Here is a 57671-nt window from a genome sequence, read left to right as displayed (position 1 = left end):
ACCACCCAAATTTATCACTTGGACAACTCGCGTCGGTATTTCTGGTATTTCTAAGGTTCCAAATTTTATTGATAAAATTAATTCCACCATGTTAAATTCCGGCGTAGCCGCCAAACCAACCACAACTGTGAAACAGTATCAGCAGTTAGCTCAAAATATCGGATTAAGTCAAACTAGTGCTCCTGGCTTAAAAAATTATATTAATCGTGGCGGTGCTGATCAAAAAAATAGCGCCATTACCGCTTATGAATTTAGTGATGTTCCACGTGAAACAAGATTTTATATTACGCAATACAACAATCACCAGCACTACCATTACACCTTGATTTTTAATCGTAATACTAACGCCTTTACTCAGTTTCTCAATGGTATCCAATCAGCAGCTCAAAAAAATTAGAATTACTGGCTGTTTCACATGAAACAATTATTCAAATTAAAAAAAGTCTTTCCTTGATTAATCAGCAGATTAACCAGGAAAGACTTATTTAATTCCAGTAATTAAATAATCATTACCAAATGTTTTTTAAAACAATCGTTTCATTCCGTTTAGGGCCGACAGAAACACTAATTAGCTGTAACCCTGTTAGTTCTTGCACCCGCTTTAAATAATTCTTAGCGGCCAACGGCCATTTATCTAAATCCATTTGCCCTCGTAAATTTTGGGACCATCCGGGCAATTCTTCATAGACTGGCTGGCACTGCGCAATTTGCTGTAAACTGGCTGGATATTCATCAATTGTCGAACCATCAGGCAAACGATATCCGACACAAATTTTAACAGTTTTTAAACCGCTTAAAACGTCAATACAATTTAAGGCTAAGTTCGTGACTCCCGCAACTCGTTTTGCATGCCGTAACACCACCGTATCTAACCAACCAATTCGGCGGGGCCGCTGTGTCACCACTCCATATTCATGTCCAGCCTCGCGGATAAAGTTTCCTGTTTGATCCGTCAACTCTGTTGGAAACGGGCCGTCGCCCACACGCGAAGTATAGGCTTTAGCAACTCCAACCACATGCTGAATCTTAGTGGGACCTACACCAATTCCCGCAGTATAACCACCCACAGGATTTGAAGAAGTGACATATGGATAAGTACCATGGTCAATGTCGAGCATGATGCCCTGCGCACCTTCAAATAAGACATTAGTTCCTTGCTCAATTTGTTCATTTAACATTTTTGAAGTATCAATCACATACGGTTTTAATTGTTGTCCGTAATCATAATATGAAGCAAAAATATCATCAAAAGACAAAGCTTGCCCTTGATAAACTTGAGTAAATTCTTTATTTTTCAAATCTAAGTTTTGGCGTAACTTGGCAGCAAAAGTATCTTTTTCTAATAAATCAATCATCCGAATGCCAATCCGAGCAGCTTTATCCGTATAAGCTGGACCAATTCCACGATTAGTGGTGCCAATTTTGTTGGCACCTTTACTCTTTTCCTGTAATTCATCCATACGGATGTGATACGGTAAAATAATTTGGGCCCGATTAGAAATATAAAAATGTTCAAAGCTGACATGTTGCTGCTTAAGTCGGGCAATTTCTTCAACCAAGGATTTGGGATTAATCACGACTCCGTTACCAATCATTGTCACTTTATCAGGATACAAAATACCGGAGGGCACTAAGCGCATTTTATAAGCAGTCTGCTCAACTTCCACCGTATGCCCAGCATTATCACCACCTTGATACCGTGCAATCACTTGACTATCGTGACTAAGAAAATCAGTAATTTTACCTTTTCCTTCGTCGCCCCATTGCATTCCAACTACTACAACACCTGTCATAAATGTCATCCCTTTTTACTAAATTCGGTCCAGTAATATTCTATCAATTACGAACATTAATAGCAACAATCAATCTATTAATTCGTCTTTAGTAAAAAATGTATTTAAATATTCCCAAGTTAAGACCGATAATTGTTGATAAGGCAAACTTTGGCTAGACGTTCTAGTATCCGGTAAATCTTCAAAAACTGCTAAAGTTAACGTTTGCTTATCTAGTGCCTGACAATAAGCTAATTGATCTAACATTTGATCGCGTTGGCGAAAACGGACCATATTTTGCTGTTGTACTAACCTTTGCAGAGCACTTTCCACAAAATCAGCTCCAAATTGCCATTTATCATCTAAAACAGGTTGCACTAAAGTCTTGTGCTGGCGCTGATAATTCAAATATAGAATCAGCATTTGTAAATAATCGCAATTCGGAGAAACAAAATCAATATCCTGCAGGTTAATTAAAGCATAGCCACCAAAACAGCCTAAATGATCTAATAATTTCATGACCAAAAATTGCTGATCTAGTTGCATAATTTGTCCAGCAAAAAATACATCCGCACTTTTGGAACAGTACAACAAAATTAATTGTTGCTGTTGCTGGTAGCGTTGTAAGATTGGTCTTAGTTCCGGATTATTTTTCACCAAAACCGAAGGTGTGTGTTGTAAATGCTGTGTTTGAAACATCGTACTGGCTAATTGTAACTGGGCGCCGACAAATTCCAAAGCAACAACGCGCTCTAAATCAACGGTTAAATTTTGCCCAATCTTAGCAAAGTTAAAGGAATCTAATAATTGCAAGTGCAATTGTTGTTGCCGAAAATCCTGTAACTTCACTTGCAAATAACGATTAGAACCTGCCAAAATTACCAAAATAGCTTGTTGCTGACGCTGCAAAAAATCCAATAATTGCTGAATCAAATCATTTGCAGCAAACTGCGGCACTGCCAGTTCTTTTGCCCAATGTATCTTATTAGTAGCCGTTAAATCAATCCGCCGTTTCAGCCGCTTTAAATCTAATCCTTCCGTGGTTACAGACGCAATGCCACTAATCTTTAATAAGACATAACCATCAAGTAAACCATAATCATTATAGGTATGCACAATGACCCACTTGTGATCTAACGCGGTGACAAAACCAGTATAAATGTCACCCGTTTGGCGAATAAACAGATCGACAATTTGCTGATTTTGTTGTGCTTGTTGCAGTTGTTGTACTTTACTCATGAATTAACCTTCTGTCAGTGGTGAAATTGCAGCAAACTTATTATATGATTTCACAAATAATAATTTCACTGTACCACGCGGACCGGAGCGATTTTTGCCAATGATCACTTCCACTTCACCAGCGTTAGTATCATCACTAGCTTCGCTACCTTCCTCGTCATCAGCACCATCGTTATAATAATCATCACGATACAGGAAGGCGACCACATCCGCATCTTGTTCAATGGAACCAGATTCACGAATATCTGATAAAACTGGTCGCTTATCTTGTCGTTGCTCTACCCCCCGTGATAGTTGTGATAAAGCAATAACTGGTACATGTAATTCTTTCGCTAGTTTTTTTAATTGTCGTGAAATCGTCGAAACTTCTTGCTGCCGATTCTCTTGACCAGTTCCTTCAATTAGCTGTAAATAATCAATAATAATTAAACCAATATTTCCCGTCTCTTTAACCAAGCGGCGACACTTAGCTCGAATTTCCGCCATCTTAATTCCTGGAGTATCGTCAATATAAATATCGGTTTTGGACAAAATACCCATAGCCACAATTAAATTTTGCCATTCGTCATCGTTCAACGTTCCGGTGCGCAAATGATTTGCATCAATGCTCCCTTGAGCACATAATAACCGGCTAGCTAATTGGTCAGCTCCCATTTCCAAACTAAAAATGGCCACCGTTTGCTGACTATGAACTGCCACATTTTCCGCGACGTTGAGTGCAAAAGCCGTTTTGCCGACGCCAGGACGGGCAGCCAAAATAGTTAATTCATCAGCATGTAAACCAGCAGTCATACTATCTAATTCACTGTATCCGGTAGCTAACCCCGTCACTTGTGAATCTTCTTGAGCTAACTGGTCAATATTTTCAATCGTATCATTTAAAACATCGGCTAATTTTTTAAAGCCGTTATTATTCTGGTTTTCGCCGACTTCCATAATAGCTCGCTCGGCATTGTCCAAGACGTTGGCCACATCAGTATCTTGCTCATCAAAACTTTGGGCCACAATATCAGTTGCCGTATTAATCAACTGCCGTAATACGGCTTTATCAGCCACAATTTTGGCATAATAAACAATATTGGCGGCGGTGGGGACGGTTGTTGCCAAATCCCCTAAATAATTAACGCCGCCAATATCTGCTAACTGATTTTTAGCTTCAAGTTGATTTTTAACAGTCACGACATCAATTGCCTGGTCTGCTTCATTTAATTCCAACATGACAGCAAAAATTAACTGATGCGCATGATAATAGAAAGACTCAGTCGTCAAATATTCAGCCGCATCAACAATTTTTTCTGGACGTAATAGAATCGATCCTAGAACTGATTGTTCAGCCTCTTTATTATTAGGTGGAATTCTCTGCATTGTTGTATCGTTCATGAATTAACCTCATATCTAGTTACAATTTTACCACGGATAATATAGGGATAATATATGTTTTAAAATATTCAAAATAACATTAAATACCATCGAAAGTAAACAAAAAAACCTTTCCTAGTTACCAACGTTTAAATTAACTAACTAGAAAAGGTTTTATCATTTAAATTATAAACTAGTGTTTACAGATGCATCATTTGTGCAAACAGTGGCACTGCAATATTATCTACAATACCAATGATAACAACCGAAACAGCGGCCATCGCACCTTGAACAGAACCTAATTTCAAGGCAAAAGCAGAACCAACGGTATGTCCAGCAGTACCCATACCTAAACCAGCACCGATGGGGTCGCTTTCCAATCTGAACCACTTAACTAACCATTTACCTAAAGCATAAATGATAACGGCGTTCAGGATACATGCCATCGCAGTAACAGCAGTGTTGCCACCAATAGCTGTTGACAATGGTAAAGCAATCGCAGTCGTAGCTGATTGACTCATCATGGAAGCTGTGCCGACCCGACTGAGTCCCAAGAGTTTGGAAATTCCCAAAATAACAAATAAGGAAATAAAGGTACCAATTAACAAACTCAATAAAATAACTAGCCAATTCTTCTTAAACACATCATTACGTTTATAAAGCGGAATTGCAAAAGCAATTGTGGCAGGTGTTAAGAACCAGAAGATTAGATCCCCACCAGGCTTATAGAATTTCGTATAAGCTGCTGCAGTCGTCATTCCCATGCCTTTTCCTAACAAGAAAATTAGAAAAATTCCCAAAACCATCGCTACAAACAACGGTTGAAATAAGAAAAAGCCATGAGTCAAATTAAATAAGTATTGCCCAATTTCAAAAACTCCCAATGAAAGTAAGATACCAAATAAGGGATTCGATAATAACTCTGCCATCATTTGTTCTCTCCTCCTACTTGTTCTTGTGTATCTGTATCAGTATGTTTGATCTTTTTACTGATCCATAATAACAATCTTGTTGTATAAGCCGTTACTACCAACAAAACGATTGTTGATAAAATAATGACGATAACTAATTGGACACCTTCATTTGCCATAATGTTCAAATTAGCAGCTAGGGAAATTCCGGATGGTACAAACAAAAAGGCAATTAAACCAATCATGGCACTTCCAAAGGAATCAACCCACTCTAATTTAATAATATGACAAGTCAATAATAAATATAACAAAATCAAGCCAATAACCGGCGTCGGTACAGGGAATGATTTTGGCATCATATTAGAAATCCACTGTGATACAAACAAAATTGCTGCATAAATTAACATTTGAATCAATAATGGTGCAGCTTTTGGCTTCTTATCTTCTGGTTTCATTTTCACATCACCTATTCTTAAAATTTATCGCACTTATTGTCTAAGAGACCTAAACAATAAATTGGTTCCATCATCACTTTCTTTCTCCCAAAATCGATAAAATTTTAGTTTAATCAAAACTAAAAACTATCTACATATGGTTTATAACGTTTTCACGAATTTGTCAAGTATTTCACAAGATAATTGCTTCACAATCTGCAAGCCCTTACATCTTTGAGCTATTAAAAAAACTAGAATTCACAAGAACCTAGTTTCTTTATAATTTTTCTCAAAAAATTCTGCAACTAATACTGTAATTTACATTACAACAATAGTATTACTTTTCACTGACATGCACCCGTATGGAGGCTTCAATCCCTGGATACAATTTCACTGGTACATTCATATAACCTAAAACTTTAATCGGCTCGGCCAATTCGATTTTGCGCTTATCAATTTCAATTTGGTACTGTTGTTTTAAAGCTTGCGCAATTTGTTTACTGGGAATTGAACCAAATAACCGACCATCACTGCCAGCTTTCGATTGTAGTTCAACCACCGTTTCATCTTTTTCTAAAACGGTCTTAATCATTTGAGCACTAGCTTGTTCTTCATCTTTTTCTCGTTGTTCGGCTTGCTTTTTACCATTCAATTCACTGATGGCCTTAGCAGTAGCGACTTGAGCTTTACCATTTTTAATTAAGAAGTTGCGCGCGTAGCCATCAGCGACTTCTTTGACTTCGCCACGCCGACCCTTACCGCGAACATCTTGTGTGAAAATTACACGCATCTTTTCATGCCTCCTAGTTATTGTCTGCTTACTTAGGTTTATCTTCTACTTTTTGTTGGATAATTGCAATCAATTCTTTCTTAGCTTGAGCAATTGTGTAATCAGCTAATTGCGTTGCCGCATTGGATAAATGACCGCCACCACCCATTTCTTCCATAATAACTTGCACATTAAAGTCACCTAAGCTCCGCGCTGAAATTGCTACTTTGGCATCGGACCTTTTAGTAATCACAAATGAAGCATCAATTTTTGATAAGGTCAATAAAGTATCAGCTGCCTGTGCCGCAATCACGGAATCATAAACTTGATCTTCTTCACCCGTGCAAATGGCAATTTGTGGCGTCACCATTTGTACAGTATCAATTAAATGGTTCCTTTGGATATAGGATGACACATTTTCTTTCAGCAAATTTTGCATTTTCGTGCTGTCAGCTCCTACTGAGCGTAGATAACTGGCCGCATCAAACGTCCGTGTTCCTGAACGTAAAGAAAAGGAATGTGTATCGACAAAAATACCAGCTAGCATAGCCGTCGCTTCTAGTTTAGATAAAGACTGTTGACTTTGTGGTTGGTATTCAATCATTTCAGTTACCAATTCACTAGCCGAGGAAGCATAAGGCTCAATGTAAGCCAGTAATGGATTAGCAGGAAATTCTTCACCACGCCGATGATGATCAATCACTACCGTTTGATCGGCTAACTTTGCCGCCAATTCTGGGCTAGCGGAACGCGATGGTTTGGATAAGTCAACCATAATCAACATACTTTGCGCATTAGCTTGATCTAACGCCTGTTGCGGCGTAATTAAATCATTTGATAAATGCTGGTCTTGCTCAATCCATTGCAATAAACGTGCAACATCTGTGTGCGCTCCGTTAGCATCAATCACAATTTTACAAGTTTTATTATTCATTTGTGCAATTCGATGAATGCCTAAACAGGCACCTAAAGAATCCATATCAGGTTGTTGGTGCCCCATCACATAAATAATATCAACTTGGTTAAATAACTCTCTTAAGGCTTGGCTAATCATCCGTGCCCGGACACGCGTCCTTTTTTCCATCGGATTGGTGTTGCCGCCATAAAAGCGTGCTGGTTCGTCCGCCTCACGTACAACTGCTTGATCGCCACCTCGACCCAAGGCCAAATCAATATTTTTTTGCGCATCTAACGCTAGTTGGGCCAAATTATCTTTACCATAAGCAAAGCCAATACTTAAAGTTAACGGCACATTTTGCTGCGAAGTAGTCTTACGAATTTGATCTAAAATTGAAAAGCTATTAGCTTCCAGTGCCTTTAGCGCATTCACATAGCCCACCACAATAAAACGGTCACTGGCCACGCGTTTTAAATACATTTCATTTTGATTAGCCCAATCAGTTAATTGATTAGTTAAATAACTATTCAAATCTGAGCGATCCCGATCAGCCATGGTTTGCACAAGCTCATCATAATTATCAATAAACACTTGCCCAATCGAAATTTTTTCATCTTCATACTTTTGCTTAATAGCTACATACTGCGTAACATCCAAAAAATAAATTACGCGAAAATTTGGTTGCACAAAAGTTTGAAATTGAGTTTGACCAATAGTTAATAACGTCGCAGCTTGTTGCTGCTGTTCATTTTTTTCGACCAGTTGAATTAATTCTGGATTAACTTGATTTAAACTACGTCCTAGTAAATCCTTATCAACAAAATGGCGCTGTAAATTAGGATTCACCCATTCAATCGTGCGCTGTTTGTCGTTATCATACAGTAACATCCCAATGGGAATATTAATCAAAGCTTCTTGTTTGCCCCGATTTTCACGAAATGATAAATCGTATAGATATTTATTAGTTTGCACCACAAACTTGCGTAATAAATAAGAACCAATGGCGACAATTAACGTAAAAATAATAAAGACCAATAAACCTAAAACTGGACTAATTCCAAAAATTAAACTAACTAAAATTAAAGCCAAAACCACTACGACAATTAACCCCCAACGTAGTGGCTGACTAATAGCTAATAAACTATTCTTAGCTACGCTCTTTTTTTTCATACTTACCCTCTTGTAACTAGAATTTAGCTATATTTTAACATACTGTTTACATTAAAAAAGAAGCCTACCTTGAGTAGACTTCTTTGGGATTGAAGCTTATTAATCTTCAGCAACAAATGGTAATAAGCCCATTACTCGTGCACGTTTAATCGCAATTGTTAAACGGCGTTGATTCTTGGCGCTTGTTCCCGTTACTCGACGAGGTAAAATCTTGCCTCGTTCCGAAATAAAACGTTTCAGCAAATCTGTATCTTTGTAATCAATATATTCAATATGGTTAGCGGCAATAAAGTCAACCTTCCGGCGACGACGGCCACCACGACGTTGTTGTGCCATGTTGAACGCTCCTTTCAATTATTCACAAAATTTAAAACGGTAAATCATCATCTGAAATATCAATCGACTGCGTATTATCCGCAAATGGATCTTCATCCATTGATGGAGCAGAATTATTGGCAGCTCTATTATTGGAATTATTAAAATTATTATTAGAGTTGCTTAGTCCAGGAGTCGTATTATTTTCAACCGTTTGATTTTGATTTCCATTATTGTGGTTCGCCGATTTCGGTTCTAGCAGTGCAAAATTCTCCACTACAACTTCGGTCACGTAAACACGCTGTCCTTGTTGATTCTCATAATTGCGAGTTTGAATGCGCCCATCAATACCAACTAATGAGCCCTTATGCGTAAAATTAGCAAAATTTTCTGCTGATTTACGCCAAATCACACAATTAATAAAATCAGCTTCCCGTTCACCATTTGAATTGGTGAATTGCCGATTAACAGCAACGGTAAAAGTAGCAACGGCTGTTCCTGCAGCTGTATACCGCAAATCAGGGTCACGGGTCAAACGACCAACTAATACACTACGATTAATCATACTCCTGTCTCCTTTTTGACTGTCTCCAACAGATTAATCTTCGCGCTTGATAATCATATGACGTAAGATGCTGTCATCAATTTTTGATAACCGGTCAAATTCATTGATCGCTGCTTGGTCTTGGGCATTAACATTAACGATATGGTAAGTACCTTCATTGTAACCACCAATTTCGTAAGCCAAACGCCGTTTTTGCCAATCTTTTGAATCTAATACATCAGCACCGTTATCTTTGAGAACCTTATCAAAGCGTTCAATCAAGGCCTTCTTATCTTCTTCAGAAATATCCGGTTTGATGATATAAGTGATTTCATAATGTGTTTGAGCCATTATTTTACCTCCTTATGGACTAATGGAGAATAAATAGATTATTCTCAAGGAGTATTAACTATCTTAAAGTGTAATACTCACAGAATAGTATTCTACCATCATTTACCAAAAAATACTACCAAAAAAGTTTTTAACGTTCCAAGCGCCTTGCACTTTTAGATTACGTTAAAAACTTTAAGAATTTTTAGTTTTCTGAATCTGGCTGAGTTTCGGTGACTTCCGGTTCGGGATCTACCTTCGTCATTGTCGAAACCTTGGCGCCATCATCCAATTTAATTAACCGCACACCTAAAGTGGCCCGGCCGGTTTGCGAAACATTATTAACTGCAAACCGAATCATGACGCCTTGATTGGTTACCACCATCATGTCTTCAGTTCCAGCAACGGTCGTAATTCCTGCTAGCGGACCATTTTTAGCCGTCACATTCGAAGTCTTAATTCCTTTGCCACCGCGCCCTTTGATTGGATATTCTGTGGCCGGTGTTTTTTTACCATAACCATTTTCCGAGATGACCAATACATCACTTTGCTCAGCTAAAATGGCTGAACCAACGACGTAATCTTCTTCTCGTAAGCGAATACCCCGTACGCCTGCGGCCGTGCGACCCATAATCCGCACTGCATTCTCTTCAAAAGCAACAGCATAGCCTAAATGCGTGCCAATCAAAATATTATTCTGACCATTGGTTAGCATTACATTATCTAACGAGTCATTGTCTTTTAAAGTAATGGCTCGCAAACCATTTTTGCGAATATTTTGAAATTCATCTAAGGCTGTACGTTTCACGGTTCCTTGTTTAGTGACAAAGAATAAATAATGATCCGCACTAGAAGCATCCTTCTTTAAATGAACCACCGTCTGAATTTGTTCACCGTTATCAATTCCTAGTAAATTAATAATCGGAATTCCTTTAGCACTACGCCCATATTCAGGAATTTCATAAGCTTTCGAACGATAAATCTTGCCGGCATCAGTGAAGAAGAGTAAGACATCATGCGTCGATGTATAAATTAATTGTTCAATGAAATCATCATCATTGACGCCCATCCCTTTAATGCCGCGACCACCACGATTTTGTACTTTAAATTCGTCGGCGGGCAACCGCTTGATGTAACCACTATGAGTCAAAACAATTAAGACATTTTCTTCTTCAATTAAATCTTCATCTTCAATACTTAATACTTCGCCGACTAATAATTCCGTGCGGCGGGCATCACCATATTTACTTTGAATTTCCAGTAATTCTTGATAAATTATTTCGTCAATCCGCTCAGGTTTCGCTAAAATATCTTGATAATCAGCAATTTTGGTCATCAAATCTTGATACTCATTTTCAATTTTGTCTCGTTCTAAGCCAGTCAAACGGACCAAACGCATATCTAAAATTGCCTGAGCTTGTTTATCAGACAAAGAAAATTGGGTAATCAAAGTGCTTTTCGCAATTTCCGCCGTTTTAGAACTGCGGATCACTTCAATCACCGCATCAATATGATCTAACGCAATGCGTAAACCATCTAAAATATGCGCGCGATTTTGCGCTTTCTTGAGTTCAAATTGGGTACGCCGACGAATAACTTGTTCTTGATGTTTTAAATAATATTGCAAAATCTCTTTTAACGATAAGACTTGCGGCGCACCTTTGACAATGGCAACCATATTAAAACCAAATGAAGTTTGTAAGGCGGTCATCTTATATAAATTGTTTAAAACAACATTAGCACTCATGTCGCGACGAATATCAATCGTCACCCGCATACCTGTGCGATCTGATTCATCGATCAAGTTAGTAATTCCCTCAATCCGGTGATCCCGTGCCAATTCAGCTATCCGTTCAATTAACTTAGCTTTATTAACCATGTAGGGTAATTCAGTGATAATTAATCGTTCCCGACCATTTTTTAGCGTTTCAATTTCTACTTTGGCCCGTAAAACAATATTTCCACGGCCCGTTTCATAGGCATGCCGAATCCCCGACTTACCCATTACCACACCGCCAGTAGGAAAATCGGGTCCAGGAATGGCCTGCATCAACTCAGCAGTAGTTACATCTGGATTTTTCATCAACATGTGAATGCCATTAATAACCTCAGTCAGATTGTGGGGCGGAATATTGGTTGTCATCCCGACAGCAATCCCCGTCGCACCATTGACTAATAAGTTCGGAAAGCGTGCTGGCAAAACCACGGGCTCACGTTCAGTTCCATCATAATTTTCTTGAAAATCAATGGTATCTTTATTAATGTCACGCAACATTTCGGTCGCAATTTTACTCATTTTTGCTTCGGTGTACCGCATTGCGGCCGCAGAATCGCCATCGACGGAACCAAAGTTACCGTGTCCGTCCACTAACAAATAACGATAACTAAATTTTTGCGCCATCCGCACCATCGACTCATAAATCGCGGAATCACCATGGGGATGATACTTTCCCATTACATCCCCCACAATCCGGGCGGATTTTTTATAAGGCTTGTCCGGCGTAACACCTAATTCATTCATTCCATATAGAATTCGCCGGTGAACGGGTTTCAAGCCATCACGGACATCAGGCAACGCCCGAGCCACAATGACACTCATTGCGTAGTCTAAAAATGAACTCCGCATTGTTTTGGATAGGTCAACCGTTTGAATACGGCGATCATCAGTTTCTGCCATGCACTATCAGCTCCCTCAATTAAAAATCTAACTCTGCATATTGCGCATTTTGTTCAATAAACTCTCGCCGTGGTTCGACTTTATTACCCATCAACATTGAAAAAACTCGATCGGCATCAGCTGCATCAGAACTAGCTACTCGATCCAAGCGCCGATTTTCGGGATTCATCGTCGTCTCCCAGAGTTGATCGGCATCCATTTCACCTAGACCTTTATACCGTTGAATGACGGGTTTAGGACTTGGCTGTAAAGTCACCATAAAATCTTTTAATTCTTCATCCGAATCAATATAACGCGACATTTTACCTTGGCGGACTTGATATAGCGGTGGCTTAGCAATATAAACATAGCCGGCTTCCAAAATTGGACGCATATAACGATACAACAGCGTCAACAATAAGGTCCGAATATGGGCACCATCAACATCGGCATCCGTCATGATAATTAATTTATGATAGCGCGCTTTGGTAACATCAAAATCATTGCCAAAACCCGTGCCCATCGCTGTAAACAAGGTGCGAATTTCATCATTCGCTAAAATCCGATCCATTGAAGCTTTTTCGACATTTAAAATTTTACCGCGAATTGGCAAGATTGCTTGCGTTAAGCGTGAGCGCCCCTCTTTAGCAGAACCGCCGGCGGAATCTCCCTCAACAATAAATAATTCAGAAATTTCTGGATCTTTACTAGTATTGTCTGCTAATTTACCGGGCAGATTACTAATTTCCAAACCGGATTTTTTCCGCGTTACTTCACGTGCCCGTTTGGCTGCTACTCGAGCTCTGGAAGCCAACATTCCTTTATCAATAATTTGCCGCGCTTGAGCAGGATGTTCCAACAAAAACTTATTAAAATGATCAGCAAAAGTCCGATCGGTAACTGTGCGGGCATCAGAATTGCCCAATTTGGTTTTAGTTTGGCCTTCAAATTGTGGATCTGGATGTTTAATGCTGACCACGGCTGTCATACCTTCGCGCACATCATCACCGGACAATTTTTCGTTGTCTTTGAGTAAATTATTTCGGTGACCATAATCATTAATCACCCGGGTTAAAGCAGCTTTAAACCCAGCTTCGTGTGTGCCGCCTTCATAAGTATGGATATTGTTAGCGAAGGTCATTAAATTCGAATGATAATCATCCGTATATTGTAAAGCAACCTCCACAGTAATCCCGTCTTGAACGCCTTCGACATAAATTGGTTCTTCAAAAATGACATCTTTATTTTCGTTCAAATACTCAACGTAACTCTTAATGCCACCTTCATAGTGGAATTCGAGCTTTTCCGCCGTGTCTTGCCGTTTATCCGTAAACGTAATTTTCAAACCTTTATTCAAAAAGGCTAATTCGCGAATCCGGGTCACTAAGGTGTGATCATCATAAACTGTCGTTTCGGTAAAAATATCGGGATCGGGTGCAAAATGCACTTTAGTACCATGTGGGCGATCATCAGTGATGGCCCCCAAAACTTTCATTGGCGTTTTCACTTTGCCCCGTTCAAAGTCCATGTAATAGCGTTGGCCATTGCGGTGCACTTCAACATCTAAATGCGTACTTAATGCATTTACTACTGAAGCGCCAACCCCATGCAAACCACCCGAGACTTTATAACCGCCACCGCCAAATTTACCACCAGCGTGTAACACATTAAAGACCGTTTCCAAAGCGGGTTTACCCGTTTTTTGTTGAATGTCTACCGGAATCCCCCGACCATCATCAATGACCGTGATACTGTTATCCGGTTCTACTTCCACATTAATTTCGGTGGCAAAACCAGCTAACGCTTCATCAATGCCGTTATCAATAATTTCCCAAACTAAATGATGCAATCCTTGCACACTCGTTGAGCCAATGTACATCCCCGGCCGTTTTCTAACAGCTTCTAAGCCGGATAAAACTTGGATTTGACTGGCATCATATTCCTTGGCTCTTTGCGCCAAGCTCTCCTGCTTGTTTGAATCTTTATCACTCATACTATCCCTCCAGCTTTTATTTGAAAGATTTTCGGATGATCAATTTTAGTTAAATCAACCCCATCTAAACTTGTGGTTGTAATAAAAGTTTGAATGCGATCTTGAATTACCTTTAATAATTGGGTCTGCCGCACTTGGTCTAATTCTGACAAAACATCATCCAATAACAAGATTGGATATTCGCCAACCTGTTGGTTAAACAATTCAATTTCTGCTAACTTCAGACTTAAGACCGCGCTCCGCTGTTGTCCTTGTGACCCAAACTTCTGCAAATCCTTATCATTAATCAAAAATTGAAAATCATCATGATGGGGCCCCGTAGTGGTTGAACCTAACCAAATATCATGATCTTGGTTTTTTTGCAATTGGTGCAATAGTTCTTGATAAACTTGTTCAACCGTCGTAATTTGTTGAATTCCTGCCGGCAAATATTTCAGTTGCAAATTTTCTTGTTGTTGCGTGATTTGTTGATGAATCGGTAACAAAAATTGCTGAATTTGCTCAAAAAATTGCTGGCGCTCATAAATTAGTTCTGCACCAAAACCTGCTAATTGATCAGAAAGAACTTCTAAGTATACTTGATCATGCGCTTTTTTCGAACGTAATTGCTTTAAATAAAGGTTCCGCTGCTTTAAAACTTGCCGATATTTCGAACTGTTACTTAAATACGGAGCGTTAATTTGACCAATTTCCATATTTAAAAAATGCCGCCTTTTTCCGGGAGCACCTTTGACTAAGGTTAAATCTTCTGGCGCAAATAAAATAATATTCAATTGACCAACATATTGGGACAATTTCTTTTGTTCTAAATGATTTAAACTCGCCTTTTTACCAGCAGCACTTAAAATTAAATCTAAAGTTAAACGACCGCTATTTTTTTGCACCACCGCATGCAACTTACTAAAGTCACAACCCCAACGAATCAATTCCTGATTATTATTCGTTCGATGTGAGCGCACCAAAGCTAACACCGAGATAGCTTCCAATAAATTGGTCTTGCCCTGAGCATTTTGGCCAATAAAGATATTTAAATTTTGACCAAAGGACAAAGCTAATTGCTGATAATTGCGAAAATTTTTCAGAACTAATTGTTGTAATTGCATTAGTTAATGGTTAACTGAGCTCCATTTGGTAATTGGAGTTGATCACCAGCATAGAGCTTTTTCCCCCGCCGATTTTCTGGTTCACCATTTAAGAAAATTGTGTTTTCCTGTAAGTACCATTTAGCTTGACCGCCGGTGGCGATGACGCCTGCTTCTTTTAAAGCTTGCGTTAATGTCATGTAATCACTATTTAATTTGATGTTCATTGCTGCACTCACATCCTTATAATTAGATAAACTTACCTAAGCTAATTATAACGCTTTTTGGTTTAACTAGCAATTTAAAGCCGTTTTAGCTCATTGATCTCATTTAGACTAAAAAGACTAAAAACCATTTAAATTTAAATTTACGCAAAAATTTAGCTTCAAGGCAAAATAAAATGTCCGGCAACCGTAAACGATTGTCCGGACATTCTACGTAAAAGTTAAATTTAAATTTTAGTTAAAAGTTCTTACCGGAGTGATCAGTTGAATAAAGCCTTGATCATCTGCTAAAGGTTTCAGCGTAAAGGGATGCAGTGCTGCGGTTAATTCAACTTTAATTTTTGTATCACCGAAAGCTTGTAAGGCTTCTTTTAAATAGTCCGGATTAAACGAAATGTCTAAATCTTGACCCGTAACTTGATCAAATTGCACTTCTTCTTCAACGGTTCCGACTTCAGGAGAATTACCATAGATAATAACTTTTGGTTCGGCAGCATTAATCGCCAAGCGTACAACATTATTACGACTAGCATGTGATAACAGTGAAGCCCGTTCAATTGAAGCTAACAGTGATTTGGCTTCAATTTCAATCTGGGTCGTCGATGATTCGGGAATTAAACGATCAGTGCGCGGATAATTGCCCTCTAAGAGCCGTGAATAAAATAAAGTATTTTCAAATTCGAATAAAACTTGGTTTTCAGAAATTGCTAAATTGATGTCACCGGCATTATCCCCAATTGAATGTTCTAATTCTTTTAAGCTACGCGCGGGCAAGACTAAATCATAATCGTTGGCGTTTGGATTTTGAATTTTGATAATCCGTTGCGCGAGACGATGGCTGTCAGTGGCTACGGCTAATAATTGGTCTTGGTTAACTGTCAAATGTAAACCTGTCAAAATTGGACGATTTTCTTCTTTAGAAGCAGAAAAGACGGTTTCGTCAATTACTTGTTTTAATAGGTCGGCTGGAATTTTTAATTGATCGGAATTAGCAACTTCTGGTAGATGTGGATAATTATTCGCATCTAAGCCATTAATCTTAAATTCAGAATTACCTGAAGTAATTGCTACCTGTAAGTGATCTAAAACTTCTAGACTGAAATGGTCATTAGGTAACTTTTTGATAATGTCGCTAAAAAAGCGCGCTGGTAGAACAATAGAACCTGTTGATTCAATTGTTAGTTCATTATCAGCATTTTGTTGATCGATAAAAGTTTGCACAGAAATGTCCACATCGCTGCCGGTAACCGTTAAACCTTCATCTTTTAGATCTAATTTAATTCCTGTGAGAATTGGAATTGTTGTTTTAGTTGAGATGGCTCGTTGAACATTTGTGATTTGGCGGTTGAATTGATTACGATTGATTGAGAATTTCATGGTGGTCTCCTTAATAATTAATAAAAAAATAGTAGTAATAGTAGTAGGAGCTGTTGAAACTGTGCGTTTCAGCTAAAAGGCTAACAGCTACTTAACTTTTGACTGTTAATAAATTGCGCAAAACTCTTGTGGAAAAACTTGAGTTTTGCTTTTTTTATCCACATGTTAATTTTTTAGGCTAGCTTTGAGATTGGTCAAATCATGTTGGATATTGAGATCGGATTCTAACAATTTGGCGATTTTGTCACAAGAATGAATAACGGTGGTGTGATCTTTACCGCCAAATTCTTGACCAATTTTAGGTAAAGAACTATCAGTTAGTTCCCGCGCTAAATACATAGCAACTTGGCGGGGAACGACAATAGCTTTATTACGGCGCTTGCCTTTGAGGTCTTCCACAGAAACTTTGTAGTATTTAGCAACTTGATCTTGAATATTGCTGATGGTTAAGCCGACTTGATGTTTGGAATCTTTGAGATCTTTGAGTGCTTCGGCGGCTAAACTAATGTCAATATCCGCATTGTTAATTGTTGAATAAGCTTGGACACGGACGAGCGCGCCCTCTAATTCCCGGACGTTACTGTCAATTTGACTAGCGATATAGGATAACGCATCATCCGGAATTTCTAAGTTTTCGGCGATGGCTTTTTTGCGTAGAATTGCCGTCCGAGTTTCTAGATCAGGTGCAGTAATATCCACTGATAACCCCCATTTAAAACGCGAAACTAACCGTTCTTGTAATTTTGGAATTTCATTTGGTAACCGATCAGAGGTTAGGACAATTTGTTTTTTAGTATTATAAAGTGTATTAAATGTATGGAAAAATTCCTCTTGGGTACCTTCTTTATCCGCAAAGAATTGAATGTCGTCGACTAAAAGTAAGTCAACTGTGCGGTACTCATTGCGAAATTGTTCTTGGGTCCGATTTTGAATGGAATTAATAAAATCATTGGCAAATGATTCACTGGAAATATATTTAACATTGGCGTTGGGATCACGCTCTAGTAATTGATGTCCAATCGCTTGCATCAAATGAGTTTTTCCCAAACCGACACCACCGTAAATAAATAACGGATTATACATAGTACCAGGTTCTTCAGAAACCACTAAAGCGGCAGCGTGGGCCATTTGATTACCCCCACCAGTCACGAAAGAGTCAAAAGTATATTTACTATTTAAATGAGCGGCTTGAATAGGTGACTGTGCAGTCTTAGTAGTGACAGTTTGCGGTTGGGTAATTGTTTGTTCTAATTGTTGTTTTTTGAGCTCAGATTCTAATAAAACGACGGGGACAATTTCTTGATTACTGTACTCATAAGCTGTTTCAACTACTTTAGTACTAATATTTCGTTCCCAATATTCTTTGTGCAATGATGATGGAACGGAAATATAAATTTTTTGGTTTTCTAATTTTAAGGGTTTGGCGCTTTCGATCCAAGTTTGATAACTAACCGGTGCAAAATCTTGTTTAAATTTCTTTTGCAAAAATTCCCAAAAAGAATCCAACTCACCATTTGTTATTTCGGGCACATTACTCCTCCAACTAAAATGTAATAGATAATTAACTGCATTATTTTAGCATTTTTTAAAAAAGTTTTCCACAAGTGGATATTAAAAACTAACTTTTAAACTGGTCAACAATAAATCATCCAGAAAATTGTGGAAAACAATTAAGAAAATAAAATATTTGAAGTTTTCCACAGCGATAAAAGCAAACAGATTTGCTATTTCAAAAGAAAGTTAATTTAATATTAACAACTGTGGAAAAACTGTTAACAAAGCAGTTAATTGTTAATTTAATGCAGATTTACTTGTGGAAAAAGTTTGAGGATTAGAAACTGTTTTAATTTATACACAACTTTTTAAACAAGTAATTAGGATGAGAACGTCCTTCGCTTAAGAAAAATAATTTTATTTAGGCGGCAAATGTGGTAAACTACTATGGTATTATCATTAGAATAATAAACGATGAGATTAGTTATGGAGGTGTTTAAACATGACTACAAAAAGAACTTATCAACCTAAGAAACGTCATCGTCAACGTGTTCATGGTTTTATGAAACGGATGAGTACTAGTAACGGTCGTAAGGTTTTAGCACGTCGTCGTCAAAAAGGTAGAAAAGTATTATCCGCCTAAGCCACTGAAGATTCAGTGGTTTTTTTATACAGGACGCCAGTTAAGACAACCTAGGAAGGTATTGTTCTTAGGATGAATTAACGTCTCAGGCGTCCTTTTTTATGCTAAAATTATTTTTGTGAAATGAGGTGTAACGGCCGTGGATCAAGGTCTTAAATTACAAATTTATTCTCACCAAAAGCCAAGACAACTTTTGCTGGACCAGAATCTACAATTGTCAAAAATGGTTAACTACTGTGGTCGTTGCACCGAGCCAAAATTGTAAACAGACTGCGATCACGATTAAACTGTTACGGAAATTTAAGAAAAATTAGGCCGGTTAAGTCTGTTTCTAACGGCTTGGTACTTGGTGCCGAAGAAATTTACTTTTCACTAGATGAGGTTAAAAGATGCGTAAAAGTTATCGAATTAAAAAGGAAAAAGAATTTCAAGCAGTTTTTGATCAACATAATTCCGTGGCGAATCGGGCGTTTGTGTTGTATCAAATTGAAAAACCCAACCAACCGCATTTTCGCGTAGGCTTATCGGTTAGTAAAAAGATTGCCCATACTGCTGTGTTACGAAATCAGATGAAACGTTATTTACGGCAATCTTTATTGGAGTTAAAGCCCCAATTGCCAGCAGAAGTAGATTTTTTAATTATTGCCCGCAAGCCGGCTACTAAATTAAATATGGCTGAAACTAAAAAAAATCTGATACATCTTCTAAAATTAGGTAAAATGTTATAGGAAGACTAATAACGTGGACGAGACAAAAATAATTGTTAATTAATTAATAGTTATCTAAAATCTTTGTGTGACGATTTGCTACGTTACTAAAAAGTACAGTGATTTGGTGACACTATTTGTCTCAACTACTGATAAAGGAAAGTTGCTATGTTGAAGAAAAAGAATCGACGTTGGTTACTATTAGTTGCAGTTTTAATGCTGGTAGTGGTCGTCAGCGGTTGTTCTAATTTGAACGAACCGATTACGAAAAGTAGTAGTGGATTTTGGAATCATTATGTCTTATATCAAGGCTCCCGCTTTATTTTATGGTTGGCAAAATTAGTCGGTAATAATTACGGTTGGGCAATTGTCTTATTTACAGTGATTATTCGGATTATTTTGTTGCCGTTAAATTGGTGGCAGACTCGCAGTATGAAAAAGCAAATGGATATTCAACCGCAGATGAAAGCTTTGCAGGATAAATATTCAGCTAAGGATTTAGATACGCAGCAAAAATTACAAGAAGAAACGAAGAAACTCTATGCTGAAGCAGGGGTTAATCCGTTTGTTGGTTGCTTGCCGCTGCTGATTCAGTTACCAGTGATGTGGGCTTTATATCAAGCTATTTATCGGACTACGCAATTACGGAATGGTAGCTTTTTATGGATGGCATTGGGTAAACCAGATCCGATTTACGTTTTACCGATTTTAGCTGCGATCTTTACGTTCTTGAGTACTTGGATTGCTAACTTATCACAGCCGGATCAACCGCAATCAGCGAAAATGATGATGTGGTTTATGCCAATTGTCGTCTTGATTCCAGCCATTAGTTTTCCATCGGCAATCTCTGTTTACTGGGTGGTTTCTAATGCTTTTCAAGTTTTGCAAACTTTATTGTTGCAAAATCCGTTTAAATTTAAACGGGAACAAGAAGCTAAGGCGCAACAAGAACGAGAGCGACAAAAGGCCTTACGGAAGGCTCGTAAAAAAGCTTATAAAAAGCGCAAGTAATTATTATTTGGAGGAGCTTGGTTGTAGCTATGGCAGAGTTTAAGGGAACAACAATTCAAAAGGCCATTGATGAGGGGTTAAAACAGTTACAGGTTAAACGAGAGCAGGTTTCAGTTAATGTAATCAGTGAAGGACGAACTGGATTCTTAGGGATTGGGCGGAAACCAGCCATTGTGGATTTGAAGCCAGTGGAAAGTATTCAAAATCTTGTGGAACAAACGCAATCCACGCAAAATAAGATTCAACAAATTCAAGATTATTTAGCGCATATTTTGCAGACGATGGGTTTTAAGCAAGCAGTCAAATATGTTAAAAATTCGGATTGTTTAAAATTTGATATTGATGTCACTGAGAAATTGCAAGCGAAAATTATTGGAAAACATGGTAAAAATATCAATGCCCTACAAACAATTGTGCAAGAGTATGCTTATTACTTAGATTTTCGAGAGCAGCCAATTTTGTTGGATATTGGTAATTACCGCAAACGGCGGCAAGAGTCGTTAATTGCTTTATCGACGTTCAAGGCGGAACAAGTGGCTGCTACCAAACGGCCAGTTTATTTAGATGCCATGCCAGCGATTGAACGTAAAATTATTTATCAAAACTTGGAAAATAATGATCAAGTTTTCGTGCGGACACAAGGACGCGGTTTAGATAAGTATTTGGTCATTCGTCCAGTCCGTGAATTGCAGAAGTAATTTTTGACAAAATGGCATTTAACCAGTATATTAACCGTATTAACTAGATTTAAAATCATTGGGATCTGAAAGATTAGAGATCAAAAAGTAGTCAAAGTGCTTTTTATCGAGATTAGTAACCGACTAATCTGGATTAGTAGCACTTTTTTTGTGCTTTCAAAGGAGTAGTTTGATGACGAAGATTACAGAATTTGATACAATTGCGGCAATTTCGACGCCCATTGGAGAAGGGGCCATTGCAATTGTGCGTTTATCAGGAGATCAAGCAACTAAAATTGCTAACCAAGTGACGACGGGGGTCGATTTAACCACCGTGGCTTCGCATACTATTAATTATGGACACGTGATTGATCCCCAAAATCAGCAGCCAATTGATGAAGTCATGATTTCGGTGATGCGAGCACCCAAAACTTTTACTCGTGAAGATGTCGTGGAAATTAATACACACGGTGGTTTGTTAGCTACTAACCGAGTTTTACAAGTTTTGTTAAGTCATGGTGCGCGCTTGGCGGAACCTGGTGAATTTACGAAGCGGGCATTTTTAAACGGGCGGATTGATTTAACGCAGGCAGAATCGGTAATGGACTTGATTCGTGCTAAAACGGATCGTGCGATGGATCAAGCTTTACAGCAATTAGATGGTTCATTAAATCACTTAATTAAAAATCTACGCCAAGAAATTTTGGATGTTTTGGCCCAAGTGGAAGTCAATATTGATTATCCAGAATATGATAATGAAGAATTGACAACGCAGATGTTATTAGAAAAATCCCAGCAAGTGCAGCAACAAATTGCCAATCTGTTAAAGACAGCTCAAGAAGGCCAAATTTTAAATCAAGGTTTAAAGACGGCGATTGTTGGCAAACCCAACGTTGGTAAATCCAGTTTATTAAATGTCTTGGCCAAGCAAGATCGTGCCATTGTAACTGATGTGGCGGGCACAACACGTGATGTCATTGAACAAATGGCTAATGTGAATGGCATTCCCTTAACGCTCATTGATACAGCCGGCATCCATGCGACGGATGATAAAGTAGAAAAAATTGGTGTAGATCGCAGTCGGCAAGAATTAAAGAAAGCCGATTTGGTCTTGTTAGTTTTGGATGGCAGTCGGCCGCTCAGTGAGCAAGATCAACAGTTATTAGCCGAAACTGCCACGCAGCAACGCATTGTCATTATTAATAAAAGTGATTTGCCACAAGCGTTTAGTGTGCAAGATTTAACTGCCGATCCACAGGAAGTGATTCAAATTTCCGCGGTGGAGCAGCAAGGTATTGATCAAATTGAACAAAAAATACAAACGATGTTTTTTGCAGGAATGGATCAACAACAAAATGGTGCAGTGGTGACCAATGCCCGCCAAGTCGGGCTGTTAAACCAGGCACAAGATTCTTTAAGTGATGTCATTCAAGGCATTAAAGCTGGTATGCCGATTGATCTAGTCCAGATTGATATGACTAACTGTTGGGACAAATTAGGTGAAATTACGGGTGAAAGTACTCCCGATGAGTTAATTACTGAGTTATTTACGCAATTTTGCGTGGGAAAATAAGGAGTTTAATAGATGGCAGATAGGAAAGTTAGAGAGTATGAAACCGCCAAAAGTTATGATGTGATTGTGGTCGGTGCTGGGCATGCTGGGTGTGAAGCCGCCTTGGCTGCTGCTAGAATGGGTCAAGAAACTTTATTATTGACTTTGAACTTAGATATGATTGCGTTTATGCCATGTAATCCGTCGATTGGGGGCCCCGCTAAAGGCGTAGTTGTCCGTGAAATCGATGCGTTGGGTGGCGAAATGGGTAAAGCCATTGATGCAACTTATCTACAAATGCGGATGTTAAATACTGGTAAAGGTCCTGCTGTGCGGGCATTACGGGCACAAGCTGATAAAAATGAATATCATCAATACATGAAAGAAACGATTGAAACCACGCCGCACTTGACTTTGCGGCAAGGCTTAGTTGACCAGTTGATTGTGGAAGATCAAGTTTGTCAAGGAGTGATTACCAGTACCGGTGCGCGTTATCGAGCAAAGAGCGTGGTTTTAACTGCCGGGACCTCTTCACGGGGCAAAATTATTATTGGTGAATTAATGTATTCTTCGGGTCCCAATAATTCTTTGCCTTCGATTAAATTATCGGAAGATTTAGAACGTTTAGGTCTAAAATTGCGGCGTTTTAAAACAGGTACCCCACCGCGAGTAGCTAAGGATAGTGTTGATTTTTCCCAAATGGAAGAACAACCTGGTGACAAAACGCCCCGGTCATTTTCTTATTTAACTGACCGGACTCATTATTTAAAGGACCAAATCTCTTGTTGGATGACCTATACCAATGAGCAGACCCACCAGATTATTCGGGATAATTTAGATCGGGCTCCGATGTTTTCGGGCGTAATTGAGGGTGTTGGTCCACGATATTGTCCTTCTATTGAAGATAAAGTAGTGCGTTTTGCGGATAAACCGCGGCATCAGATTTTTATGGAACCAGAAGGACGCACGACGCAAGAATATTATGTAGGGGATTTTTCGACCTCTATGCCGGAAGAAATTCAACAACAGATGTTGCATTCCGTAGCCGGGTTAGAACATGCGAAAATGATGCGGCCTGGTTATGCTATTGAATATGATATTGTGGAACCGTGGCAATTGAAGCAATCTTTGGAAACAAAAGTTATTAGTCACTTGTATACTGCTGGACAAATGAACGGAACTTCTGGATATGAAGAAGCAGCAGGGCAAGGCATTATGGCAGGGATTAATGCGGCCTTAAGTGCCCAGAATAAAGAACCATTAATCCTAGGTCGCAATGAAGCTTATATTGGTGTGATGATTGATGATTTAGTGACGAAAGGTACTAATGAACCATATCGCTTGTTAACTAGTCGGGCCGAATATCGCTTAATTTTACGGCATGACAATGCAGATGAACGTTTAACTGAAAAGGGGTATCACCTCGGTTTAATTAACGAAACCCGGTATCAAAATTTTCTCAATAAATATCAGCAGGTTACGGCGGAAATTTTACGTTTGAAAATGACCCGGATTAAACCATCCAAAAAAGTGAATGAGTTTTTGGAAGGCTTGGGAATGAATCCGTTGAAAGATAGTGTGGTCGCGGCAGACTTTTTGAAACGTCCTGAAATTGATTATGCTAAATTAGTAGAATTTATTGGGCCAACGAGTGAACCCTTGGCGCCGGAGGTTACGGAACAAGTTGAGATCTCACTCAAATATGCAGGTTATATTAAAAAAGAAGAAGCACAGATTGCACATTTGAAAAAATTGGAATCAAAAAAGATTCCTGAGCGGTTGGATTATGATGATGTGCAAGGCTTGGCTACGGAGGCTCGGCAAAAATTACAAAAAATCAATCCAACCACAATGGCTCAAGCTAGCCGCATCTCCGGTGTTAATCCAGCGGATTTAAGTATCTTGATGGTTTATATCCAACGTGGGCGGATTGCTAAAATTGGTCAAGAGCAGGAACAAGCAACAAAATAAAAGGTTATTTAAAAAGTGTTGATGATTGGATCAGCACTTTTTTATTCGCTTTAAAAAATAAACAAGAGGTCGGGACAATAAAATTACTGCTCACATTTTGGATAGAAATATCTGAGCAGTAATTTTATTGCGTTTTAAAAGTCAAAGGTTTTTGCCTAATTGAATCAAATTATTTTCAGTCGCGAGCGGACTGGAAAATTTAATCTGGTTAGTGCGCAACTGTGAAACGATTTTTGGCCCCGCCTCTTGTGACAGTATTAGTAAGATTGAAATAGAAAATTTATCATTCAGATGATTTTATTAGTTAGTCAGCTAAATTGAGATTTTTTTCAAAGGCACTTAATTCGGGTAACGGTAGAGCAAATCTTCGTTGTAGCCAAGTGGCGCATAAATCAAACCAAATAGCAATGTCGGGCTTGATTTGATTTTGAGAAGCGGCACTGGCTTGTGTGGCTAAGCTTAAGCCGTGAGCACCATGTTCAAAGAGGTGAATTTCAAAAGGAACGTGGTGGTTCTTTAATTCTTGGGCAAACGTGAGTGAATTAAGTGACGGGACTAGAGGATCATCAGCAGTGGCCCACATAAATGTTGGTGGTGTGAACTCGGTCACTTGCAAACGGGGACTAACTTTTTTTAAATCAGCTAGGTCCGGGTTCTCTTGCCCTAAAAAGGTCACCATGGAAGCTTTCATAAATTGCTGTTCCATCCCCTGCAGCTCATTTTGGATATGTTCATTAAGGTTAATGTAGTCGGTAATGGCGTAACCTAAAATGCAAGCAGCAGGCTGGAGTAATTGGGTCTCAGCGCCAAAATGTTTTTGAAACCACTCCTGATGCCAATTGGTGGCGTACAAGGCGACGTTATGACCACCAGCAGAAAAGCCACAAATTGCCAACTTTTGATCATCAACCTGCCAAGCGTCAGCGTGTTGCTTCACTAAGACCATGGCTTGTCCTAATTCCAACAATTGTTGGGGAAATAGACAATCTTTTTTGGGCGCAATGTTGGTAATATTGGAAAAATCCGAAGAACCTTCATTATAGGTACTGTAGCGCAGGATAAAGGCATGATAACCCAAAGAATTAAATTTTAAAGCTACTGGTTCAGCTTCCGGATAAGAACAATTCATATAAGCGCCACCTGGGCAAATGATAACTCCAGGTCGTTTTTTACCGGCCAAAGTTTCTTCGGAATCGTCTAATAAATAGGCGGTTAAAGTGACAGCGGGGTTTGTTTCACTTAATGGGATAGTTTTGATTTGCATAAATAACACTCCTTGAAAATTATTTAATAACGATAAAAATATTCACCAGCAGTAACTTTAAGTTGTAAACAATGTTGTTGTTCATTAAGAGCGCCATCAGGATAGTTTTGCAGTAGCTGTCTTTTTTGTGTTGGATTGATATAAGGCAAGCAAACTAGCGCACAAGTGTCTTGGGGAACACTGAGTTTTAAGACGGTGGTCTGATCTTGTGTAGTTAAATCTAGTTTAATTAAGCCACTTTGAGAGGCATATTGGAGTTGAATTTTGTCACAAACGTGAACTAATGGATGAATTTGAAAAGTTTGAAATCCTGGTTTCAATGTTTGCAAGCCGGCAACTTTGCGGACAAACCAATCCAAAACACAGCCCATAGCGTAATGATTAAAGGACAATTGGCCCACTTTACCGTCTGGTTGAATGCCCGCCCAAGATTCCCAAATCGTGGTGGCACCATGTTGAACTTCATATAACCAAGAAGGGCATTGCTCTTGCAAGAATAGTTTAGCAGCTAATGGTGCTTGACCATTATCACTTAAAACATCTAATAAATAGGGTGTGGCTAAAAAGCCAGTATCTAAGCGATCATGATTGTGATGAATCAATTCAACTAGGCGGTTAATTAAAGTTGGACGCATTTTTTGGGGAACCATGTCGAAAGCGAGTGCTAAAACATAACAGCCTTGATAATCTTCTTTGAGTTGGTGGTTGTCAGTTACCAAATATTTGGTAAAAGCAGCCTTAACTTTTTGAGAGTAAGCTTTGAAACGAGCGCCATCTTGCTGTAAAACAGTACTAATTTGGGCCAATAGATCTGCGGAATGGGCTAGAAAAGCTGTGGCCACAGTATTTTTAGTGGCTTGCGCCGTTTTCATGGGGTCAGGATCTTGGAGCATGAAACTGGGAAACATCCAATCGCCGTAATGAAATTTCGTGTCCCACAGATATTGGGAATCATCAGTCTTGTCGCCGGCGGCACTGTTTTTAGAAAATTCAAACCACTTAACCATGGCTTGATAATTATCTTGTAAGACTTGTTTGTTGTTATATCTTTGATATAAGGTCCAAGGAACTAAAATAATAGCATCACCCCAACCGGCTGAAGAATAAGAACCGGTAAATTCTACACTCTTTTGGGCATCTTTGGGTGAAGGTGAGTAATCTAAGATTTCACCGTTGGGACGTTGGTCAATGCGAACATTTTTAAGCCAGCGTTCGATAAACTGATTGGTATTCATGTAAAATGTGGCAGCAGGCGCAAAGACTTGCATATCACCCGTCCAGCCAACTCGCTCACGCTGTGGACAGTCAGTGGGAATGGAAAGCATATTGCTTTGCTGACTCCATTTGATATTGGATAACAATTGGTTGATTTGTTGGTTATCAGTGGTAATAGTGCCGGTTTCTGGCATATTGGAATATAGTGGAATAGCTTGAATCTGTTGGAGATTACTTTGTTGGAGACCAGAAATTTTGACATAGCGAAAACCATGAAAAGTAAAGTCGGGCTGCATGGTTTGCGTAATACCATTACCAATAAAAATATCGGTTTGGTCTTTATTACGTCCAATAATATTAATTAAGAATTGGCCGTTTTCATCTAAAGTTTCGGAGTGTTGAAGTGTAACTGCCTGATTTTTGGGAATAGTGGCTGTTAAACGGACGACACCAGTAATTACTTGACCAAAATCGCAGATTAAGTCGTCATTTTCTGACCAAACTTTTTGACAAGCTAAGGGCTTTTGTGCATAGACTAGCGGACCTTGTTGTGGTTGTAAACGCGAATAATCAGCATCAATGATAAAGGTCGTAAGAGGTAGATTTAAATTGTCCGTTAGCCAAGCATCCGTCTGTCTTAAATCTTGTTTTTCTCCGATATCAATGTCAGCATAGACATGTTTACCGGAACCGGCAGTGAAACTATCATCTGTGCCAAGGACTTCTTGGGTGCCATCGAGATATTCAAGCGTTAGTTCTGCCAATAATGCTAATTGATTACCAAATTGATTACTGCCACCTTGAACACTGATGCGTCCAGCGTACCAACCATCAGCAACCATGATGCAAAAGTGATTTTGTCCAGAAATTATCTGATCAGTCACATCATAAGTTTGATATTGCAAAAATTCATTGTAATTGGTGTAATCCGGAGTAAAACGAGCTTGAGTTACTGGGCGACCATTGATCAATGCTTTATAAATTCCTTGGGCAGTCATGTTCAGGCGGGCTGTTTTAACTCGTTTATCGATGAAAAAACTTTTTTTAAAATAAACTACAGGATGCAACCGTTCGGCAACTGGTTTTTGTGGTTTAGTTTGACCAGAGAACATTTCTGCCAGTGTAAATTCTGGTTCTTCTGAAACCCAACAGTTGTTGGCGCTAATCCAGCGTCCTTGCCAATTAGTTTGGGTGCTTTTTTCTTGCTTCAATGACAACACTTCTTTCTCAAAGATATTAATCTGCTTCGATATTAGCATTTCGGTTGGGAAAATTCATTGCTTTGCGACCAATTTGCGATACTAAACAAATAACTGCAACGACAATGCTACAAATTCCGCCAAACAGAAAGGAATCAACGCCGGCATTAATGTGAATTAGTTTTAAAACTAGTGGCGCAATAGTTCCACCTAAGGAATTGGCAAATTGAAAAATAGCCATGGCCATCGCTACTTGAGCCGGTTTGGAAACTAAAGAAATTAAAAAGGGAACGGTAGACATAATCATTGACATGGCAAAACCTGATAACAAGGCACCAATAATAATTAAAACTATATTCTTGAAGAAGTAAATAAAGAAGAAGGTTAGCGCTAAGGCAACGAAGCCGGCAGTTAACGTTTGGTTCTTAAATAACTTATTCAAGTACTTCATACTAAAACCAGTTAAAACGCCGCCCAATGTTCCTAGCGAATTGATGATGCCGGTTAAGCTGGTACCGCCAAGATGTTTGGTGTTAATGATGATCGATAGATTGGTGGGAAAAATATTATAAATGAGCGCTAGTAAAAAAGTTAGTGTGGCTAAGGCAAAAACATAGCCGCTTAAACTTTTGACAATCTGCCAAGTATGATGATCTTGTGACGTATCACTTTTGGTAGCTGCAGCTTTTTGAGTACTATCTTGAGGCAAAAAGAAAATAACTAATAAAATAACAGGGATGGTTAATAAGAAAATTAAATAAGTGTTAACCCAATTTTTAGCCCCTAAAAAGCTTCCGCCCATCATTAAAATAATCGAGCCAAAGCTATTAATGGCTGTAGATTGCCCCATAACGCTAGCGCGCTCTTCGTCTGCAAAAAACAAAGAAATCAACATCGGTGCTAATGTATTAATGAAGCCAATGCCAATTCCTAATAGTAAAGCGCAGATTAATAGTTCGTTGACACTATTGTGGAAAACCAATGGCATTAATCCGCCCAAGGCTAAAACCAGGGTGCCTACTAGCGTTAAGCTTTTTTTAGAAAAATGCGTGGCTAAAGTCCCAACCACCAAAGTGGATATCAAAGCGCTTAAATTAGGGATGGTGGCAATCATTTGAATCTTGGCAATAGAATCATTGGGAAAAGCTTTAATAATAGAATTTAAAGCACTAGAAATGGCTAAAGCACTCATGGATAATGAGGTAGTACTTAAAATCCCAACTTTAATTTTGGTTTTATTCATACAGGGTTCCTCCAGTTAAAAATTATTCTTGAGATAAAATTTGAAAAGGGTGTATGCTTGATACGAATAGAAAAACAAAATTTTGGCCCAAAATTTTTTCATAGAAGCTCTAACTAAACTGTCATAAGCTACAGTCTTAATTTTTGTCGTTTTAGCAAACGGTTACAATGCTCAATTATGATGAATGTCTGCTTTTTTGTGACTTTGAGGAGGAACCCTTATGACAGTGGATTTTCAAAAAAATCAGTTACCGCTTCTCTTGAATGTAGATAAGCAAGTTTTTTTAGATGGTCAAATACGCTCAGAACAATTATTCTCTAATGATAAAAATATTTTTATCGTCGCCCACCGAATTTACGAACCGGCGCCACTCCATCAACATAATTTTTATGAATTTGTGTTTGTAAATGATGGGAGAGTGATCAATCAAACTTTAGATGATCGAATTTATTTATTAGCTAATAGTCTCTTAATCATGAATTTGCATAGTCAACATGCGTTGGAAGTTGTTGATTCTAATGCATTGGTTATTAATATTGGGGTCAATCAATCACTGTTTCAGCAGGGGCTTTTTAAACAATTTTTGCAGGATGTTAATCCTTTAAGTCAATTTTTGCAAGGAAGCGGAACCAAAAAATATTTATATTTTCCGACCTTTCATCAACTAGAAATTTGGGATTTTTTAAATCAAATTATTCAAGAATATTGTCAAAGCAATTTTCAAAATACGTATAAATTATATGGCTATTTTCTATTGTTATTAGCCGATATTTCCCAGGAAATTCATTATTCATTTAAGGGAATTGATCATCGCAGTATGCAAATCATTAATTATATCGAGCAAAATTATGCCACGGTTAATGTTCAGCAATTGGCCCGACAGTTTAATTTTAGTGCGAGTTATTTATCAAGATATGTTAAGCAACATACGGGCTGGAATATATCAGAATTAATTGTTACTACTAAACTGGAGCAAGCAAAGGAACGCTTGTTAAAAACGGAGGCCACAATTGAGGAAATAGCGCGCGAGGTTGGCTATCAAAGTACTAGTTATTTTTATAAACTTTTTAAGAAAAAAGAAGGCCATTCCCCACAAGAATATCGAGAAATGAACCGTTAGGCCTACTTATTATTGTCCATTAGTTAAAAAGTGTTGAGTAAGTAATCATATAAATCATTAATGTTATTAATATAAAGAAAGTCGTTCACAAAATCAGGACTATTAGACAGTTGCAGAAAGCGCTTTAATAATTGGCTATGTAAAGAAGGCGTTTTGTCCGAAATTCCTAAAAAGAAAAAGTTTTGGACAGGAATGATAAACTGTTGATCCATTTGTTGCATTAAAATCGGGTTGTTCGTACGCACTAAAGTAATAAATGAATGATTAATGTGCTGTGGTTTAGTATGAGGTAAAGAAATAGTAATATAAGGGGTCTTAATTCCGGTGGGAAACTTTTGTTCACGTTGCCACAAGGCTTGTTCATAGTTAGTAGTAACCAAATCTAACTTTAATAATTTTTGTGAAATGTGATGGCATAGCGCAGCAAAGTCAGATATTTCAGAATTTAAAAAAATCAGTTGATTACTAAAAAGGTCGGCGTATTCTGTCATTATTATCACCTGCGTCCGTTCATCTCAATGAACAAATATAAACATCTGATATTAGACTACAGTTTTATTTTAGTTTAAAGTAAAGGCTTTAACAAGATAATCTTTGCTTGGTAAAACGGTTAATGTTCATAAATGTTCACTGATTTTTTTAAAATAATTATTGTATAATAATTAAAAAGTAACCTGAAAGAATTGAATTGTCAGATGACACAAGCAGAACGACTTCAAAGTATTATTGAGATTTTATCGAATCACAAAAAAGTAAAGACTAGTATTTTACAACAAAAGCTGGGCATCAGCACTTCGACTTTACGACGTGATCTCATTGGTTTAGAGCTCACAAATACCGTCAAACGTGACCAGGGTTATGTCAGTTTGCTCAAAAACTCCAATGTGGAAATGACCTATGCTATTAGGCGTAGTGAGAATGAAGCTGCGAAAAAAAAGTTGTGCTCCTTAGCTGCAAAACGGATTCACAATAATCAAGCAATTTTCTTGGACGGTTCTTCGACCTTAGCTTTTTTGCCGAAGTATTTTGCTGGCAAACGCCAACTGCATATTATTACGAATAACTTGCACATTGCCACTGAAGTTAATCAATTGCAAAATATTAAGCTGTCTATCTTAGGAGGGGAAGTCCCTTACCAATCAAATTCAATTTTAGGTTATCGGGCGTTACGTGATTTAGCCCAAAATTACCGTCCAGATATTGCTTTTATGTCGTGTAATTCGTTAGATGAACATGGGATTTATATGGCGAATGAAGAACAAAATGCTTTGAAACAGATGTTGTTGCAAACCGCACGGAAAGTTGTGTTGTTAGTGGATCATTCAAAGTTTGGACGTCATGATTATATTTTAATGTCCTCTTTTCAGCAAACGAACATAGCAGAAATCATTTGTGATCAACGTCCGTCAGCAGATATTGCCCAGCAAATAACACAAGCTAAAATCCAATTAACAATTGCATAGGCATTATAAAGCTTGATGGCGCTTTTGAAAGTCAGCGCGTTTTTGGGCGGGCGACATGCCGTAAAATTCATGGTATTTTTGATAAAAAAAGTTTTTGTTTTTAATCCCGACTTTAGTGATAATCTTATTAATCGGTAAAGTACTGGATTGTAATAGGCTGTTAGCTTGAATGAGCCGTTGTTTGGTTTTTAGTTGGGAAAAAGTATTATGCGTGTGTTTTTTAATTAAATTACCCAGGTAATCTTTGTTATAGCCATATTTATTAGCTAGCTGTTCCAAAGTAATGGTGGCATAGTTTTGATCAATTTCGTTTAAGCATTGAATGATTAAATCTTGTTGGCGATTGGTGGTTTTTACTGTCGGCAAAGGATGGTGACGGAGGATTTTGGCTAAAAGAATATCTAAATAAGATTCAATGATCCGACTCGAGTACGATTTTTCAAGAAAATATTCTTCAATAATTTCGTCCATGGTTTCTTTGATGTCTTGGTTTTGCGGAAATAAAATATAATTGCGGGTAGGATGCTTGCCAAGAGAAATATCAGATAAAAAACTATAAGTAATACTATTATTTTTGTGAATACTGTTTAATAGATTGAAAGTAATACTACTGTCGCGAAACAAAACATTGATGAGTAAATCGTTGGTCCCGAGTGCTTTGATAGAGTGGCTGCAACCAACATTCATCATTAGAATATCACCTTCATGTAATTTGACTAGTTGCCCATCGACGACTTCAGAGCAACTGCCAGTTAACATATAATTTAATTCTAAAAATTTATGCGTGTGTTTAGGGTAGGGGGCAAAGCGGTTATGTTTACTGATATAGACAGAATGGTACTTAAAAAAGTAATCGTTAGTTAAAGTGAGGAGTGCTTGATGATCGACAGAAGTAGCGACTGCACTTTGTGGTAAATCGGCAATAAAATGATGAGTTGCTTCTTGTTGTTGTTCTAAACTGGTTTTTTGTTGGAGCATTTGGATAACTTGTGCGTTCATAATAAAATCCTTTCGCAAGCTGATTAGCGATCAATAACGGAACAAAAAGGAAATGTTGGTCAATGATTAAGATTGAGCCAAACATTTCCTTTTATAATACTCTTAAATTCCCAAGTTACTGTCGAGTAACGACGATTATTTATCTGGTTGGTAGTCGGGATCAATAATCAAAACCGGTTTAATCGTTTTCCCCGAAACAGAATCGGCATTGGCTTGATTAATATCCTTGAAATCATAGAACTTTTCAGTTTTATCAAAGTCAAACCAACCTAACTTATAAAATTCAATCAAGCGGGTAATATCAACTTGAGGAATGGAATCGCCCATGTTGACACCAACGACTTTGCGATCATCAACGCAGAGATCATTCCAAGTAGAAATTTCTAATAATTTTGGTGTCACGGCGATCGCAGCACACGTTCCGCCTTGAGCTAATGCTAAAATGCTGTTTTTGATTACTGCAGGAATACCAGTAGTGTCAACCGTCCAATCAACGCCATAGCCATTAGTTAATTGTTGAATTTTAGCCACGGCATCCTCATCATTACTATTAATCGTATCTGTAGCTCCTAATTCTTTGGCTAAGGCCAATCTTTGAGGAACTACGTCTACAGCGATAACTTTAATACAACCAGAAATGCGCCCGGCCATCATAGCAGCTAGACCGACGGCACCAGTACCAAAGACAGCGATCGTATCACCAGGTTTTGGTTGCAAAGTATTAAAGACAGTACCCGAACCAGTTACATAACCACAACCTAATGGTCCTAATTTCCGTAAATCTAAACTTTTATCAACTTTGACAGCATTACGTTGATCAACAACGGTAGTCGTTGTAAACGAGGATTGATTAAACATATTAGAGATGTGCTGACCGTTCTGAGTAAATTGATCTTCACCATCGGCCCGGACCCCAGACAAATTGTAATCACCATAATTACGACACTGTGTGGGCACCCCTTTTAAACAATTATCGCAGGTTCCATCAGCGTAAAAAGATAAAATAACATGATCACCGACTTGAAAGTTTTTCACTTCGGAACCAATTTTTTCAACGATACCGGCCCCTTCATGACCTAAAATTGCTGGATAGCCTACCGAAGCATCGCCTTTGCGAATCGCTTCATCAGAATGGCAAATCCCGCTGGCCACCATGTGAATTTGGAGATCAGTCGGACCAACTTCGTGCAGTTCAATGTCATCTTCTAAGGTAAATGGTGCTCCTTGTTCTTTGACAACAGCGGCAGTAATTTTCATTAATAAAACCCCTTTCTTGAAATTCACCCTTTTCAACAATGATTATGTCACTATCAAAAAACGATTTCAATAAAAACTTGTGATTTTATTCATAAAGTTTTGCGATGAATGGTTTAAATATTTTATTTTTACAAAAAAATAATCTAAAAAGTGCTTTTATAGATAAAAATTACGAACTGTGCCCCTGGTTGATTTCCAAAATCTAAAATCATTAAATTAAAAAATGTATTAATATGATACTGATTATCAAGAATTATGCCATTGCGCTAGTCTAGCGATTACGCTTACAATCTATACAGTAAACGTTTACGATTAAGAATTATGAATGGAGATCTGAAGTTATGGCTAAAAGTTCGCACGCTTCAACGTGGGCAGTATCCTTAACCAATTTTTTAGACTCAGGCTCAATCGTTGCGGGCGGTGCAGGTTTAACAATGTGGCAAAAGCACTTTGGTTTGAGTAGCTTTGCCGTCGGTTTATTAGGGGCATTGAGTGCTAATGCTTTTGGTTCGGCATTGGGAGCCATCATTGGCGGGCATTTGTCTGATAAATACGGCCGCAAAATGATTTATACCTATGATATGTTGGTCTACATGGTCGGAACACTTTTAATTGTGTTTTCTATTAATTTTCCGATGTTACTAATTGGTTTTTTAGTAACAGGTATGGCTGTAGGTGCGGGGGTTCCTGCTTCTTGGACGTATATTGGTGAAACATCTGATGGAAAAAATCGGGCCCATGATATTGGGATTTCTCAATTTTCCTGGTCCATGGGACCGACGTTAGTTTTTGTAGCAGCATCATTATTTGCACCACTTGGTTTATTAGGTAACCGTTTATTATTTGTCTTTTTAACCATTGTGGCATTTATTGCGTGGTTATTGCAAAGAAACTTACCGGAATCTCAGGATTGGTTGCAACAAAAGGAAAAAGAACGGCAATCAGGAATTAAGCCGCATCCATATAAAGAATTATTTTCGAATATGGTTTCCATTAAAAGTATTCTCTTCTTATGCGGTGTTTATGCTCTCTGGAATTTAGTTGCGGGGGCGATGGGCTTCTTTATGCCATTTGTGTATGAAACTGTCGGTGGCTTAAATACCTTGCAGGCAAATATTTTACAAGCAGTTTTGTGGTTATGTACCGCTTTATCTGGTTACTTCGGTTTTGCCTTATTTGGCGATCGGCTTAATCCCCGGGGCTTCTTCTTTGTAGGGGCTTTAATGGCTGTTATTTCTTGGGTAATTTTAACTTATATTGGCTTCGGCTGGGCCGCTTTAATTGCTTTTGTAATTATTTGGGGACTATCTGCCGGAATTGGTGCCCAAGCTTGGTATGCTTTATGGGCAGTGGAGCTGTTTCCTACAAAGTATCGTGCTGGCTCCCAAGGGTTTATGTTCTTTATTGTCCGTGGTAGCTCTGGGATTTGGTCGATCATTTTCCCAATGATTTTAGCAGATCTTGGTTTTAAGGTTGCTGGGACGGTCATGATTATTTTGCTGTTAGTATCTTTGATTATTGGTGTTATTTGGACGCCACAAACTCAAGGTAAATCTTTAGATGAAATCACTTTGGAACGTTATGGTACCAAAGAAGAATAGAAGGTGCAGTTAGTGAGTAAAACTTATGTAGCAATTGATATTGGCGCTTCCAGTGGGCGTTTGATGCTGGGTCAATTAATTGATGGCCAATTGCAGTTGAAAGAAATGCACCGTTTTACCAATGGATTTACCTCCAAAAATGGTGCTGATTGTTGGGACATTGATCATATTATCCAAGAAATTTTACTGGGACTGCAAAAAGTCAAACAAGCTGGTTATGCGGAAGTAACAGTGGGAATTGATACGTGGGCTGTTGATTACGTTTTGGTCGGTTCAGATGGTCAACGTTTGAAAGATCCGGTTTCTTATCGGGATGCGCGGACTAAAAATGCGATTCACGATTTAACCTCTGATTTATCCAAAGAATATATTTATCAGAAAACCGGGATTCAATTTTTAGACTTTAACACGTTATACCAATTGTTTGAAGAAGACAAAGATTTATTAGCACACACCGACAAAATTTTAATGATTCCCGATTACTTGGGTTATGTGCTAACGGGCCAAGCAGTAACGGAAGTTACTAATGCATCCACGACGCAAATGTTAAGTTTACGCGAAGGTTTGTTTGATGAACATTTGTTGCAAAAGGTTAATGTCAGTGCCGATCAATTTCCTAAGTTAGTTGATCCCGGGACCATGCTGGGTGAATTACAAACGGATAAATTCCCCGATTACGATTTACCCCAAGCTCAAGTAATTACGGTAGCGACTCATGATACGGCCTCGGCCGTCGTAGGAACTCCCGGACTCGGGCAACGTTGGGCTTACTTGAGCTCAGGAACCTGGTCTTTGATTGGAGCCGAATTAAATGTTCCAGAGAACGGCCAGTTAGCATTTAAACACAACTACACCAATGAATGGGGTGCGTATGGCACGTATCGGTTTTTGAAAAATATTATGGGCTTGTGGATTGTGCAAAATATTAAAAAAGAATTACATGATCAATATAGTTTTGCGCAATTAGCTCAGTTAGCACAACAAGAAACGCCATTTCAACAATATATTGATGTCAATGATCAGCGCTTTCAAAATCCACCAGCGATGATTCCAGAAATTCAAGCTTACTGTCGTGAAACGCACCAAAAAGTCCCGCAAACTCCTGGTGAAATTGCGATGGCTGCTTATTCGAATTTGTCACTGTATTACGCTAATGAATTAGATATTTTGGGCCAAATTTTAGGTTATCAAATTGACACGTTGAATATTGTTGGTGGTGGTGCCAATGTAGCTTTAATGAACCAGTTAACAGCTAATATTGCTGGTGTGAATGTGTTTGCTGGCCCCACTGAAGCCACGGCCATTGGCAATTTGATTGTGCAGATGATTGCGCAAGGTGATATTTTAAATGTTTATTTGGCACGGCGGATCATAGCTGATTCCTTTGATTTAAAGCAATATCAACCGCAACAAGATATGCAAGAACATTTAAAAACTTGGCGTAGCAAATTTAGATAAAAAGGAAGTGACCAAAAGTGACAGTCCGTTTGGGACAATTAATGCATGTTTATCCAGATCAATATGCTGAGTATGAAAAGAGACACAATAATTTGTTTCCGGAAATGCGCCAAGCTTTGAAAGCTGCTGGTGCGCATAATTACTCAATTTTTCTGGATAAAGCCACGGGCAATTTGTTTGCTTATTTAGAAGTTGATGACCTTGATAAATATAATCAGATTTCCGAGTCTGATGCCTGCAAAAAGTGGTGGGCATATATGGAACCGATTATGGATACGAATCCGGATCAAAGTCCAGTGACGACCGACTTACATGAGGTTTTTCATTTGAATTAAATTTTTAAGGAGATGTGTGATTATGACTAAATCTGAAACTGTTGAAAATGCTTATCAAACCGCCAAGGAACGGTATGCTGAAATTGGCGTAGATACAGAAGCTGCCATGGAACAATTGAAAAAAGTTAAATTATCTGTGCATTGTTGGCAAGGTGACGACATTCATGGCTTTGTGAATCCGGAACAAGAATTAACCGGTGGCATTGGCGTCAGCGGTGATTATCCGGGGATTGCTACAACACCTGATGAATTAACGGGTGATTTACACGAAGCATTATCATTAATTCCTGGTCATCATAAAGTGCAGCTGCATACTTTATATGCGGTCACAGATCGCAAAAAAGACTTTGATGAAATTGGTCCAGAAGACTTTAAGTATTGGGTTGATTGGGCTAAGGAAGAAAAAATTGGTTTGGATATGAATCCTACTTTCTTCTCTCATCCCAAAGTCAAAAATAATTTTACCTTAGCTAGTCCAGAAAAAGATATTCGTGATTTTTGGATTCAAGTAGGGAAACAATCACGGAAAATTTCAAATTACTTTGGTCAAGAATTGGGTCAACAATCAATTAATAATTTCTGGATGCCTGATGGTTTTAAAGATAATCCCATTGATAAAGCGACACCGCGCTTGCGGATGATTGAGTCCTTAGATGAAATTATTAAAGACAAATATGATGAAAAGAATACGATTGAATCCTTTGAAGGTAAATTGTTTGGTACAGGTATTGAGTCTTACACGGTAGGTTCTCATTTGTTCTACAACAACTATGCGATTACTCGTAACAAATTATGGACGATTGATGCAGGTCACTGGCATCCAACTGAAGATGTTTCCGACAAGTTTTCTGCCTTTTTGCCATTTGGCCGCGGCTTGATGTTACATGTTTCGCGTCCAGTTCGTTGGGATAGTGACCACGTAGTCATCTTTGATGAAGCTTTGCAACGGATTACTCGCTCGCTAGTGCGGGATAACGAATTAGATAAGACGAATATTGGTTTAGACTTCTTTGATGCTACGATTAATCGGGTTTCTGCTTGGGTCATTGGTGCCCGGGCAACCCAAAAGGCTTTATTACAAGCAATGTTGGCACCTTTAGCCCAATTAAAAGAAGACGAGTTGCATTATGACTTTACGCAACGCTTAGTAGAAACTGAAGAATTAAAATCTTATCCATTTGGTGCAGTTTGGGATGAATTTTGTTTGCGGAATAATGTTCCAGTCGGGATGGATTGGCTCAAAGAAATTCGGCAATACGAAAAAGACGTTCAATTTAAGCGCTAAGATAAAACTGAATGATACTCAATAACTGAGTTTTAACTCGGAATAAACAATTAAGTCATCACAATGACTCGATTGTTTATTCGTGGTTCAGCGTAAATTTTGGCATTTTTAAAAATATTAATGGACTTAATAAGGGAGAATTGTAAGCATGACAAGTTTTGGTGATTCTAAATATGTACAAAAAGTTTGTGAAATAACACAAGCCTCTTATCAAGAAGGCTGGGATGAGCGTAATGGTGGTAATGTGTCCTTACGTTTGACGGCTGAAGATGTGGCGCCATTTGATGATGTTGCTGTAGTTAAGCGGACTATCGACCTGGGCTTTGATGCTAGTGCGTTAGTAGGGAGTTACTTTTTGGTAACGGCTACGGGGCGTTATTTCCGGAATGTTATTCATCAACCTAACCTTGATTTAGGTTTGGTTAAAATCACTGCTGATGGGCAACATGCTGATTTATTATGGGGTTATGAAGATGGTGCGGCCCCAACTTCTGAATTTCCGAGTCATTTAATGTCACATATTGAACGGTTGAAAGTTGATCCTAACCACCGCGTGGTGATGCACTGTCATCCAACGAATTTGATTGCGTTGTCTTTTACGCACGAATTGGATGAAAAGAGCATTTCTTTGTTGTTATGGAAGATGCAGGCAGAATCATTAGTTGTGTTCCCTGAAGGTGTGGGAGTCATTCCTTACATGACACCAGGGACGAATGAAATTGGGCAAGCCACGGCTGCCAAGATGCAGGACTTTCGGGTAGTTATGTGGCCCCACCACGGGATTTTTGGTACGGGTACGACATTAGATGAGGCTTTTGGTTTAATTGAAACGGTTGAAAAAGCAGCCACGATTTACTCACAAATTGGTGCGCAAGGCGGTCAAATTAAACAAGAAATTACTGATGCCCAATTGCATGATTTGGCAGATGCTTTTCATGTTACTGCTAATCCTAAATTTTTAAAATAAAATTAATTGAATAAAACCATAAAAACGAGATGGAAAATTCAAGCTTAGCGGTGCTATGAGGCCTGGATTTACCCGCTCGTTTTTTGATTGAGGAGATTATTTGATGGCACAGACAGAAAAAGAAAAATTTTTAGCTGGAAAACCGTATTATATTTTTGACCCAGAATTGGCGGCTGATGAAACCAGGGCACGGCGCTTATGTAAAATGTTAAATGAATTGGATGATCAAGCTACGCAACAAAAAGATCAGGTGATTCGGCAACTGTTGGGCTCAGTGGGGACTAATCCGTACATTCAACCGAATTTTCGCTGTGATTTTGGTTATAATATTCACGTTGGTGATAACTTTTTGTGTAATTATGATTGTACGATTCTAGATATTGCGCCCGTGACGATTGGTGATAACTGTTTATTGGCGCCGAAGGTACAATTATATGCGGCCACGCATCCACAAGATCCTATTCAGCGCAGTGCAGGCATTGGTTTAGGACAAGCGATTACGCTCGGCGACAATGTCTGGGTCGGTGGGAATGCGGTAATTTTGCCGGGAGTTAGCCTGGGTGATAATGTAATCGTCGGCGCTAACGCGACAGTGACCAAATCGTTTGGCAGTAACGTCATCCTTGCTGGTTCACCAGCGCGAGTATTGAAAAAATTACCAAGTAAGTCCTGAAAGGATCAAGTTAATGACAGCTTTTAATCAAGTAATGCTACCAGTATTATTAATTTTTTTAGCGGGCTATCTTTTTCAAAAAATTTTTCGCTTAGATGTTAAACCATTGTCCACGCTATCGATTTATTTGCTCCTGCCATTTTTGGTTTTTCAAACTTTTTATAAACAGACACTCAATCAAAATTTTTTAAATATTATTATTACTTCAACATTAATTATGTTGAGTTTGATTGTAGTTGGCGTAGTAATCGGGCGCATTTTAAAATTTTCGCGGAGTCAGGTGAATGCCTTTTTGTTAGCGACGGTTTTTCCCAATAGTGGTAATTACGGGGTACCTTTGGTTTTATTTGCTTTTGGAGCTAAAGGAACTAGTCTGGCGATGATGATTATGGTTTTTCATAATATTTTGATGGGCTTTGTGGGGGTCTATATTGCTGCTTCGGCTCATGAACGCGGCCTAGCTGGATTTAAAGCTGCTGGTATGGCCGTCTTGAAACAGCCAATGAATTACGTGATTTTACCAGCTATTCTACTACATTTTTATCAAATCCAATTACCAGCTAACTTAATGAAGAGTGTTAATATGATTGGCAACATTGCCATTCCGTTAATTATGTTGATTTTGGGGATGCAATTGGCTGACGTAACTACAAAAACAGTAGCGTTAAAAACAATTAGTGTAGCAGTGCTGGTGCGCTTGGTCTTATCCCCTGTGCTGGCACTATTGATTTGTCGTTGGGTCGGCGTTTCCACGCTTTTGACACAGATTGTTGTGTTAATGTCGGCAATGCCGAGTGCGGCCAATACTACACTATATGCGATTCAATTTAAAACGGAGCCAGATTTAGTTTCGAGCTGTACATTAATGAGCACATTGCTAAGCGTCATAACATTGACTATTTTATTGAATCTATTTTAAAAAATATCTTTTCTTTAATTAGTGATATTATATTGCTGTCGAAAATTGTTATATTGATTAAAGGAAATTTTATGTTCTCTTTGTAACCTACCAACGACGATGCCAGGGTGTAAATCAGTAGATTTAGCAAAATTGACGATAGCTTCAGCTGAGAAATTATTTTGCATAATAAAAGCTTGATACAATTTAGGTGGAATTAGATAATTTTGGGCGAATAAATCAGCATCTTTTTCTAATTTAGATAAGTCTAAAATACTATTAATGGCCTCATTTTTTTGAGGGGATACAATAATGTGTCCTCTTTTATTTTGAAAAATATGTTTGATTTCATGGAAAAGTGCAAACCAAAAAATATCCGCATATTTACGGCGGTCGTTTAAAGCTAATAATACCTTATCGTTACTTAACCATTTAACCGCACCGTTAATACCACAATTTTTTAGATTGGGTAAGATGACGAAAGCTACACCCGCTTTAGAAAAAATTTCCTTTAAATTAGGTAAAAATATTTCCGGTTCTTGGGTGGTCATGGATCTAATCTGCGGTAATTTTTCCTTGAGAAATGTAATATTAATGGGTTCCACGGAAGTGTTACTACCCAAATTTAAGGCAGTTTGTACCCAAGCATTAGAATTAATAATGTTAGTATCTTTAATTTTTGGAACAGCGGTTTTATATTGGACTAAAAAATCATGATTTTTTAAGACTTCAAGAGAGGATACATGAAAAAATTTTCTTAATTCCAATACTTTTTGTTTAGTTTGATGTGTTTCTGGTACAAGATTTAAGTTTTGCCAAAATTTATAATCCATTTGTTTTTCAATTGCACTATCTTTAGTTAATTGCTGCTCAAATTTAATTTGATTTATAGTGTCTAGGTATTGATTATTTAAATTTCTCCAAAATTGTGCCGATGTTCCTAAAATAATGGCTAAACCTTCGATTAATTGTTCAGTTAGCGGTATTTTGCCATTGATTAGTTGGCTAACGGTTTTTTCATTAGTATTTAAACGCTTAGCTAATTCATGTTGATTCATGTTTTGAGATTTTAAATATTGTTTAATATAGTATCCTGGATGAAAGGCAGCAAAATTATCTGTAATTGTTTTATTCATAATGTTTAGATACCTCCTCAATCCTAACAATATCAACAGCAGTGTAGAATAAAACCAAATTATCTGTGGAATCAATTAATGGCTGATAATCACTAGCTAGGGGCTGCAGAATAAGGCGATAACTATTTTTCCTGCCCTTAATATCAAGTGATAATTCACCATGACGATTATTAGATAATTTATGTACATGATAAATTCTTAAAGCATTAATATCTTGTAAATTCTCTGCGCTGTTTAAAGCATTAACTAATCCCAAGAGTGCAACTGCAATCTCTTTACCATAAATTTTTTGTGCTTTTTTAGGCATTGTACAGACTTGCTGGACACGTTTATTTTTATATGTAATCTTGATTTTTCACCACCTACATTCTTGTAATTTATCTTACTAAATTAGTAACAATTTTTCAAATTGTTGGCATTGGGGCAAAGTAAAGTACTTAATTTTTTGTCATTAATTCTTTTAGTGTAATTTAAAGATGAATGACTATTGCTTAACAATATTTTTTACAATTTAATGTACACTATTTTAAATAGTTTCTTTGAATTACTATTATTAATTACGAGAAAACAAATAAAAAATTCTAGCTACTTTTCTTCATTGGAAAAATAACTAGAATTTTTTGTTAAATCTGATTGTGATTGATAAATTATTTCTTTTGGAGACCCTTAACGCCACCAACTTCATATAAAACTTGTTCAAAGGAGAAGCGTTTAGCCATAGCAGCAACAGCACCCTTTAATTTCAAGTGTGGTTTGGTAATTTCAGCAATACCATGAGAAGGTCCTAAGGAAGCAATTGTTCCTTTAGATTGGTAAACAAACTTCTTCTTTGGAGTATCTTGAATGTCAGCAACAATATTTTCTGCAGCAACAATTGCTTGTGCCAAAGCTAATTGGCCGGTAGTTGGTAATGGTCGTTCGGATTTAGGATCCATGGAAGCAGAATCATCACCAGCCACATAAATTTCAGGATGATCTTCAATGTTTAGATAGTCGGTAACTGTAATCCGGTTGCGCCGAGCATTGAAGCCGGAGTCTTTAATGACATCACTACCACTAACACCAACTGTCCAGATAATAGAATTAGCGTAGATGCGTTGTTCTTCATCACTGTCGCCCTTTGTATAAACAACAGCATTTGGCTCAATCTTCTTAATTTTTGCACTGGTCATGATTTTAATGCCGTTCTTGCTTAAGAAATCAACAGCATATTGTGCCAACTCAGAGTCAAACATTGGCAAAATTTGCGGTGCCATTTCCACACTAGTAATGTTAATTTCGGGAACACCATACTTAGCTTTTAAGATCTTAGCGGTGTCAATTAATTCACCCAATAATTCGATACCAGTAAAACCAGCACCACAAACTACGATATTTAAGTCGTTCGGGTCTTGGGATTGCTTATAATTACGAATGTTAGAGTTGATAACTTCATAAATCTTTTCGGCGGAAGGAATATCTTGCAGTTTGTAAGAGTATTGATCAGCACCTTCCATACCAAAGTTTTCAGAACGGAAACCTAAACCAAGAACAACATAATCGTAAGTTAAGTCATCATGATCAGCAAATTCAACCGTTTTGTTTTCATAATCAATTTTTGAAACATTCGCTTGAATAAAGTTAACATTATCCGGTAATACTCCGCGAATATCAAAACTGATTTTGTCTGCGTTGGCGGTACCCGCAGCAACTTGATAAAGTTCGATTGATTCAACATGCTTAGTGTTACGGTCAATTAAATCAATTTGTGTGTCTGCAGGAGCAATTTTTGCTAATTTTCTGGCGGTACCTAAGCCAGCATAGCCTGCTCCTAAAATTACAATGTGAGCCATAAACCCAATCCTTTCTTTGTATGTAATTCTAACAATTATTATAAACTTTTTCTGAAGTTCTGAAAACCGATATACTGTATTTATTTTAAAGTTTTCTGAAGTTGTTGAGATAAATGGAAATGCGTATAAATGAGAGTGTGCCACAAATTCCCAAAACGGTATTTCTTAAAGATAAAAAATCATAATTTAGCGTTCTTAGCTGGCTGTTTGCGATTTTGTTCGCTAGCTAGGCTTTATTAACAATTTTTGTGCAACCGGTTTCTTTGAAGTATAATTAAGCCAACTAAGAAATTGGAGGCTGGATTTTATGTTAATAATGGCGGTCAATGCAGGTAGTTCGAGTTTGAAATGGCAGATTTATGATTTACCGAGTGAAAAAAAAGTAGCACAAGGAATGATCGATCGTCTAGGTAAAGTTGATGCAGTGTTTGAAGCAGAATATCAGGGCCACAAGTTTAAACAACAAGAAGCGATTACTAATCAACAAATTGCTGCTACCCTAATTTTAACACGTCTCAAAAGCTTGGGGATTGTGGAGCACTTAGAAGATATTAAAGGTGTCGGGCACCGGATTGTGTCAGGCGGTGAAAAATTTAAGCGTTCAACTAAAATAACCCCGTATGTCGCCCAAGAAATTGCTAATTTAGCCGAATTAGCGCCGCTACATAACGCGACGGAGGCTTATTATATTCAAGTTTTTGCCAAATTATTACCGCAAGCTACACAAGTGGCAGTGTTTGATACATCATTTTACACAACTCTAGCACCCGTCAATTATTTATATCCCTTAGAAATGAAATATTATCGTCAAGATCACATCCGAAAATATGGTGCGCATGGTACTAGTCACCGCTATGTCTTAGAGCAAGCCGCCCAATTATTACAAAAACCAGTTGCGCAAACCAATTTAATTACGTTGCATTTAGGTAGTGGTGCTTCGGTGACGGCCATTGAAAATGGGCAAGCCATTGATACTTCGATGGGCTTTACGCCTTTAGCCGGTGTAATGATGGGGACGAGAAGTGGTGATATTGACCCCTCGATCTTAGAGTACTTGATGAAAAAAGAACAGATTTCTGATATCTCGGAAGTGTTAGATATTTTAAATCATCATTCGGGTTTGCTCGGTGTTTCCGGATTGTCTAATGATAAACGGGATATTGATGAAGCGGCTGCACAAGGTAATCAACAAGCGCAATTGGCGCAACAAATGTTTATTAATCGGATTGTTAAATATGTAGGATCTTATTTAGCTTTACTAAATGAACAGCCAGACGCTTTGGTCTTTACGGCGGGGATTGGTGAAAATGATGCTGGAGTGCGTGCGGGTGTTTGTCAACAATTACAACATTTAGGAGTGCTGTTAGATCCGAAAGCCAATCAGGTGCGTGGCAAAACTGCTTTAATTAGTCAAAGTGCTTCACCCATTAAAGTTTTCGTGATTCCAACCAATGAAGAATTGATGATCGTGCGGGACACTTATCAATTAATTAAATAATCAAAAAATGGTATTGACAATTGATATAACTGTCGATACCATTTTTACTTTGTGTATTATGCGGTGCGCCCAAGAAATTAATCGCGATTACAAAAAACTAAGGAATAATTAAACCGATTCCTAAAGTGACGACTTGGGTGAAAGTCATGATAAATAAGTTTTGCACTGCTAGTTTAAAGGTTTGTTGTTTGACATGAACTACAAAGAATTGTCGGGTATTTTGGTAGACGACCGGAATGGTTAGCCAAGTCAGCATGACAAACCAGGGCAAATAATTCTTAATCACAGCGAGTAATAACAATAAATAACCAGCAATTAATAACAGTGCATATAACCAGAGACTGCTATTAACTCCTAGATAACGGACAATGGTATGACGTTTTAAATCTAAATCTTCTTGATAATCACAAATGTTATTAGCTAAAAGTAGGGAAGCAATCGCGCACATTGCTAGACTTGAGGCCAATAATATTGGTAAAATAAAAGACCAGTTAAGGCTGACTAATTGGTGTACGTTGAGCCAGACCGTGATGAAAAAGATCATAAAGCCCATCGTAAAGCCCGCAAATAATTCGCCTAAGGGTAAGGAGTTTAACGGCCACGGGCCACCAGCATAAAAAAATCCGACGGCAAAACAAAAGAGTCCCATAACTAGTAATAACCAGCCAACTCTGACTACTAACAATAAGCCAATTAAAGCTGCCACAACCATCAAGGAATAGTTGAGCCAACCAATTTTATGAATATTTAAATGATTAACTCCAATGACATTGGTTTTTTGGCGGAAGTTTTGGCCTTGATCATGATCAGCATTTTTGTAATCCCAATAGTTGTCGTTAATATCAACCGCCATATTAAATAACAACATGGCCACAAAAAAGAGAATGGTATTGAGCCAGTTCAGCTGCTGATAATGGTAAATGGTATAAAACACACCTAATAAAAAAGGAAACACACTCGCCGTTTTGGCTTTAATTTCAACTAATTCTAAAAAAACTTTTGGTTTCAAACTTTCAATAAACCTCACTTAATTTTTGATATACTATATAAAGATTATACATGAAAAGGTGCCTGTCAATGATTAACCCGATGTGGTCTGCAATTCCTGAATTGAAACAGCAATTGCAGGACGTTCAAAATTTTATTTTAAAACAAATTGATCCACTAGATCAAGCAATTGCTCAACCAATTCGCGAACAAGTGATTAGCGGTGGTAAAATGATTCGCCCCGCTTGCCTATTAATTTTTAGTGATTTTGGCGATGTGGCGTACCAAACAAAGATTCAAGCAGCTGCGGCCATGGAAGTTTTGCATATTGCCACTTTGATCCATGATGACGTCATTGATGATTCTAAGTTACGGCGCAATGTGGAAACTATCCAAGTTCACTTGGGAGATCGCAATGCGATTTATGCCGGCGATTATTTGATGACCGTCTATTTTGATTTAATCAGCCAGGTAGCAACTAATCAACAAGAAGTACAATTAAATGCGCGCGGTATGAAAAAAATTTTAAAAGGTGAACTAGATCAGTTACGGATTAATTATAACCCGCAAGCCACTGTGAAAATGTATTTGCGCGAAATTGCAGGTAAAACGGCGCAGTTAATTGAACTAAGTGCACAATTTGGTGCTGTGTTGGCGACAGATGATCCGACAATTATTCATCATGCCCGTTTTATCGGCCACAATATTGGCATGGCTTTTCAAATTGAAGATGATATTTTAGATTACCAAGGCCATAAGCAAACTGGCAAACCCCAATTAGAAGATTTAAAAAACGGTGTCTATTCCATTCCGCTGATTTACGCTTTACAGTTCGATAATGAATTGAAACAATTTTTAATGGATAAAAAACAGTTAACGCCAGCGGAAATTACGGCTGTGGCGGACCGGGTTCGGACTTCGGGCGGTTTAAAAGCAGCACAACAGTTAGCCCAAAACTATTCCCAAAAAGCTTTGACTTTGATTGAAGATTTACCAGCTAATCAATATAAAAAATATATTCGGTGGGTTACTAAAAAACTGTTAAAGCGGCAACAATAAATTAAGTTGCGACCAAAAGTGGGTAGTAGTGTGTTGGCGAACAGAAAGGGGAAATGATTGGACTATTATAACTTGAGCAAGTTTATTGCCGGAATTTATCGTGGTTCGAAAAATGAGTGTAATAAACAATTAGATTGTTTAAAGATGCGGGCGACCGAAACCGATCTACTATTGTTTATTGATGAACATCCTAATTACAGGCAACAAGAAATTGCCCAAAAAATGGTCATGGATCCGAGCTTGTTGGCCCGTGATTTGCGAACTCTAGCCCAAAAGAATTATATTAAACGCCAATGTGACGTGGATGATCGCCGTGCTAAGCGCATTAATCTGACTAAGCGTGGGCAAAATCAAGTTTGCCAATTACGGCAAGTGATAAATGATTGGTGGCAACAACTGTTTGCGCAACATGATTTAGATGCAACGACTGTTTACCAAACTTTAGAAGCCGTCTATGATGCTATGACGACTGATAAAAATGATTCTACATGTTGTTAATTTAATACAGAGTTTCCTTAAATAAGCGGTATAATTTAATTAATCGTTTCCAACTTTTGAGGAAAGGAAATTGTTAATTATGTCAGAATTATATCTTATGCGTCACGGCGAAACTTTATTTAATCAAACTCATCGAATTCAAGGGGCTTGCGATTCGCCATTAACTCAGCAAGGTATTAGCCAAGCCAAAGAGGTGGGGCAATATTTCAAACAAGCAGGAATTACGTTTGATCATGCTTATTCGTCTACACAAGAACGGGCCAGTGATACTCTGGAGTTTGTCACCAGCCAACCATATCAGCGACTAAAGGGAATTAAAGAGTGGAATTTTGGCTTGTACGAAGGTGAAAGTGAACGGTTAAATCCGCCAATTGATCCGCAAGCACACTCTTATGGTGACTACTTTGTTTATTATGGTGGTGAGTCAGTGGCGCAGGTTCAAGCACGGATGGATCAGACCTTGACCCACATTATGGAGCAACCTGATCATCATCGAGTTTTGGCAGTTAGTCACGGTGGCGCCTGCCATGCCTTTCTATTGAAGCATTGGCCGCAAGCTCAGGATATTGCCCAAATGCCATTATTGAAAAATTGTAATATTTTAAAATTTACTTATAACCAGCACCAATTTACGTTTGAAGAAGTGATTGATGCTCCAAGTCTACTCCACAAATAGTAATTAAAAATTCGTTTATTGAACAACGGGCCTAGCGGCAGTTGATTCAGTAAACGAATTTTTTAGGCAAGATTTAGAATGAATAATATACTGAAAATTAAACAGCAAACTTCAAAGTAGGTTCCTGAGTATAAGGCTAATGCCACAAAATGTGATGTACTGGCAGTGGCATACTTTTGAACACTTTTGAAGTGATTATGCACAGCAACAAATTCCCATAGTCCTAACAACAATAGAAAAATTCCAAATGCAGTTTCAAAAGTGAATTTCATTTTTAATCCCCCTCATAACTTGCCCAGTACTAGTTTAGCACTTTGGTAGGCAGTAAATTAATGCTCAAAAAAATTTTGCTTTTTTAAAAAAATGTAGTAAACTACCTTTTTGAAAAGGAGTTGTGGTTGAATGACTGCTGATTTATTACGGCAATTGGGTCCGCAGATTAAAGTAGCTAATACTTTAATTGAAAAAGAATTAAATAATCAAATCGCTAAACTCATTCCAGAACAAAACTTGACCGGTCCGCAGATTACATTGCTGGTTTATTTATATGAATCTAACGGTCGCACGATTACGCAACGCGAAGTGGCACAAAAGTTTGCTTTGAGTCACCCAACAATGCGAAGCATCGTCAAACGTTTGGAACAGGCCCAGTTAATTAATACGGGTCATTTGTCGAATGATCGCCGTCAAGTTAGTTTGTCGTTGACGCAGCAAGGGAGTGCTTTATTAGATCGGCATATTGTGGATATTCGCGCGACAATGAGTCGTGTTAATGATCAAATTATTGCCGGCTTAACGGAGAAACAGCAGGCGCAATTAGCGACGATTTTGACGCAGATCATTCAAAATTTCTAAATTTTACGTAAAAGTGTAGCTTGCTACAAAAAGGAGATAGCAAAATTGCAAACGACAGTTAAAAGTATTTCTGGAAAAAAACGAGCTTTAATGATGGCCGTGTTATTGTTTGGTTCTTTTGTTGCTTTGTTAGCTGAAACGTTCTTAAATAATGCTTTGCCCACTATTATGCGTGCGTTTCAGGTCAATCAAGCCACTGCGCAATGGTTAACGACTGCATACTTGTTAGTGGTGGGTTTAATGATTCCCATTTCGGCGTGGATTTTTGATTCTTTTAATTTGAAACAAAATTTTTTGACAATGATGGTAATCTTCTTTGTCGGTTCTATGGTTTGTCTAGTGGCACCCAACTTTTGGGTTTTATTGACTGGACGCATTATTGAAGCTGTGGCGGCCGGGGGGTTAATGCCGTTTATTCAAAATGTTATTTTGATGATGTTTCCCCCCGAAAAGCGCGGCTTCGCCATGGGGATTACGGGTTTTGTGATTGGCTTTGGCCCAGCGGTCGGGCCGACAATATCCGGTTTAATCTTGAAATATGCTGATTGGCAAATGTTATTTATTATTTTGAGTGTGACGAGTGCTTTAGTGGCCATTTTAGCGTTGTTTACGATTCAAAATCTAACTACACCCAAATTACAGACAACCGATCTTTTATCCTTTATCGAATCAATTATTGGCTTTGGTCTATTGTTATATGCTTTATCGGAAGTAGGCAATACGGGTAAAATTACGGTGAGTTTAGCGGTTGTTTTCCTTATCGGGATTTTAGTCATTTATTTATTCTGTCGGCGCCAATTAAAAATGCAGGAACCACTATTAGATATTCGCGTCTTTAGAAATTGGCGTTTTGACTTATGTACTATGTTAAGTACGATTAGTAATATTGCAATGGTGGGCATTGAACTAGTTCTGCCGTTGTATTTACAGACGACACGGCAAGAATCGGCCTTGATTGCGGGCTTAGTCATGATGCCGGGGGCTATTGTGATGATTATCTGTAATCCTATTTCGGGAACACTCTATGATAAACTTGGAATTAAGAAGTTAGCGTTCTTTGGCTTTGCCATGTTGTTGTTAGGTACTTTGCCCATGCTGTGGTTCAATACTCAGACAAGTTTAGTCTTGATTGGACTGTGCTATGCTGTTCGGATGGTGGGTATTTCCTTTACAATGATGACGACTTTTACTGCCGGTATCAATATGATTGAACCGCAGTTAACGGCTCATGCCAATGCTGCTTCATCGACGGTACGTCAAATCGGGGGTTCACTGGGAACAGCTTTAGCAATGTTGCTGGTGGCTTTGGCAGCTACTCTAAAGACTAGTGTCGGTCAAGTTCAGGCTACCGAAATTGGCTATCAATGGAGTTTTATTTTAATGATTGTGTTTGCCGTCATTGGCTTACTGGCCTCATTCTTCTTGCCCAGTGCGGCAGCTGAAAATAAATAATTTTATCGTGGGGATTCAAATAGTTGTTGTTCAGTTGAGTAAGCCAATAAAAAAGGAGCCGTTAGGGGCTCTTTTTTTATAAGCTAAATTAATTTTAGTCTTCAGCAACGGATTCCTGTTCTTGTGCTAATAAAATGCTGTCATACTTTTTGGCGAATGGATAGTAAATAAAGAAGCTCATAATTAACATTAAGGTTTGCCAAACAGCTCCTTGCCAACCGCCGACAATTAAGCCGGAAATTATTGCTGGTGTGGTCCAAGGAACGTAGACTCCGTTGAAAGGTGGAATAATGCCGAGGGCAATGACAGCATAGGTTAATAGTCCTGAGATGACCGGTGTTAAAATAAAGGGAATTGCTAGCATGGGATTTAAAACAATCGGTAAACCAAACAAGATTGGTTCATTGATGTTAAATAAAGCTGGGACAATCTCCAATTTGCCTAAAGCTTTCATCTGGGCTGATTTGGCAAAAACAAACATGAAAACTACTAAACCAATGGTCATACCGGCACCAGTGACTGTTAAACATTGATCCATAAAAGATTGAGTGACAATGTGGGCACCATGAGCTAAAGATAATTTACCAGCTTTATACAAAGCCAAATTATCGGCATTATTTGATAATAATAATGGTCCCATAATCCCGCCAACAATCGTGGAGCCATGTACACCAAAGAACCATAAAAAGACTGGTAATAGAGAAATGACAATGACGCCTAACAAGCCATCAGTAGCGTGTTGCAGTGGAATCTGAATAACCTTATAAATCCATTCGGCTAAGGTAGTATTGAAGCCTAATTTGAAGATGCCATACACAACAGCCGCTAACGAAACAATGACGGCCGCCGGAATCAAAGCAGTAAAAGAACCTGCCACATTAGGGGGAACTTGTTCCGGCATTTTAATAGTAATATTTTTCTTCAAAAATCAGGAGTAAAGCCAACCAACAAAGAGTCCAACTAAGATAGCGATAATCATCCCTTGCCCGCCGAGCCAGTTTTTGTCAATGATCCCGGAAACTTGCCAAGCGGTGGATGTTTTATCGGGATGGGCGATACTAGTGACTTTAGTGATGGTACTAGGTTGTAAAATGATATCGACCGTGACCGCTAAGAGTCCAGCAGGTGCAGCATCAAAGCCTTCATCTTTGACCCAAGAATAGGCAATGCCGAAGACGGCAAACAAAGCCATGATGCCGAAGGAAGCATCACTTGCTTGCATGAACACAGCAGCAATACCAATTTTATTAAAATAATTTTGTAAGGCCTGAATTGGTGGTTGCCCTAGGATTAAAAAAATAGCGCCGATGATGATAAAGGGAATGGGATAAATCATTCCATCTTTAATCGCTTTGAGGGGCCTAGTATTGACGAATTTCATTACCGGTGGTAGTAACTTTTTGTTAATAAAGTCTTTCATATGTAACAACCTCCATTATTGTCAAAGTAAGATCAAGACTTAATCAATACCAATTTTCTGTTAAACTAGCAGTAAGGGCTTTCACAACTGTACACGTACAGTTTAAAACGCTAAATTAATTTTTGCAAGCGCTTTTTAAAATGATGATTAGATTATTAAGGAGGTTTCTATGCTTAAATATCAACAGTTAGCCCAACAACTAATTGCAATGATGCAACAAAATTCGTTGCCACAAGGTGCTAAATTGCCGAGCTTAAATGAGTTAAAAGCTACTTATCAGACGAGTAAGACTACAATTCTCAAAGCCTTAACAGAATTAGAACGAGCGGGCTTAATTTATCAAGTGCAAGGTAGTGGGACGTTTGTGCGTAAACCGCCTAAAGCTGGTTATCTGAACTTTTCTAAGACCAATCATGGTTGGACCAATGACTTGGAAGACAATCAATTAACGAATGCGGATGTGACTGTCAAAAAAATCTATCCCACAGTAGAGATCGCCCAATATTTACATTGTTCACAGAAAACGCCCGTGTATCAAGTCCAAAGAATCAAGCTAGCACAAGGCGTGATTTCGTGTTGGGAAACTTCATATTATAGTACTGAAGAGGTACCGTTTTTAAATGTTGCCATTGCGACCGGGTCTATCTTTCATTATTTGCAACAAGTTCATCAGATTAAAGTGGGTTTTTCGGATAAGTATTTTGCTGTACGGCCCTTAACAGAATTAGAAGCGCAAAAATTAGCTTTGGCTAAAACTAGTTTTGGCTTAGTCGTTCAAGAAGTGTTTTATTCAACTAGTGGGCGGATTTTTGATTATTCCCAAAATGTCTATAATTATCAAACCACCAAATTTTATTTATAAGACAACAAAAAACTCGCTTGTCAGTTCGAAGCGAGTTTTTAATGTTAGTGTATTGGTAGTCTTAGAAGTAAAGACCAACGATCGTTCCGGTTAAGATAGAAGCCAATGTAGCACCTAATAATAACTTCATGGAAAATTTAGCCACGAATGATCCTTGCTTAGCACTAATGGATTTAATTGCCCCGGTAATAATACCGATTACGCTAAAGTTTGCGAAGGAAATTAAATAGGAAGAAATAATGGCGACAGCCTTGGGACTTAAGACATGCACAATCTTATGCAATTGACCTAGGGCCACAAATTCATTCGTCAAGAGTTTGGTGGCCATTAAGCTACCAACTTGTTGGATATCTTTGCTCGGAACACCCATTAAGTACGCAATTGGCGAGAAGATATAACCCAAAATCTTGGTAAAACTGATATGGAAGATAACTGAACAAGTACTATTTAAGAAAGTTACTAAAGCGACAAAACCAATCAACATGGCCGCAACGGTAATAGCTAGATTAAAACCATCTTGAATATAATTACCGACAACTTGAAAGAAAGGTTCATGGGAAAGATTAGTTGTCGCGGAGTCGGCATTAATGGCTTTGTTTTCTTCATCAGAAACATCATAGGGATTGACGATGCAAGAAACAATCAACGCCGATAAAATGTTCAAGAAAACCGCAGTTACCACAAATTTACCAGGAACTAACTGCATGTAAGAAGCTAAGACCGCAGCAGAGACCGCACTCATGGCCGAAGCACAAATGGTATACAGCCGCTTTTCGTCAAGCTTGGGGATGACATCTTTAATGGTTAAGAAGACTTCCGGTTGTCCTAAAATAGCAGTGGAAACGGCAAAATAACTTTCCAGTTCACCCATGCCAGCTAATTTATTCAAAATAAAACCGGTCCATTTAATAATAAAGGGTAAGATTTTTAGATAATTTAAAATTCCTACTAAAGCGGAAATAAAGACAATCGGCATTAAAACATTTAAGAAGAAGACGGAAGCGCCTTTTTTGATAACTAAACCACCGAAAACAAAATTGATTCCGCCGGCGGCTTGAACCATTAACCAGTTGAAGAAACTGGAAATGGCTCCCATTGTTTTAATACCACCTGAAGTATTTAAACATAGGAAAGAAATGATTAATTGGAGGGCAAACATAATTCCCATTTTTTTGAATTTGATATGTTTGCGGTCACTACTGACTAACCAACCAACTATCAAAACGAGTAAAATTCCGGTTAACAAGAAAACAAATCGCATAATTTTCACCTTTCTGAATTGTGAATATGGTAATGGATCTGATCTGTATAAAGATTGTAAAATCACACTCAATAGTTAAGATTTTAAGTTTATAAATAACACTTGCATCCTTAACTAAGATGGCTACTGGTCGCAGTGTGATCTTGCGCTCCAAAAGCTAAAAGCTTACGTTTAACTACAACTAAGAACTCAAGTCAAAGCCCGACTTAAGTCCTTAGTCTAGGTTAATCCTCAGCTTTAAATCGGCCTTTGTCGCAGTGGTTAAGCGCTCCAAGTAGCAACAGTTTGCGTCTAGCTACGCTAAAGATCTCAAGTTTAAAGACCAAAACTTAAGTCCTTTATCTAGGCTATATTCCACTGCTGAACGTTACTTGTCGCAGTATTTAATCAATAATTTTGTAAATCATTGGGTTCTTATCAGCATGATCGGCCACGGTGATGTTTTGATACAATAAATCTTTGATATCATCGACATTTTCCCGATTACTGTAAATAGTTAACAATGATTCACCTGCTTGAATAGCGTCACCGACTTTTTTGTGTAGTTCAATACCGACACTGTAATCTAATTGATCTTCTGCTTTTTGGCGACCACCACCGAGCATCATGCTAGCAATGCCAACTTCGTCGGCTTTTATTTGAGCCACAACACCGCTTTGTTGGGCTGGTAATTCAATCTTATATTGCGCTTGGGGCATGATGGAATAGTCATCAACAACGCGCTCATCGCCACCTTGAGCTTTAATCATTGCTTTAAAGCGCTCTAAAGCTTTGCCGGAACTAATAGCATCTTCGAGTAATTTCCGGGCTTCAGCAGCATCTTTGGCTTTGCCGCCTAAAACAACCATGTAACTACCTAAAGTTAGCATTAATTCAGTAACATCTGCGGGGCCTTGGCCCTTTAAGACATCAATAGATTCTTCGATTTCCAAAGAATTACCAATTTTGTAACCGAGTGGTTGATTCATGTCGGAAATTACAGCCATACATTGCATGCCCACACCTTTGCCAATAGAAACTAAAGCTTTAGCTAAAGCAATGGAGTCGTCTAAGGTCTTCATAAAAGCGCCTGATCCTGTTTTGACATCAATAACTAAGGCATCAGTACCAGAGGCAATCTTTTTACTCATAATGGAACTGGCAATGAGCGGAATTGAATCAACGGTATCGGTTACATCCCGCAAAGCATAAATTTTCTTATCAGCCGGAGCAATGTTACCGGTGGCGCCAATAATGGCTAACTTTTCGGCAGCGACTTGCTTGATAAAGTCTTGTTCGCTGATTTCTACTTTGTAGCCCGGGATCGCTTCCAACTTATCTAATGTTCCACCAGTATGGCCTAAACCGCGTCCAGAGATCATAGGCACTGGAATACCAGTGGCGGCTACGACTGCGGCTAATGGTAAGCTGATTTTATCGCCCACACCACCAGTAGAATGCTTATCAACTTTGATACCTGGAATTTCGGACAGATCCAAATGATCGCCCGATTCCATCATTTTCATGGTCAGAGTTGACCGTTCTTGAGCTGTCATGTCTTGGAAATAGATTGCCATCAATAAGGCACTAGTTTGATAATCAGGAATAGTGCCATCACAAACGCCATCAATGAAGAATTGAATTTCTTCAGCAGTTAATTCTTTTCCGTTGCGTTTGTTATCAATAATATCGACCATTCTCATGAGTCATACACTCCTTTGGATTTATAAAATTAGAAAGCGAAGATTTAATTAATCTTGTTTTAAGAAAACGCTTACTATTAGTACCTTAAAGACTACCTTTGCTAGCATTAAAGCAGCAACTACGGGTAATCTTTAAGAAAAATTATTCATAATCAATCAAGTTCTGGGCTAAAGGTACATCTAAAATTGCAATATTGGCGTAATGTGCTTTTAAAACCGCATGCACAGCTGCAGTTTTTTGTAAGCCACTGGCCACGACAATCGAGCTTTCTTTTTGTCCTAAAGCCTGCGCCTCAATCCCAACAGTGCGTTGATTGAGTTCTTGATTAATAATTTGTCCATCATTAT

51 protein-coding genes and 2 pseudogenes (2 of these 53 only partly in view) are annotated in these 57671 nt (G+C 38.2%); 23 read left to right on the top strand and 30 right to left on the bottom strand.

Features of this window, described 5'->3' with window-relative positions:
* A protein-coding gene (locus AC3B5B_RS03965; RefSeq protein ID WP_489769365.1) for a hypothetical protein crosses the window boundary here: on the top strand, positions 1 to 397 show its 3' end. It extends 524 nt beyond the left edge of the window; 397 of the gene's 921 nt are visible here — the last part of the coding sequence; its start codon lies beyond the left edge, outside the window; the stop codon is at positions 395 to 397.
* Between the two features lie 112 nt (positions 398 to 509).
* Here AC3B5B_RS03965 and AC3B5B_RS03960 read toward each other — a convergent pair whose 3' ends face one another.
* The 16 genes from AC3B5B_RS03960 to dnaA all read right to left on the bottom strand — a co-directional run bounded on the left by AC3B5B_RS03960 (position 510) and on the right by dnaA (position 18594).
* Positions 510 to 1793 carry an adenylosuccinate synthase gene (locus AC3B5B_RS03960; protein WP_489769364.1) on the bottom strand — a complete coding sequence of 428 codons (1284 nt, stop codon included), beginning with the start codon at positions 1791 to 1793 and terminating at the stop codon, positions 510 to 512.
* 69 nt (positions 1794 to 1862) lie between these two features.
* On the bottom strand, positions 1863 to 3011 hold the full coding sequence (locus AC3B5B_RS03955) for a hypothetical protein (RefSeq protein ID WP_489769363.1): 1149 nt from the start codon (positions 3009 to 3011) through the stop codon (positions 1863 to 1865).
* A gap of 3 nt (positions 3012 to 3014) precedes the next feature.
* Positions 3015 to 4391, bottom strand: coding sequence for a replicative DNA helicase (dnaB, locus tag AC3B5B_RS03950; protein WP_489769362.1), 1377 nt, complete (start codon positions 4389 to 4391; stop codon positions 3015 to 3017).
* A gap of 179 nt (positions 4392 to 4570) precedes the next feature.
* A complete protein-coding gene (locus AC3B5B_RS03945) occupies positions 4571 to 5299 on the bottom strand; it encodes an LrgB family protein (protein ID WP_489757696.1) in 729 nt (242 codons plus the stop codon).
* On the bottom strand, positions 5299 to 5736 hold the full coding sequence (locus AC3B5B_RS03940; protein WP_489756880.1) for a CidA/LrgA family protein: 438 nt from the start codon (positions 5734 to 5736) through the stop codon (positions 5299 to 5301). Before AC3B5B_RS03940 ends, AC3B5B_RS03945 begins: the two co-directional genes overlap by 1 nt.
* Before the next feature lie 316 nt (positions 5737 to 6052).
* Positions 6053 to 6505, bottom strand: coding sequence for a 50S ribosomal protein L9 (gene rplI, locus AC3B5B_RS03935; RefSeq protein ID WP_489756881.1), 453 nt, complete (start codon positions 6503 to 6505; stop codon positions 6053 to 6055).
* A gap of 28 nt (positions 6506 to 6533) precedes the next feature.
* Entirely contained in the window at positions 6534 to 8552 is a 2019-nt protein-coding gene (locus AC3B5B_RS03930; protein ID WP_489769361.1) for a DHH family phosphoesterase, read from the bottom strand.
* A gap of 99 nt (positions 8553 to 8651) precedes the next feature.
* A complete protein-coding gene (gene rpsR / locus AC3B5B_RS03925) occupies positions 8652 to 8888 on the bottom strand; it encodes a 30S ribosomal protein S18 (protein ID WP_489754979.1) in 237 nt (78 codons plus the stop codon).
* Positions 8889 to 8919: 31 nt separating this feature from the next.
* On the bottom strand, positions 8920 to 9432 hold the full coding sequence (gene ssb, locus AC3B5B_RS03920) for a single-stranded DNA-binding protein (protein ID WP_489769360.1): 513 nt from the start codon (positions 9430 to 9432) through the stop codon (positions 8920 to 8922).
* 33 nt (positions 9433 to 9465) lie between these two features.
* The gene (rpsF, locus tag AC3B5B_RS03915) at positions 9466 to 9762 is read right to left on the bottom strand and encodes a 30S ribosomal protein S6 (protein WP_489756884.1); all 297 of its coding nucleotides are present in this window, start codon (positions 9760 to 9762) and stop codon (positions 9466 to 9468) included.
* 184 nt (positions 9763 to 9946) lie between these two features.
* A complete protein-coding gene (gene gyrA, locus AC3B5B_RS03910) occupies positions 9947 to 12418 on the bottom strand; it encodes a DNA gyrase subunit A (RefSeq protein ID WP_489756885.1) in 2472 nt (823 codons plus the stop codon).
* A 19-nt stretch (positions 12419 to 12437) separates the two neighbouring features.
* On the bottom strand, positions 12438 to 14390 hold the full coding sequence (gene gyrB / locus AC3B5B_RS03905) for a DNA topoisomerase (ATP-hydrolyzing) subunit B (protein WP_489769359.1): 1953 nt from the start codon (positions 14388 to 14390) through the stop codon (positions 12438 to 12440).
* Entirely contained in the window at positions 14387 to 15493 is a 1107-nt protein-coding gene (gene recF, locus AC3B5B_RS03900; protein ID WP_489769358.1) for a DNA replication/repair protein RecF, read from the bottom strand. Before recF ends, gyrB begins: the two co-directional genes overlap by 4 nt.
* The gene (yaaA, locus tag AC3B5B_RS03895; protein WP_489769357.1) at positions 15493 to 15699 is read right to left on the bottom strand and encodes a S4 domain-containing protein YaaA; all 207 of its coding nucleotides are present in this window, start codon (positions 15697 to 15699) and stop codon (positions 15493 to 15495) included. Before yaaA ends, recF begins: the two co-directional genes overlap by 1 nt.
* A gap of 231 nt (positions 15700 to 15930) precedes the next feature.
* A complete protein-coding gene (gene dnaN, locus AC3B5B_RS03890) occupies positions 15931 to 17073 on the bottom strand; it encodes a DNA polymerase III subunit beta (RefSeq protein ID WP_489769356.1) in 1143 nt (380 codons plus the stop codon).
* Between the two features lie 165 nt (positions 17074 to 17238).
* Complete coding sequence (gene dnaA / locus AC3B5B_RS03885; RefSeq protein WP_489769846.1) at positions 17239 to 18594, bottom strand: chromosomal replication initiator protein DnaA; 1356 nt, start codon at positions 18592 to 18594, stop codon at positions 17239 to 17241.
* A 475-nt stretch (positions 18595 to 19069) separates the two neighbouring features.
* Here dnaA and rpmH point away from each other — a divergent pair, with 475 nt between their 5' ends.
* From rpmH to mnmG, 6 genes and pseudogenes are all read left to right on the top strand, one after another.
* Positions 19070 to 19210 carry a 50S ribosomal protein L34 gene (gene rpmH, locus AC3B5B_RS03880; RefSeq protein WP_249512191.1) on the top strand — a complete coding sequence of 47 codons (141 nt, stop codon included), beginning with the start codon at positions 19070 to 19072 and terminating at the stop codon, positions 19208 to 19210.
* Positions 19211 to 19599: 389 nt separating this feature from the next.
* Positions 19600 to 19938 (top strand): ribonuclease P protein component, encoded by a 339-nt coding sequence (gene rnpA / locus AC3B5B_RS03875; protein ID WP_489756890.1) that lies wholly within the window; start codon positions 19600 to 19602, stop codon positions 19936 to 19938.
* Between the two features lie 147 nt (positions 19939 to 20085).
* A complete protein-coding gene (yidC, locus tag AC3B5B_RS03870; RefSeq protein WP_489756891.1) occupies positions 20086 to 20928 on the top strand; it encodes a membrane protein insertase YidC in 843 nt (280 codons plus the stop codon).
* Between the two features lie 29 nt (positions 20929 to 20957).
* The gene (jag, locus tag AC3B5B_RS03865; protein WP_489756892.1) at positions 20958 to 21626 is read left to right on the top strand and encodes an RNA-binding cell elongation regulator Jag/EloR; all 669 of its coding nucleotides are present in this window, start codon (positions 20958 to 20960) and stop codon (positions 21624 to 21626) included.
* A 169-nt stretch (positions 21627 to 21795) separates the two neighbouring features.
* Entirely contained in the window at positions 21796 to 23178 is a 1383-nt protein-coding gene (gene mnmE / locus AC3B5B_RS03860) for a tRNA uridine-5-carboxymethylaminomethyl(34) synthesis GTPase MnmE (protein ID WP_489769355.1), read from the top strand.
* Between the two features lie 12 nt (positions 23179 to 23190).
* Positions 23191 to 25125: pseudogene (gene mnmG / locus AC3B5B_RS03855) on the top strand (tRNA uridine-5-carboxymethylaminomethyl(34) synthesis enzyme MnmG); the annotation flags it as partial.
* A 307-nt stretch (positions 25126 to 25432) separates the two neighbouring features.
* Here the strand turns inward: mnmG and AC3B5B_RS03850 are convergent.
* The 3 genes from AC3B5B_RS03850 to AC3B5B_RS03840 are packed head-to-tail and all read right to left on the bottom strand — an operon-like array spanning position 25433 to position 30049.
* The gene (locus tag AC3B5B_RS03850) at positions 25433 to 26392 is read right to left on the bottom strand and encodes an alpha/beta hydrolase (RefSeq protein WP_489769354.1); all 960 of its coding nucleotides are present in this window, start codon (positions 26390 to 26392) and stop codon (positions 25433 to 25435) included.
* Between the two features lie 23 nt (positions 26393 to 26415).
* Positions 26416 to 28827, bottom strand: coding sequence for a family 78 glycoside hydrolase catalytic domain (locus AC3B5B_RS03845; protein WP_489769353.1), 2412 nt, complete (start codon positions 28825 to 28827; stop codon positions 26416 to 26418).
* A gap of 16 nt (positions 28828 to 28843) precedes the next feature.
* A complete protein-coding gene (locus AC3B5B_RS03840) occupies positions 28844 to 30049 on the bottom strand; it encodes an MFS transporter (RefSeq protein WP_489769352.1) in 1206 nt (401 codons plus the stop codon).
* A 220-nt stretch (positions 30050 to 30269) separates the two neighbouring features.
* On the opposite strand from AC3B5B_RS03840, the gene AC3B5B_RS03835 reads away from it, so the two are divergent.
* Entirely contained in the window at positions 30270 to 31169 is a 900-nt protein-coding gene (locus AC3B5B_RS03835; protein ID WP_489769351.1) for an AraC family transcriptional regulator, read from the top strand.
* A gap of 23 nt (positions 31170 to 31192) precedes the next feature.
* On the opposite strand, the gene AC3B5B_RS03830 is transcribed toward AC3B5B_RS03835, so the two are convergent.
* The gene (locus AC3B5B_RS03830; protein WP_489756897.1) at positions 31193 to 31660 is read right to left on the bottom strand and encodes a PTS sugar transporter subunit IIA; all 468 of its coding nucleotides are present in this window, start codon (positions 31658 to 31660) and stop codon (positions 31193 to 31195) included.
* 204 nt (positions 31661 to 31864) lie between these two features.
* Here AC3B5B_RS03830 and AC3B5B_RS03825 point away from each other — a divergent pair, with 204 nt between their 5' ends.
* Entirely contained in the window at positions 31865 to 32632 is a 768-nt protein-coding gene (locus tag AC3B5B_RS03825) for a DeoR/GlpR family DNA-binding transcription regulator (RefSeq protein WP_489756898.1), read from the top strand.
* Between the two features lie 3 nt (positions 32633 to 32635).
* Here AC3B5B_RS03825 and AC3B5B_RS03820 read toward each other — a convergent pair whose 3' ends face one another.
* Together AC3B5B_RS03820 and AC3B5B_RS03815 are read right to left on the bottom strand one after the other, a co-directional pair.
* Complete coding sequence (locus AC3B5B_RS03820; protein ID WP_489756899.1) at positions 32636 to 33631, bottom strand: helix-turn-helix domain-containing protein; 996 nt, start codon at positions 33629 to 33631, stop codon at positions 32636 to 32638.
* Between the two features lie 135 nt (positions 33632 to 33766).
* Complete coding sequence (locus AC3B5B_RS03815; protein WP_489769350.1) at positions 33767 to 34888, bottom strand: NAD(P)-dependent alcohol dehydrogenase; 1122 nt, start codon at positions 34886 to 34888, stop codon at positions 33767 to 33769.
* Positions 34889 to 35229: 341 nt separating this feature from the next.
* On the opposite strand from AC3B5B_RS03815, the gene AC3B5B_RS03810 reads away from it, so the two are divergent.
* From AC3B5B_RS03810 to AC3B5B_RS03780, 7 genes are all read left to right on the top strand, one after another.
* Complete coding sequence (locus AC3B5B_RS03810; protein ID WP_489756901.1) at positions 35230 to 36489, top strand: MFS transporter; 1260 nt, start codon at positions 35230 to 35232, stop codon at positions 36487 to 36489.
* Between the two features lie 12 nt (positions 36490 to 36501).
* On the top strand, positions 36502 to 37947 hold the full coding sequence (gene rhaB / locus AC3B5B_RS03805; protein WP_489769349.1) for a rhamnulokinase: 1446 nt from the start codon (positions 36502 to 36504) through the stop codon (positions 37945 to 37947).
* A 17-nt stretch (positions 37948 to 37964) separates the two neighbouring features.
* Positions 37965 to 38282, top strand: coding sequence for an L-rhamnose mutarotase (rhaM, locus tag AC3B5B_RS03800; protein WP_489756903.1), 318 nt, complete (start codon positions 37965 to 37967; stop codon positions 38280 to 38282).
* 22 nt (positions 38283 to 38304) lie between these two features.
* Positions 38305 to 39567 (top strand): L-rhamnose isomerase, encoded by a 1263-nt coding sequence (locus tag AC3B5B_RS03795; RefSeq protein ID WP_489756904.1) that lies wholly within the window; start codon positions 38305 to 38307, stop codon positions 39565 to 39567.
* Positions 39568 to 39715: 148 nt separating this feature from the next.
* Positions 39716 to 40534, top strand: a complete 819-nt coding sequence (rhaD, locus tag AC3B5B_RS03790; RefSeq protein WP_489756905.1) for a rhamnulose-1-phosphate aldolase — start codon at positions 39716 to 39718, stop codon at positions 40532 to 40534.
* Between the two features lie 103 nt (positions 40535 to 40637).
* Positions 40638 to 41207: a sugar O-acetyltransferase gene (locus AC3B5B_RS03785; RefSeq protein ID WP_489756906.1), complete on the top strand. Its 570-nt coding sequence runs from the start codon at positions 40638 to 40640 to the stop codon at positions 41205 to 41207.
* Positions 41208 to 41220: 13 nt separating this feature from the next.
* Positions 41221 to 42126, top strand: a complete 906-nt coding sequence (locus AC3B5B_RS03780) for an AEC family transporter (protein ID WP_489769348.1) — start codon at positions 41221 to 41223, stop codon at positions 42124 to 42126.
* Between the two features lie 14 nt (positions 42127 to 42140).
* Here AC3B5B_RS03780 and AC3B5B_RS03775 read toward each other — a convergent pair whose 3' ends face one another.
* From AC3B5B_RS03775 to AC3B5B_RS03765, 3 genes are all read right to left on the bottom strand, one after another.
* Entirely contained in the window at positions 42141 to 43241 is a 1101-nt protein-coding gene (locus AC3B5B_RS03775; protein ID WP_489769347.1) for a helix-turn-helix domain-containing protein, read from the bottom strand.
* Positions 43234 to 43548, bottom strand: a complete 315-nt coding sequence (locus AC3B5B_RS03770; RefSeq protein WP_489756909.1) for a hypothetical protein — start codon at positions 43546 to 43548, stop codon at positions 43234 to 43236. The genes AC3B5B_RS03775 and AC3B5B_RS03770 overlap by 8 nt, the downstream gene beginning before the upstream one ends.
* A 340-nt stretch (positions 43549 to 43888) precedes the next feature.
* Positions 43889 to 45073: an NAD(P)/FAD-dependent oxidoreductase gene (locus AC3B5B_RS03765; RefSeq protein ID WP_489756910.1), complete on the bottom strand. Its 1185-nt coding sequence runs from the start codon at positions 45071 to 45073 to the stop codon at positions 43889 to 43891.
* A gap of 307 nt (positions 45074 to 45380) precedes the next feature.
* Here AC3B5B_RS03765 and AC3B5B_RS03760 point away from each other — a divergent pair, with 307 nt between their 5' ends.
* Positions 45381 to 46571 carry an acetate/propionate family kinase gene (locus AC3B5B_RS03760; protein ID WP_489756911.1) on the top strand — a complete coding sequence of 397 codons (1191 nt, stop codon included), beginning with the start codon at positions 45381 to 45383 and terminating at the stop codon, positions 46569 to 46571.
* A gap of 97 nt (positions 46572 to 46668) precedes the next feature.
* Here AC3B5B_RS03760 and AC3B5B_RS03755 read toward each other — a convergent pair whose 3' ends face one another.
* Complete coding sequence (locus AC3B5B_RS03755; RefSeq protein WP_489756912.1) at positions 46669 to 47580, bottom strand: 1,4-dihydroxy-2-naphthoate polyprenyltransferase; 912 nt, start codon at positions 47578 to 47580, stop codon at positions 46669 to 46671.
* A 68-nt stretch (positions 47581 to 47648) separates the two neighbouring features.
* Here AC3B5B_RS03755 and AC3B5B_RS03750 point away from each other — a divergent pair, with 68 nt between their 5' ends.
* The 5 genes from AC3B5B_RS03750 to AC3B5B_RS03730 all read left to right on the top strand — a co-directional run bounded on the left by AC3B5B_RS03750 (position 47649) and on the right by AC3B5B_RS03730 (position 52098).
* A complete protein-coding gene (locus AC3B5B_RS03750) occupies positions 47649 to 48617 on the top strand; it encodes a polyprenyl synthetase family protein (RefSeq protein WP_489769346.1) in 969 nt (322 codons plus the stop codon).
* Between the two features lie 57 nt (positions 48618 to 48674).
* The gene (locus tag AC3B5B_RS03745) at positions 48675 to 49115 is read left to right on the top strand and encodes a MarR family transcriptional regulator (RefSeq protein WP_489769345.1); all 441 of its coding nucleotides are present in this window, start codon (positions 48675 to 48677) and stop codon (positions 49113 to 49115) included.
* 79 nt (positions 49116 to 49194) lie between these two features.
* Positions 49195 to 49791, top strand: coding sequence for a histidine phosphatase family protein (locus tag AC3B5B_RS03740; RefSeq protein ID WP_489769344.1), 597 nt, complete (start codon positions 49195 to 49197; stop codon positions 49789 to 49791).
* Positions 49792 to 50193: 402 nt separating this feature from the next.
* Positions 50194 to 50646 carry a MarR family winged helix-turn-helix transcriptional regulator gene (locus AC3B5B_RS03735; RefSeq protein ID WP_489769343.1) on the top strand — a complete coding sequence of 151 codons (453 nt, stop codon included), beginning with the start codon at positions 50194 to 50196 and terminating at the stop codon, positions 50644 to 50646.
* A 45-nt stretch (positions 50647 to 50691) separates the two neighbouring features.
* Positions 50692 to 52098, top strand: coding sequence for an MDR family MFS transporter (locus tag AC3B5B_RS03730; protein ID WP_489769342.1), 1407 nt, complete (start codon positions 50692 to 50694; stop codon positions 52096 to 52098).
* 94 nt (positions 52099 to 52192) lie between these two features.
* Here AC3B5B_RS03730 and AC3B5B_RS03725 read toward each other — a convergent pair.
* Positions 52193 to 53518 (bottom strand): annotated as a pseudogene (locus tag AC3B5B_RS03725) (PTS sugar transporter subunit IIC).
* Positions 53519 to 53687: 169 nt separating this feature from the next.
* On the opposite strand from AC3B5B_RS03725, the gene AC3B5B_RS03720 reads away from it, so the two are divergent.
* Complete coding sequence (locus AC3B5B_RS03720; RefSeq protein WP_489756919.1) at positions 53688 to 54380, top strand: GntR family transcriptional regulator; 693 nt, start codon at positions 53688 to 53690, stop codon at positions 54378 to 54380.
* Between the two features lie 61 nt (positions 54381 to 54441).
* On the opposite strand, the gene AC3B5B_RS03715 is transcribed toward AC3B5B_RS03720, so the two are convergent.
* The 3 genes from AC3B5B_RS03715 to AC3B5B_RS03705 form a co-directional block, all read right to left on the bottom strand.
* Complete coding sequence (locus AC3B5B_RS03715; RefSeq protein ID WP_489756920.1) at positions 54442 to 55641, bottom strand: NupC/NupG family nucleoside CNT transporter; 1200 nt, start codon at positions 55639 to 55641, stop codon at positions 54442 to 54444.
* A gap of 383 nt (positions 55642 to 56024) precedes the next feature.
* A complete protein-coding gene (locus AC3B5B_RS03710; RefSeq protein WP_489769341.1) occupies positions 56025 to 57323 on the bottom strand; it encodes a pyrimidine-nucleoside phosphorylase in 1299 nt (432 codons plus the stop codon).
* A 142-nt stretch (positions 57324 to 57465) separates the two neighbouring features.
* Positions 57466 to 57671: the 3' portion of a sugar-binding transcriptional regulator gene (locus AC3B5B_RS03705; RefSeq protein ID WP_489769340.1), read on the bottom strand. It continues 742 nt past the right edge of the window; the window shows 206 of its 948 coding nt (coding positions 743–948); its start codon lies off the right edge, out of view; the stop codon is at positions 57466 to 57468.

The organism is Bombilactobacillus sp. ESL1187, from assembly GCF_058107155.1.
Note: the sequence above shows the minus strand (reverse complement) of the source record. Positions and strands in the feature narration are given on the sequence as shown.

Bases quoted from the DNA above. Each gene is read 5' to 3' on its own strand.
- AC3B5B_RS03960 (WP_489769364.1), bottom strand. From the start codon at position 1,793: ATGACAGGTGTTGTAGTAGTTGGAATGCAATGGGGCGACGAAGGAAAA.
- AC3B5B_RS03710 (WP_489769341.1), bottom strand. From the start codon at position 57,323: ATGAGAATGGTCGATATTATTGATAACAAACGCAACGGAAAAGAATTA.
- AC3B5B_RS03795 (WP_489756904.1), top strand. From the start codon at position 38,305: ATGACTAAATCTGAAACTGTTGAAAATGCTTATCAAACCGCCAAGGAA.
- AC3B5B_RS03815 (WP_489769350.1), bottom strand. From the start codon at position 34,888: ATGAAAATTACTGCCGCTGTTGTCAAAGAACAAGGAGCACCATTTACC.
- gyrB (WP_489769359.1), bottom strand. From the start codon at position 14,390: ATGAGTGATAAAGATTCAAACAAGCAGGAGAGCTTGGCGCAAAGAGCC.
- AC3B5B_RS03930 (WP_489769361.1), bottom strand. From the start codon at position 8,552: ATGAAAAAAAAGAGCGTAGCTAAGAATAGTTTATTAGCTATTAGTCAG.
- dnaB (WP_489769362.1), bottom strand. From the start codon at position 4,391: ATGAACGATACAACAATGCAGAGAATTCCACCTAATAATAAAGAGGCT.
- recF (WP_489769358.1), bottom strand. From the start codon at position 15,493: ATGCAATTACAACAATTAGTTCTGAAAAATTTTCGCAATTATCAGCAA.
- rplI (WP_489756881.1), bottom strand. From the start codon at position 6,505: ATGCGTGTAATTTTCACACAAGATGTTCGCGGTAAGGGTCGGCGTGGC.
- dnaN (WP_489769356.1), bottom strand. From the start codon at position 17,073: ATGAAATTCTCAATCAATCGTAATCAATTCAACCGCCAAATCACAAAT.
- rhaD (WP_489756905.1), top strand. From the start codon at position 39,716: ATGACAAGTTTTGGTGATTCTAAATATGTACAAAAAGTTTGTGAAATA.
- yaaA (WP_489769357.1), bottom strand. From the start codon at position 15,699: ATGAACATCAAATTAAATAGTGATTACATGACATTAACGCAAGCTTTA.
- AC3B5B_RS03945 (WP_489757696.1), bottom strand. From the start codon at position 5,299: ATGGCAGAGTTATTATCGAATCCCTTATTTGGTATCTTACTTTCATTG.
- rpsR (WP_489754979.1), bottom strand. From the start codon at position 8,888: ATGGCACAACAACGTCGTGGTGGCCGTCGTCGCCGGAAGGTTGACTTT.
- rpmH (WP_249512191.1), top strand. From the start codon at position 19,070: ATGACTACAAAAAGAACTTATCAACCTAAGAAACGTCATCGTCAACGT.
- AC3B5B_RS03760 (WP_489756911.1), top strand. From the start codon at position 45,381: ATGTTAATAATGGCGGTCAATGCAGGTAGTTCGAGTTTGAAATGGCAG.
- AC3B5B_RS03750 (WP_489769346.1), top strand. From the start codon at position 47,649: ATGATTAACCCGATGTGGTCTGCAATTCCTGAATTGAAACAGCAATTG.
- AC3B5B_RS03740 (WP_489769344.1), top strand. From the start codon at position 49,195: ATGTCAGAATTATATCTTATGCGTCACGGCGAAACTTTATTTAATCAA.
- AC3B5B_RS03770 (WP_489756909.1), bottom strand. From the start codon at position 43,548: ATGCCTAAAAAAGCACAAAAAATTTATGGTAAAGAGATTGCAGTTGCA.
- AC3B5B_RS03825 (WP_489756898.1), top strand. From the start codon at position 31,865: ATGACACAAGCAGAACGACTTCAAAGTATTATTGAGATTTTATCGAAT.
- AC3B5B_RS03765 (WP_489756910.1), bottom strand. From the start codon at position 45,073: ATGGCTCACATTGTAATTTTAGGAGCAGGCTATGCTGGCTTAGGTACC.
- AC3B5B_RS03810 (WP_489756901.1), top strand. From the start codon at position 35,230: ATGGCTAAAAGTTCGCACGCTTCAACGTGGGCAGTATCCTTAACCAAT.
- ssb (WP_489769360.1), bottom strand. From the start codon at position 9,432: ATGATTAATCGTAGTGTATTAGTTGGTCGTTTGACCCGTGACCCTGAT.
- AC3B5B_RS03720 (WP_489756919.1), top strand. From the start codon at position 53,688: ATGCTTAAATATCAACAGTTAGCCCAACAACTAATTGCAATGATGCAA.
- AC3B5B_RS03775 (WP_489769347.1), bottom strand. From the start codon at position 43,241: ATGAATAAAACAATTACAGATAATTTTGCTGCCTTTCATCCAGGATAC.
- AC3B5B_RS03955 (WP_489769363.1), bottom strand. From the start codon at position 3,011: ATGAGTAAAGTACAACAACTGCAACAAGCACAACAAAATCAGCAAATT.
- AC3B5B_RS03830 (WP_489756897.1), bottom strand. From the start codon at position 31,660: ATGACAGAATACGCCGACCTTTTTAGTAATCAACTGATTTTTTTAAAT.
- rpsF (WP_489756884.1), bottom strand. From the start codon at position 9,762: ATGGCTCAAACACATTATGAAATCACTTATATCATCAAACCGGATATT.
- AC3B5B_RS03850 (WP_489769354.1), bottom strand. From the start codon at position 26,392: ATGCAAATCAAAACTATCCCATTAAGTGAAACAAACCCCGCTGTCACT.
- AC3B5B_RS03820 (WP_489756899.1), bottom strand. From the start codon at position 33,631: ATGAACGCACAAGTTATCCAAATGCTCCAACAAAAAACCAGTTTAGAA.
- AC3B5B_RS03940 (WP_489756880.1), bottom strand. From the start codon at position 5,736: ATGAAACCAGAAGATAAGAAGCCAAAAGCTGCACCATTATTGATTCAA.
- AC3B5B_RS03840 (WP_489769352.1), bottom strand. From the start codon at position 30,049: ATGAATAAAACCAAAATTAAAGTTGGGATTTTAAGTACTACCTCATTA.
- jag (WP_489756892.1), top strand. From the start codon at position 20,958: ATGGCAGAGTTTAAGGGAACAACAATTCAAAAGGCCATTGATGAGGGG.
- gyrA (WP_489756885.1), bottom strand. From the start codon at position 12,418: ATGGCAGAAACTGATGATCGCCGTATTCAAACGGTTGACCTATCCAAA.
- rnpA (WP_489756890.1), top strand. From the start codon at position 19,600: ATGCGTAAAAGTTATCGAATTAAAAAGGAAAAAGAATTTCAAGCAGTT.
- AC3B5B_RS03715 (WP_489756920.1), bottom strand. From the start codon at position 55,641: ATGCGATTTGTTTTCTTGTTAACCGGAATTTTACTCGTTTTGATAGTT.
- AC3B5B_RS03735 (WP_489769343.1), top strand. From the start codon at position 50,194: ATGACTGCTGATTTATTACGGCAATTGGGTCCGCAGATTAAAGTAGCT.
- yidC (WP_489756891.1), top strand. From the start codon at position 20,086: ATGTTGAAGAAAAAGAATCGACGTTGGTTACTATTAGTTGCAGTTTTA.
- AC3B5B_RS03835 (WP_489769351.1), top strand. From the start codon at position 30,270: ATGACAGTGGATTTTCAAAAAAATCAGTTACCGCTTCTCTTGAATGTA.
- AC3B5B_RS03780 (WP_489769348.1), top strand. From the start codon at position 41,221: ATGACAGCTTTTAATCAAGTAATGCTACCAGTATTATTAATTTTTTTA.
- AC3B5B_RS03785 (WP_489756906.1), top strand. From the start codon at position 40,638: ATGGCACAGACAGAAAAAGAAAAATTTTTAGCTGGAAAACCGTATTAT.